We start from the raw sequence: 56,332 nt of genomic DNA on the forward strand, positions 1-56,332 counted from the left end.
CCGCCGGCGGCACGGCGGGCGCGGCCGTCGCCGCCGGGGTCAGGATGGGTGACGGCGCGCCGGGCCCGCTGGCGTTCACCGCGAAGACCTGGAAGTCGTAGACCGTATTCGGCGAGAGCCCTACGACCGTCAGGACGGTGGCCGTGACCGTGCTGGACGCGATGCTCCAGGCGGCACCGGCCTGGCCGTTCACACGATATTGCACCGAATAACGCGCCGGCGGACCGCCGCCGACCGGCGGCGGCCAGACGAGCCGCACCTCGCTGTCGGTCGGCGCCGAGCCCGGTGCCAGGCCGAGGGCCGTGATCGCGCCCGGCACTGCCGGCACGGCGGGCGGGGGCGCGGCGCGGGGCGGCGGATTGCCGGCCTGGTCCTCCTGATGGCTCTGCAGCTTCGAGCCCACGGTCGCGGCCCCGGTGATGCCGAGCAGCACGAGCGTGCCGTTGCTGATGTCGATGAGGTCGCCCGACAGCGCCATGACATAGATGCCGCTGGCGCCGACCACGAAGGTCCAGAGGATGATCTGCAGCTGGGACAGGCTCGCGACGCCGCTCTTCGTCGAGATGAGCTTCAGGACGATGTCGTTGCCGGGCACTTGGCGCCAGCTACCGAATTTGTAGAGCACGGCCCAGGCGAGCCCGATGCCGAGGCCGGCTACCAGGAACGAGAAGAGCCCGCTGGTGACGCCGATCGGCTGGATGACGTCCAGCGACTTCCAATCCGCCGCCGGGGCCGCCGCCGGGGCCGCCGTCGACGTGGCGACGACGCGCAAGTCGGCGAGCGGCACCATCCCGAAGCCGACATAGTCCTCCTCATGCCCGCCGGCCGCGATCCGGTTCCACCATTCGAGCGGCGCGTTCGGCAGTTGGGGCACGCGGGCGGCGTAGGTGATCGAGCCCTGGCCGGTGCTGACGATGCGCAGCGGCAGCGAGCTCGGCATCCAGGCATTGTCGTCCTTGGCGCCGTGCCAGCGGAAGCAGGTGACGATACTCATCGGCGGGATCGGCCCGCCGTTTCCATCCGTGATCGTGAAAGTGATCTCGCCGCCGCGCGGCTGCCAGACGGCACCGTGGCTCGAGAGGCTGGTGCCCTGGCCCTGCGCGCCATCGCCGACATTCGCCTGGTTCACGGCGAGCCTGAACTTCTGATTGCCCCCCGGCGGGGCGTCCGGAACCTTGGAATGGCAGAACGGCTCGTCGCCAAGCGCCGGCGGAGCGACCCAGCAGAGGAGAGCCGCGACGAGCGCCAGCAAGCCCCAGAGCTGTATATGTCTTGGCCGCCCTTGTCCTGCCCGAACCGCCATCATCCGCCTCCCCCGTGCAGAAGATTTACGACCGTCAGTCGAGCGGAACGGCAGCACCGCCGCTCATCGGCGTGTCGCGCCTCTTATCTTTCTACCGCAAGACAAGCGGAAATCCCGGAGTTTTGCAAGACAAGCGGCGGGTTTGGCGGCCGCACACCATCGACGGCCGCGTTCAACCCCCGGTTTTTCGGCAGGAAAACGTGACGACGCTACCGCCCGAGCGTCGCCATGAGCTCGGTCCATTCCCGCTTGCCGAGGCCGGACTCCTCCTGGGTCACGGTCTCGCCGGCGAGCAGGCGGCGCACGACGTCGAGCCCCTTGGCCGAGAGATGAGCGCCGCCCATGCGGTATTGCCGGAACGCCTCGGCCGTGGCCGGGCACCAGCGGTCGAGCACGCCCAGCATGGCGTCCGCATAGACGCGGATCTCGTACTGGGCATGCGGGTCGGCGCGCAGGCTGAGGAAATGCATGAAATTGTGCAGATCCGTCTTCCAGTACCATTGCGTATAGAAATTGAGCGACAGGTTCATGCGCGCGAGCTCGCGGGCGAGGCCGCTACGGGCGGGATCGACCACCTGACCCGCCTCGTCCTCGTTCAAGAGCTCGGTGTAATGGCCGTAGGCGCGTTCCGCATCGTCGCGCAGCAGATCCATGACCCGCTTCGCCTCATCGCCCTCGAGCACCGTGCCCCGGCCCTGCCGGTTGGCCGACGACTGGGCGGCGAGCTGGGCCGGCGCCGGGATATAGAACTCGTTGTCGAGGATCGAATAGCGCGCCGAGATCTCGTTCACGTTCGCCGTGCGATGACGGATCCATTGCCGGGCGACAAAGATCGGCAGCTTCACATGGAACTTGATCTCGCACATCTCGAACGGCGTCGAATGGCGATGGCGCATCAGGTACTGGATGAGGCCCTTGTCCTCGCTCACCTTCTTGGTGCCGCGGCCGTAGGAGACGCGCGCCGCCTGCACCACCGCGGCGTCGTCGCCCATATAGTCGATGACGCGCACGAAGCCGTGGTCGAGCACCGGCAGCGCCTCGTAAAGGATCTCCTCGAGCGCCGGCACGGTCGCGCGCCTGGTCGGCGTCGATACCTGGCGGAGGGCCGCGATCTCGGTCTGCTGGTCTTGGTTCAACGGCATGGGTCATGAGCCTCGGCACAGGGGGAAACCCCTCATTACCACTACATCTAGTGTGCGTCCAGTCGACGAGACCGCATATGTACGGTATCGTTGGGAAGCATTGCCGTCCGCCGCCGCACCCTTTAGAAACGGGAAAATTCCCGTCTAGGACCTGACCCCGATGAGCGACAGCTTCGAGAAAGAGGCGGCCTTGGCCGCCGCGAGCATCCTGCTCGAAACCAATTCCGTCCATTTCCGTCCGGACGAGCCGTTCACCTTCACCTCCGGCCGCAAAAGCCCGGTCTATATCGACTGCCGGCGGCTGATCTCGTTCCCGCGGGCGCGCGCGAAGCTGATGGACCTCGGCACCGAGATGATCCTGCGCCGGGTCGGCTACGAATCGCTCGACGCCATCGCCGGCGGCGAGACGGCCGGCATCCCGTTCGCCGCCTGGATTGCCGAGCGCCTGTCGCTCCCCATGCTCTACATCCGCAAGAAGCCCAAGGGCTTCGGCCGGATGGCCCAGATCGAGGGCGAGATGAAGGAGGGCGCGCGCGTGCTCCTGGTCGAGGACCTGGCGAGCGAGGGCACCTCCAAGATCAATTTCGTGAACGCGATCCGCGCCGCCGGCGGCCAGATCGGCCATACGTTCGTCGTGTTCCACTATGGCATTTTCCCGTCGAGCGTCGAAAGCCTGAACGCCGAAGGCGTCCAGCTGCATGGGCTCACGACCTGGCATGACGTGCTGGCGCTGGCCCACGAGCGCGGCAGCTTCACGCCGGCGCAATATCAGGCGATCAAGTCCTTCCTCGACGATCCGGAGGCCTGGAAGGCACCGGAATAGGCCCATGGCGTCCCCGATCCCCGACGTCGACGTCGCGGTGATCGGCGCCGGCGCCGCCGGCCTTGCCGCCGCCCGCCGGGTGCAGGAGCTTGGCCACTCGACCCTGGTGCTGGAGGCGCGCGGCCGGGCCGGCGGCCGCGCCTGGACGGTCGAACCGCATCCGGGCCTGCCGGTCGACCTCGGCTGCGGCTGGTTGCATTCGGCCGACCGCAACCCCTGGACCGAGATCGCACGAACCACCGGCTTCGCCGTCGAGGAGCGCCTGCCGGCCTGGGGTGGCCGGCTCGCGGCGGCCGGGATGGACGCCGCGGCCCAGCAGTCCTGGACCCTGAGCCGCGAGCGCTTCTACGACCAGCTCGCGGCGGTGGTCCCGCCCGACGGACCAGCATCCGCGCTGCTCGAGCCGGGCGATCGCTGGAACGCCATGCTGGACGCGATCGGCACCTGGGTCAGCGGCGCCGAGCTCGACCAGGTCTCCCGCCTCGATCTCAAGCGCTATGCCGACAGCGGCATCAATTGGCGCGTCGCCGAGGGCTATGGCCGCCTGATCGTCCGTCACGGCGACGGGCTCCCGGTCCGGCTCGCCTGCCCGGTCCGGCAGGTTGACTGGCGCGGGACGGCAATCGCCGTCGAGACGGACGCGGGCAAAGTGACGGCACAGGCCGTGATCGTCACCGTGCCGACCAACCTCCTCGCCCTGGGCGCGCTCCGCTTCACGCCGGACCTGCCGGCAGCGAAGCTCAATGCGGCCGCAGGCCTGCCGCTCGGCGCCGACGAGAAACTCTATTTCCGCATCACCGGCGACATCGCCGGCGTGGGGCCGGAGACCTATCGCCTGGGCTCGCCCGACCGCACGCGCACTGCCGGCTATCTCGTGAAGCCGCTCGGCCGGCCGCTGGTCGAGGCCTATGTCGGCGGCAACCTGGCGCGCGAGCTTGCGGCCGCCGGGCCTGACGCCTTCGCGGCCTTCGCGCTCGATGAATTGGCAGGGCTCTTCGGCAGCGACATCCGCAAGCGCCTGGTGCCGCTCGCCGCCTCGGCCTGGACGCGCGATCCCTGGTCGCTGGGCGCCTATTCCTATGCGAAGCCCGGGCATGCGGACGATCGCGCCATCCTGGCGGCGCCGGTCGACGACCGGCTGTTCTTCGCCGGCGAAGCGACCTCGGCCGACAGTTTCTCGACGGCGCACGGTGCCTACTTGAGTGGCCGGCGCAGTGCGGAGGAAGCGGCGGCCGCCCTCAGCCGCCGACCGTCGCGGACTGGCTGATCTCGCTCAGCCGCTCGTGCATGACGATACGGTCGAGCGCCTCCGGGCGCAGCGCCACGAACGGTTTGATGCGCGCTTCGAGCACGCGCAGCGTCTCGCGGAAGGCCTGGACGCGCTCGGCCTCGTTCCCCTCGACCTGTGCGGGGTCGGGCAGGTTCCAATGGGCGATCATCGGATTGCCGGGGAAATGCGGCAGCGCTTCGGGACCGATGCTGTCGCAGAGCACGAAGACGAAATCGAGCGCCGGCGCGTCGGGCCCGGTGAAGAGGTCCCAGCTCTTGGAGCGCAGTGAGCCGGTCGCAAGATCGAGCTTGCCCAAGAGCTCCATCGTGATCGGATCGACCTCGCCGCGCGGGCTCGAGCCGGCGCTGAACACCTGGAAGCGCTCGCGGCCCCAATGGGTCAGCAAAGCCTCGGCCATGATGCTGCGCGCGGAATTCGCAGAACAGACGAACAGAACCTGCCAGATACGCTCGGTCATCGGTCGTCCCCCCGGGCCTCAATGTTCAATCATGCCACGGGGCGGGACCATAGGGCGCGCGATAAAAATCAGTCAATCAAGTTTAGATCGAAGTCGAACTGACCCCAAATCGACATGAATTTGTCAACAAACAGTTGAATCTATACTTGCCGCGGACAGGCGGCCTTCCTCGACCGCGTGGCAGGCGACGAGCGTGCCGCCGCTCGCCAAGAGCGAGGGCCGCTCGGCCTTGCAGCGCTCGTTCGCAAACGGGCAGCGCGGGTGGAACGCGCAGCCGGAGGGCGGATCGATCGGGTTCGGCACCTCGCCGCGGACCGGCTGCCGCTCGCGCCCGGTCATGGCCAGGTCCGGCACGGTATCCAGCAGTAAGCGCGTATAGGGATGGCGCGGCTGGCTGAACAGCGCCGCCTTGGTGCCGATCTCGACCAGGCGGCCCAGGTACATGACGCCGATCTTGTCGGAGACGTGATAGATCACCGCCAGATTGTGCGAGATGAACAGGTATGTGAGGCCCAGCCGCCGCTGCAGGTCCTTCATCAGGTTGAGGATCTGCGCCTGGACCGAGACATCGAGCGCCGAGGTCGGCTCGTCCAGCACCAGGAATTCCGGCTCGGACGCGAGTGCCCGCGCGATCGAGATGCGCTGGCGCTGGCCGCCCGAGAAGGCGTGCGGGTACTTGTCGCCGTCGGCCGGCGTCAGGCTGACCTGGCGCAGAAGCTCGTCGACCCGGGCGCGGATCGCCGCTTCGCCCTGGACGAGCTTATGGGTGCGGATCGGCTCGGCGATGATGTCCTTGACCCGCCAGCGCGGATTGAGGCTGGCGTAGGGGTCCTGGAACACCATCTGCACCCGGCGGCGCATCGGCGCTTGGGCGGCACGGCTCTTCAGCGAGGCAATGTCGACGCCGTCGATCTCGATGCCGCCAGAGGAGGGTTCGTAGAGTCCCACGACCAGGCGTGCGACCGTCGACTTGCCGCAGCCGCTCTCGCCGACGAGCGCAAAGGTCTCACTGCGCCGGATCTCGAAACTGACGCCATCGACGGCCTTTAGAGTCTTGGGGCCCGTACCGCTCAGCACGCGGGCGAGCCAGGGGGCGGAGACGTCGAACAGGCGGCGGACGTCGTTGAGGCGCAGCACGGTCTCAGCCATGGGCGGCCTCCCCCTCAACGGTTTCCCGGACATGGAGCCAGCAGGCGGCCTCCGTCTCGCCGGCCGCGAGCAGTTCCGGCCGCTCGGCGCGGCAGCGGTCCATCACCTTGGGGCAGCGCGGATTGAAGGCGCAGCCCTTCGGGATGGCGCCCAGGCGCGGCATGGCGCCGTCGATCTGTGGCAGGCGGTCATGCGCCTCGCCGATGGACGGGATCGAGCCCATCAGCCCGACCGTGTAGGGATGTTGCGGATGCTTCACCACCTGACGCACCGGCCCGATCTCGGCGACGCGGCCGGCATACATGACCGCGACCCGGTCGGCAGTCTCGGCAATGACGCCCATGTCGTGGGTCACCAGCATCACAGCGGTGCCGTGGTCGCGGCACAGCCGTTTCAGGAGGGAAATGATCTGCGCCTGGGTCGAGACGTCGAGCGCCGTCGTCGGCTCGTCGGCGACGATGAGGCGCGGATTGGCGGCGAGCGCCAGCGCGATGACAACACGCTGGCGCATGCCGCCGGAGAACTGATGCGGATAGGCGTCGTAGCGTTCGGCCGCAGCCGGGATGCCGACCTCCTGCAGGAGCTCGATCGCCCGCGTCTTCGCCGCCTTTTCCGAGAGGGCCACGTGGGTGCGGATCGTCTCGACCAGCTGCCGGCCGATCGTATAGAGCGGGTTGAGGCTGGTCAGCGGGTCCTGGAAGATGGCGCCGATCTGCTTGCCGCGCACCCGGCGCATCGGCTCCGGCGCCAGATTGTCGATGCGTGTGCCGTCGAGCCAGATCTCGCCGCCGGCGAGCCTGAGCGGCGGCTCCAGGAGCCCGATGATCGCGGCCGCGGTGATCGACTTGCCGGCGCCGGATTCGCCGACCACGCCCAGCACCTCGCCCTCGCCGATCGTGAAGCTGACGTCGTCGACCGCGGTCAGCACGCCGCGCCGGGTCGGCAGCTCGACCCGGACGTGCTTCAGTTCGAGCAGCGGCTTCATCGGAGCTTCGGATTGAGCGCGTCGCGCACCCAATCGCCCAGAAGGTTGACCGACAGCACCAGGGCAGCGAGCGTCACGGCTGGAAACAACGTGATCCACCATTCGCCGGAGAAGAGATAGCCGTTGCCGACGCGGATGAGCGTGCCGAGCGAAGGTTCGGTCGGCGGCACGCCGACGCCGAGGAACGAGAGCGTCGCCTCGGTGATAATGGCGGCGGCGAAATAGATCGTCGCCACGACCAGGACCGGCGTCAGCACGTTCGGCAGCACATGGGACAGCATGATGCGGATCGGGTGCACGCCGATGACGCGCGCCGCCTGAACATATTCCTTGTTGCGCTCGACCATGGTCGAGCCGCGCACGAGGCGCGCAAACTGGACCCAGCCGGACAGCCCGATCGAGCCCACGAGCACGAACATGGCGATGCGGTCCTGCTCGTCGTGCGGCAGTGTGCTGCGCACGATGCCGTCGATCAGGAGCGCCACCAGGATCGACGGAAACGACAGCTGCACGTCGGCGATGCGCATGATGACGGCGTCGACGACACCGCCGCGCCAGCCGGCGACGAGGCCCGCCGAGACGCCGAGCAGCACGGCCAGCAGCGTCGAGAACAGGCCGACGCCCAGCGAGATGCGCGCGCCGAACAGGATGGCCGACAGCACGTCGCGCCCCTGCTCGTCAGTGCCCAACGGGAAGTCCGGATTGCCGCCGTCGGCCCAGGCGGGCGGGTCGAACGCGTCGAGCAGGCTCACGGTCGAAAGGTCGAACGGGTTGTGCGGCGCCACCCACGGCGCGAACACTGCGCCCAGGATGAGGGCCAGCGTCACGATCGCCGAGACGACCGCGACGGGCGAGTTGCGGAAATTATAGGTGAGGTCGGCGTCCCACAGGCGCCGGGCGAAGCGCATCCGTGCCTCAGCGGGCATGGCCGCCTCCGCCACGCTGCAGCCGGAGCCGGGGGTCGACCACATAGTAGAGCAGATCGACCACCAGGCTGATGACGACGAAGAAGAATGCGACCAGCACCAGATAGGCCGACATGACCGGGATATCGGAGTAGCTCACGGCCTGGATGAACATCAGCCCCATGCCCGGCCATTGGAACACGGTCTCGGTGATGACCGCGAAGGCGATAATGGAGCCGACCTGCACGCCGGTGATGGTGATGACCGGCACCAGCGTGTTCTTGAGCGCATGGCCGAAATGGATGGCCCGCGGCGTCAGGCCCCGGGCGCGCGCGAACTTGATGTAGTCGGTGCGCAGCACCTCCAGCATCTCGGCGCGCACCAGCCGGATGATGAGCGTCATCGGATAGAGCGCCAGCGTGATCGCCGGCATCAGGATCGAGCGCCAGCCGTCGAGGCTGAAGAGCCCGCTCGACCACCAGCCGAACTGCACGGTCGGCCCGCGCCCGTAGGACGGCAGCCAGCGCAGCCAGACCGAGAAGACGAGGATCAAGAGAATGCCGATCAGAAAGGTCGGCAGCGACACGCCGACGAGCGAGCCCGCCAAGAGGAAGCGCGACGTGAGGGCACGCGGCTTGAGGCCGGTGAAGACGCCCAAGGCCACGCCGGCCACGAGCGCGATCAAGCCGGCAGCGAAGGAAAGCTCGAGCGTCGCCGGCATCTTCTCCAGGATGATCTGGTTGACCGGACGCGCCAGCTGGTAGCTGAGCCCGAACTCACCCTGGACCGTCCGGCCGACGAAGCGGCCGAACTGCACGAGGATCGAGTCGTTGAGCCCCAGGCTCTGCCGGAGCGCGTCGCGCTCGGCCTGGGTCGCGTCCTGGCTCACCATCGCGTTGATCGGATCGCCGACGTAGCGGAACAGCGAGAAGGCGATGAGCGCCACCGCGAGCATGACCGCGAGCGATTGCAGCAGCCGGCGCAGCAGGAAGACGATCATGCGCCGGCTACTTCACGGTGACGAAACGCAGCGGGAAGAAGTTGTCGGCGAGCTGCACCGTGTCGACATTGCTGCGCGCGGCCCAGACCACGACCTGCTGATGCAGCGGGATATAGAGATACTGGCTCCTGATGATGCCGAACGCGTCGGAGATGAGCGCCTGGCGCTTCTTCGGGTCGGTCTCGACCTGGATCTGCTTGATGTCGGCGTCGATCTGCGGGTTCGAGATGCCGCCGTCGTTGTTGTCGCCAATGCCGGCGCCCGGCGTCCGTGTGCCGACGAGCGAGAGCAGCATGTTGTGGGCATCGTACGTGTTGGGCGTCCAGCCCAGCATGTAGAAGCTCGATGCGTAATTGGGCGCGCCGATCTTGCCGAAGAACTTGAGGCGCGTCTGGGCGAGCAGATCGACCTTGATGCCGACCTTGGCCAGCATGGCGGCAACCGCCTGGCAGATCGCCTCGTCATTGACGTAGCGGTCGTTCGGGCAGTCCATGCCGGTCTCGAACCCGTCGGGATAGCCCGCTTCGGCCAGGAGCTTCTTCGAGCGGGCCGGGTCATAAGCCGGCCGTTCGTTCAAGGCCGGGTCGAAGCCGTTGATGCCCGGCGCCACCATTTCGGCCGTGGCCTGGGCTTGGCCGCGCATGACCTTGGCCACGATCGCGTTCTCGTCGATCGTGCGATAGAACGCCTCGCGCACGCGCACGTCCTTGAACGGGTTCTTGCCCTTGACGTTGCTCTCCGGCAGCTGGTCATGCATCTGATCCATGCCGAGGAAGATCGTCCGAAGCTCCGGCGACTTCAGGATCTTGGTGCCGGGTGTGGTCGCGATCCGGTCGACATCCTGCGGCGGCACGGTATAGACGAAGTCGATCTCGCCCGAGAGCAATGCCGCGACCCGCGTCGCGGGGTTGGCGATGCGCGTGAAGACCGCCTCGGTCACATTGCCGACCGGCTTGTCCCACCAGTTCGGGTTCGCGACCAGCACCGTGCGCACGTCCGGCACGCGCTCCTTCAGCATGAAGGGGCCGGTGCCCATGGCGTTGCGCGTCGCGTAGTTTTCTTCCGTCACCTTGCCGAGGTCGGCCGGGATGGTTGCGTTGTTCTTCTCGCACCATGCCTTCGACATGATGCCCCAGTTCGTCAGTTCATTGGGCAGGATCGGGTCCGGCCCCTTGGTGTGGAATTCGATCGTGTAGTCGTCGATCTTCACCAGGTCCGCCACGGTCACGACGTAGCTGTTGAGCTGCGAGGTCGGCTCCTTGACCCGCTTGAACGAGAACAGCACGTCATCGGCGGTGAACGGCGTGCCGTCCGAGAACTTGACGCCCTGGCGCAGCTTGAAGCGCCACACGTCGGGCGCCGTCTGCGTCCATTCGGTCGCAAGCGACGGCTCGATCTTGAGATCCTTGTCGCGGCGGACCAGCGGCTCGTAGATGTTCTGCATGAACGACAGCAGAAAGGTTTCCTGGCGCGCGTAGGGGTCCATCGAATTGACGTCGCCGTCGTTCGCCCAGCGCAACGTCGCCGCCGACGCCGGCCGGGCGGTCAGGCCCGAGACGCCGGCCGCCGACGCGATCACCCCGATCGCACAGAACATCGCGGAAACGAAACGACGCCCCCGGCCATGCTTCAGTTGACCATGCTTCAGTCGCATCTTGCCTCTTCCCAACCCGGTGCCGCCGCCCCGAAGGACGGCGGCGATGAACGGAACGTCGACGGCCGCGAGCGCGGCTACTTCACCGTGACGAAGCGCAGCGGGAAGTAATTGTCGGCCATCTGGACGACGTTGACGTTGCTGCGCGCGGCCCAGACCACGACTTGCTGATGCAGCGGGATGTAGAGGAACTGGTTCTTGATGATGCCGAGCGCGTCGGAGATGAGCGCCTGGCGCTTCTTCGGATCGGTCTCGACCTGGATCTGCTTGATGTCGCCGTCGATCTGGGCGTTCGAGATGCCGCCGTCGTTGTTGTCGCCGAGGCCGGCGGCGGGCGTGCGGGTCGCGACCAGCGACGCCAGCATGTTGTGCGTGTCGTAGGTCGAGGGCGTCCAGCCCAGCATGTAGAAATCGGACGCGTAGTTGGGCGAGCCGATCTTGCCGAAGAACTTGAGGCGCGTCTGGGCCAGCAGGTTCACCTTGATGCCGACCTTGGCCAGCATGGTGACGACGGCCTGGCAGATCGCCTCGTCATTGACGTAACGGTCGTTCGGGCAGTCCATGCCGGTTTCGAACCCGTCGGGATAGCCCGCGTCGGCCAGGAGCTTCTTCGACTTCTCCGGATCGTATGGCACCCGCTCGTTCAGCGCCGTGTCGAAGCCGTTGATGCCCGGCCCGACCATCAGCGCCGTTTCCTGGGCCTGGCCGCGCATGACCTTGGCCACGATCGTCTTCTCGTCGATCGCACGGTAGAACGCCTCGCGCACCCGCGCGTCCTTGAACGGGTTCTTGCCCTTGACGCTGCTTTCGAGGAGCTCGTCGCGCGACTGGTCGAAGCCCAGGAAGATCGTCCGGAGCTCCGGCGTCTTCAGGATCTTGGTGCCGGGCGTGGTCGCGATGCGGTCGACGTCCTGCGGCGGCACGGTATAGACGAAGTCGATCTCGCCCGAGAGCAGTGCTGCCACCCGCGTCGCCGGGTTGGCGATGCGCGTGAAGACCGCCTCGGTCACGTTGCCGACTGGCTTGTCCCACCAGTTCGGGTTCGCCACCAGCACCGTGCGCACGTCCGGCACGCGCTCCTTCAGCATGAAGGGGCCGGTGCCCATCGCGTTGCGCGTCGCGTAATTCTCTTCCGTCACCTTGCCGAGGTCGGCCGGGATGGTCGCGTTGTTCTTCTCGCACCATGCCTTCGACATGATGCCCCAGTTCGTCAGTTCCTGCGGCAGGATCGGGTCCGGCCCCTTGGTGTGGAACTCGACCGTGTAATCGTCGACCTTCACCAGGTCCGCCACGGTCACGAAATAGCTGTTCATGTTCGAGCTGGGCTGCCGCGCCCGGTGGTACGACATGATGACGTCGTCGGCAGTGAACGGCGTGCCGTCCGAGAACTTGACGCCCTGGCGCAGCTTGAAGCGCCAGACATCGGGCGCCGTCTGCGTCCATTCGGTCGCAAGCGACGGCTCGATCTTGAGATCCTTGTCGCGGCGGACCAGCGGCTCGTAAATGTTCTGCAGAAATGTGAGCAGGAAGGTCTCGTTCCGCGAATAGGGGTCCATCGAATTGACGTCGCCGTCGTTCGCCCAGCGCAACGTCGCCGCCGACGCCGGAGCAGCCAACGGCAACGCCAGCCCGGCGAGGATCAACCCCGCCGCCAGGCGACTGAATATCCTTCGCATCTTCTCTTCCCCTCGATCGTCGAAGCCCCCGCGAGACCGGCCGTCGCCGATTCACACGTCCTGTCGGGCTCCGCGCTTCGTGGCGGCGCGGCAACCCGTATGGCAGCAAGATTGCGCTATGGCGACGCGCGCAAGTCAATTGTTTTGAGGGGAGTATCCTACGATCTTTTATGTCGCAGCCGCCTACTGGCCGCGCAACACCCAACCTAGGGGCGTTGCGCTTTCGAGAACTCTCGCCGGGCGCCATCCGGCCCGGACGGAATGGAAAGGTGAGTTGCGGCCAAAGGCCTTGCAGGACAGCGCGCTATCCTTAAATCTCGGCATGCGCGCCCCGCATGGCCTGTTGCGACGGGTGCGACAAGCCGTCCCGACCCTTCGCATCGCCGGGCGGCGCATGATCAGTGTCCGTGTTTGGCCGTGATCCAGATCAAGCGGCCGAGTACGATTTTGTCGTTTGATGATCCCGTGACGCCGATAAGATCGCGGATCATCTCCTGGGACGTTGCCGATGGATTACGAGCTGTTCTTCGCCGACCGGATTGCTGCGCTCAAGGCAGAGGGGCGCTATCGGGAGTTTGCCGAGCTGGAGCGCAAGGCCGGGGCCTTCCCGCGCGCCTGGCATCACGGCACCGGCAAAGAGGTCACGGTCTGGTGCTCGAACGATTATCTCGGCATGGGCCAGCATCCGAAGGTGCTGGCGGCGATGCACGAGGTGCTCGACCGGGTCGGCGCCGGGGCGGGCGGCACGCGCAATATCTCCGGCAACAGCCACGAGCACATCCTCTTGGAGCGCGAGCTTGCCGACCTGCATGGCAAGGAGGCAGCACTCATCTTCGCGACCGGCTATGTCGCGAACGAGGCGTCGCTCGCGACCATCGCGAAGCTCCTGCCCGACTGCGTCGTCTTCTCCGATGCCCTGAACCATGCCTCGATGATCGAGGGCATCCGCTATTCCGGTGCGGAGAAGCGCATCTTCCGCCACAACGACCCGGCCGACCTCGACCGGCTGATGTCGGAATATGACCACGACCGCGCGAAGCTGGTCGCCTTCGAGAGCGTCTATTCCATGGATGCCGACGTCGGCCGCATCGCCGAGCTGTGCGACGTCGCGGACAAGCACGGCGCGATGACCTATCTCGACGAGGTCCATGCCGTCGGCATGTATGGCCCGCGCGGCGCCGGCATCGCCGAGCGCGACGGCGTCATGCACCGCCTGACCGTGATCCAGGGCACGCTCGGCAAGGCGTTCGGCTGCCACGGCGGCTATATCGCGGGCTCGGCCGCCATGGTCGATTTCGTGCGCTCGTACGCCGCCGGCTTCATCTTCACCACCTCGATGACGCCGGTCACCGCCGCCGGTGCGCGCACCTCGATCCGCCACCTGAAGGAAAGCCAGGCCGAGCGCGAGGGCCAGCAGCGGGTCGTCGCCGAGGTAAAGCGCCGCCTCGCCGCCGCCGGCCTGCCGGTCATGCCGAGCGAGACCCATATCGTGCCGGTCATGGTCGGCGACGCGCGGCTCGTCAAGCGCGCGTCCGACGAGCTGCTCGCTCGCCACGCCGTCTATATCCAGCCGATCAACTACCCGACCGTGCCGCGCGGTACCGAGCGCCTGCGCATCACGCCGACCCCGCTCCACACCGAGGCCGACATCGATCATCTCGTCCATGCCATGACCGACGTCTGGCAGCGTCTCATGATCCAACGCGCCGCCTGACCGACCGCCGATGTATCGCGACAATTCGCTCGTCCCGATCGAGACCGTGCGGATCGCCGCATTGGGTGCGCTCGCGACCAAGCCCCGGACCTACGGCGAGATCGCGGCCGATGTGCGCCTGTTCACGAGCCGCATCGTCGGCCCGTCGCTCGATCTCATGGGCATCTCGATCGAGCTCCTGCGCGCCGAAGGCGTGGTCGAGACCCTGGTGGAGGACGCGGAGCAGAAGGACCCGCGCCTGACGTTGACGCCGGCCGGCCATGAGATGCTGCTGCGGCTGCTGCAGGCGCCGATCCGCTCGCCCAATACCGAGCTCAGCCGCCTCGTCGTCGCCCTCAAGATGCGCTTCCTGCATCTGCTCGAGCCGGCCGCCCGGCAGGAGCAGGTGGCGATCCTGCGCACGCTCACCGTCGCCGAGCGCCAGCGCTATGTCGAGCTCGAGGAACAGAGCGACGGCGCCAACCTGTTCAAGGACTGGCTGGCGCTGCAGATCCAGCTGCTCGACACCCGCCTCGCCTGGCTCGACGGCTTCAGCACGCGCTGCGTCTGAGACAGACAATTCCCGCGTAGGCGGGAATCCAGGGCACCCACTCCACTCTTCCTGAATGGCGCCGTTCGCCCGCTCTGGATCCCCGCCTGCGCGGGGATGACGGATTTTGGCTAGAACAGATGCTGCCCGCCGGTCACGAAGATCTCCGTGCCGGTGATGTAGGCGGACTCCGCGGCGCACAGGTAGAAGATCGTCGACGCCACGTCGTCGGGCTGGCCGAGGCGATTCAACGGGATGCGCGGGATCAGCACGTCGGTGTTGGGCGAGAGCATCGCCGTTTCGATCTCGCCGGGGGCGACGGCGTTGACGCGCACGCCCAGCTGGGCGAATTCGACCGCCATCTCGCGGGTCAAGGCCGAGAGCGCCGCCTTCGAGGTCGAGTAGGCGGAGCCCGCGAAAGGATGCACCGCATGGCCCGCAATCGAGGTCACGTTGACGATCGCCCCCTTGGCGCGTGCCAGATGCGGCGCCAGCGCCCGGCCCAAGGCCAAGGGCGTGAAGAAATTGAGCTGGAACACGCGATGCCAGTCGGCGAGATCGCCGTTGAGGCAGCCCAGGCGTTCCTGGAACGGCGTCTTGGGCGAGACGCCGGCATTGTTGACGAGCGCGTTCAAGGACCCGCCGCCGAGCTCGTCGCGCACCTCGGCAAGGAACTGGTCGAGCGCCTCCGGCTCGGCCAGGTCGGCGGTGATATGGCGGGTCCAGTTCGGGTCCCGCCGGCATTCCGGCGGCACGACGTCGCGACTGACCGTGATGACGCGCCAGCCGGCGTCGCTGAAGCGCTTGACCGTTGCGTGCCCGATGCCGCGGCTGGCGCCGGTCAGGAGGAGGACGGGTTTTTCGCTCTGCATGGTGCCGGGGAATGTAGGCAGAGCGCCGGCCCGATGCCAGTCCCTATTCCACCCGCCCTATTCCACCCGCTCTATTCCGCTGGCAGGGTGGCCAAGTCGTCGCGCGCGAGATCGGCCAGCGACTTGCCCGCTGCATCGGGGTCGGACACTTGAGCCGGGATCACGTCCGGCGCCATGTCGACGACCTGCTGGTAATAGCGCCGCGCCTCGGCGAACCGGCCGAGCCGCTGGGCGACCACACCCAGGTTCAAGAGCACGTAGGGATCGTTCGGGAAGGCCTGCTTCGCCTGCACCAGATATTGCTCGGCCTTGAGCCAGTCGCCGGTGCCGATCGCCTCGAAGCCGCGCTGATAGGCCTGTTGCGCCGTCGCCGCCGTCTGGTTGAGCCCGGGATCGTCGCTGCCGCACGCGGCGAGCGCCAGCGCCAGCCCGACGAGGAGAGGTGCTGCCGCCCGCATCACGGATAGAGCCTTTGGGTCGTCCAGCCGTCGCGCTCGGCCGTAAAGATCAGCCGGTCGTGCAGGCGGAATTCCCGGTCCTGCCAGAACTCGATCCGGGTCGGTGTCACGCGGAAGCCCGACCAGAACGGCGGCCGCGGCACCGTCTCGCCCGGAAATTTCGCGTCATACTCGCGGATGCGCGCCTCGAAGGTCGAGCGGGCGTCGAGCGGCCGCGACTGGTCGGACGCCCAGGCGCCGATCCGGCTGTCGCGCGGGCGGCCCGCGAAATAGGCGTCGGCCTCGGCATCCGTCACCATCGAGACCGGCCCCTCGATGCGGACCTGCCGCTTCAGCGACTTCCAATGGAAGCAGAGTGCCGCCCGCGGGTTGGCCTTGAGCTCCAGCCCTTTGCGCGAATCGAGGTTGGTGTAGAAGACGAAGCCGCGCCGATCGAGCCCCTTCAAGAGCACGACCCTGACCGAGGGAAAGCCGTCGGGCGTCGTGGTCGCAAGCGTCATCGCGTTCGGGTCGGCCGGCTCGCTCGCCTTCGCCTCCGCATACCACACATCGAACAGATCGTAGGGATCCGAAGCCTCGTCCATCACGCTCTCCAGCAGCGGCGCCATGCCTGCATGATCCGACGGCGGCGGGACGTCGTGCAACCCCCGGAACTGCGCGCCTGGGGCGAGCCCGGAGCGTACCCCGGCACGCCCGCTCGAGGGACCTCGCCGTCACGTTTGCTTGAGGGCAGCTTTACGGAACGGTAACCGGCTGGCAGGATATTCCGGACCATGGATCCATACGCTATCCTCCAGGTCGGGCGCGACGCCAGCCCGGAAGAGATCAAGCGGTCGTACCGCAAACTCGCCAAGGAACTGCACCCGGACTTGCATCCGAACAATCCGGCGAGCGCCCGGCGCTTCAACGACATCACGGCCGCCTATGACGTGCTCTCGGACGACGCCAAGCGTCGCCAATACGACAGCCAGGTCGCCGCGGCCGAAGCCGCCGCGCGCGCAGGACACCGGCGCGGCAATCCGTTCGACCGCAGCAATCAATTCGAGGACGACGGGCTCGACAATTTCTTTGGCCGCGGCAACCGTGGTTGGGGCTTCCGCCGCGAGGCCGCCGGCAAGGGACCGAAATTGCGCGGCGCCGACATTTATCAGTCGCTGACCGTCTCGTTCGTCGAGGCGGCCGTCGGCACGCGGAAGCGCATCGTCATCAAGGACCAGCGCACGCTCGACGTCGCGATCCCGCCCTTGACCCAGGACGGCCAGTCGCTGAGGCTCAAGGGCCAGGGCGGCGCCGGTGCCAACGGCGGCCCGGCCGGCGACGTGTTCGTCGAAATCAATGTCGAGCCCCATGCGCTCTTCACCCGGCGCGACCACGACATCCTGATGACGCTGCCGGTGACCCTGCCCGAGGCGGTGCTGGGCGCCACGGTCACAGTACCGACCGTGCATGGCCTGGTCTCGCTCAAGATCCCCAAGGGCTCCAACACCGACACGGTGCTGCGCCTGCGCGGCAAGGGTCTGATCGCGCCCGGCTCGGTCCTCCAGGGCGATCAGCTCGTCACGCTCAAGATCGTGCTGCCCACTGCCAAGGACGGCGAGCTCGCCGACTTCGTCGAGCAATGGTCGAAGCGCAACAGCTATAGTGTCCGGCCGAAATACTGACCCCGCCGGAATACTGACCCCGAGAGCGGATCAACCCTCGCGCAGCATGTCGGCGACCGTTGCCTCGAGCGCGGTCTGTTCCGCCGTGGTGACCGGCTGCCAGTGCCGGCCCAGGCGCTGGCTGCGCCTTCCGCGCCGGTAGTCGGGTTCAGTCTCGACCGCGCGCTTCAAGTCGCCGAGCCGCGTCGATGCAAGATCGCGCGCCAGCACCCAGCCGCCGTCGACACTCGCCGCGACGAAGCCCCCGGCCAACAGCCGGTCGAGGCAGTTGGCGAGCACGCCGACCGGAGCCGCGAGCCGACCGGCCATGGTGCGGAACTGCATGGAGCCGCCGGTCCGCCCCTGCTCGACCAGGAGCGCCAGCACGGCGAGCCCGAGGTCGAGGTCGACCCGCGCCTGCGCCAGCGCCTCTTCCGGGGCGGCCAGGCCCCAGAGCGGCACCGCGGCCGCCACCTCGGCGCCGAACAGCACGACGCCCCACGAGAGATACATCCACAGGAGAAAGATCGGGATCACCGCCATCGCGCCGTAGATCGCCTGATAAGAGTTGAAATGGGCGAGATAGAGCGTGAAGCCGGCTTTGCAGATCTCGAACAGCACGGTGGCGATGAGCGCGCCGATCGTCCCGTCGCGCCAGCGCACCGGGCAATGGGGGATGAGGCAGAACAAGAGGGTGAAGCCCAGCCATTCGAGCATGAACGGGGCATAGGCGGCGAGCACCCTTAAGCTTTCCTCGATCACGTGGTGCGACGCGCCGACCACGGCCAGGTCGCGGGTAATGCCGTTGAGGTTGGCCGTGACGGAAAGGCCGACGCCGAACAGGAGGGGCCCGAGCGTCAGCATGGTCCAGTAGATCAGGATCCGCGCCATCCAGCGCCGGGGCGCGTGCACCCGCCAGATCGCGTCCAGCCGGTCCTCGATCGTGGCGAGCAGCATGATCGCCGTCACCGCCAGCACGAGCAGGCCGATCGCCGTGGTCTTGCCGGCGCTCTGCGCGAAGCTGCTGATATATTCCTCGACCGTGGCGCCGACGGTCGGCACGAAATTGTCGAACATCAGCCGCAGCGCCCGCTCGCGCAGCTTGTCGAAGATCGGGAAGGCCGAGAGCACGGCCAGGCTGATCGCGAGCAGCGGCACGATCGAGACCAGCGTCGTGTAGCTCAGGGCGCCCGCGGCGGCGAAGCAGCCGTCCTCGATGAAGCGCTTCACCACATGGCGCAAGAAACGGACGGCACGATCCCACAGCTGCTCGGCCGGCTGCTGCGCATCCGGGACCGGCTGGGATTGGGGTGGGGGCTGGGGTCGGGCCGGTGCCGTCGCCACGCGCTCCCGTTCGGCCGCCTTCTGCTCGATCATGCCTTGCGCCATGGCCGTCGCCCGGAGGAAACAGGATCCCCCGAGGGACGGATCCCAACTGTACGAGGGCGATGCGCCCTTTCCAAGCTTGGGCGCACGCATCCGGGGTCCAGGGGCATTCCCGCCGCCCGGTCCTTTCGTGTAGCATCGCGCCCAGTTTTGACCGTTATGCATTCAGGAGCAGCCATCTTATGGCGAACGTTGGGACCCTAATGGCCGGCAAGCGAGGCCTGATCATGGGCGTGGCGAACCATATGTCGCTCGCCTGGCACATCGCCCAGGCCGTCCATGCCCAAGGGGGAGAGCTCGCCTTCACCTATCAGGGCGAAGCGCTGGAAAAGCGCGTGCGCCCGCTCGCGTCCAGCATCGGTTCGGATTTCCTCGTCGAATGCGACGTGACCGACGAGGCCTCGATGGACCGGACGTTCCAGGCGCTGGCCGACCGCTGGGGCGCGATCGATTTCGTCGTCCATGCGGTGGGCTTTTCGGACAAGGAGGAGCTGAAGGGGCGCTATTGCGACACGACGCGCAGCAATTTCCTGCGGACGCTCGACATCTCCTGCTTCTCCTTCACCGACGTCTGCAAGCGGGCGAGCACGCTCATGCCCAATGGCGGCAGCCTGGTGACACTCACCTACCTCGGCGCCGAGCGCGTCATGCCGAACTACAACGTCATGGGCGTCGCCAAGGCAGCGCTCGAGACCAGCGTGCGCTATCTCGCGGTCGACCTCGGCGGCCAGGGTATCCGCGTCAACGGCATCTCCTACGGCCCGGTCAAGACCTTGGCCGCGTCCGGCATCAGCGACTTCCGCTACATCCTGAAGTGGAACCAGTATAACTCGCCCCTGAAGCGCAATGTCTCGAACGAGGACGTCGGCGGTAGCGGGCTCTATTTCGTGAGCGATCTCTCGAGCGGCGTCTCGGGCGAGATCCACCACGTCGACTGCGGCTATCACGTGGTCGGCATGAAGGCGGTCGACGCGCCGGACATTTCCGTCGTCTGACACCCTCACGCTCCCGCTGACGCGGGTCCCTCCCTCTTCCGTTCAGCGGGAGAGGGTCGGGGTGAGGGCGTCGCCCGCGCATCGGTCGTCGAACAGAGGTAAGAGATATGGCCGGCAACAGCTTCGGCGCCCAATTCCGCTTCACCACCTGGGGCGAGAGCCACGGGCCCGCGATCGGCTGCGTCGTCGACGGTGTGCCGCCGCGCGTGCCGCTCGCCGAGGCCGACCTGCAGCAATGGCTCGACCGGCGCAAGCCCGGCCAGTCGCGCTTCACGACCCAGCGGCAGGAGCCCGACCGGGTGCGCATCCTGTCGGGCGTGTTCGAGGGCCTGACCACCGGCACGCCGATCTCGCTCGAGATCCTGAACGAGGACCAGCGGTCCAAGGACTATGGCGAGATCAAGGACAAGTTCCGCCCGGGCCACGCCGACTATACCTACTTCGCGAAATACGGCATCCGCGACTATCGCGGCGGCGGCCGGTCGTCGGCGCGCGAGACCGCGTCCCGCGTTGCCGCCGGCGGCGTCGCGCGCGCCGTACTGACGGCGCTCATCGGCCCCGGCATCCAGATCCGCGGCGCGCTCGTCCAGATGGGCCCGCACAAGATCGACCGCGCGCGCTGGGACTGGGCCCAAATCGAGCAGAACCCGTTCTGGTGCCCCGATCCGGTCGCGGCGGCCGAATGGGAGAGCTATCTCGACGGCGTGCGCAAGGCGGGCTCCTCGATCGGCGCCGTCATCGAGGTCGTGGCCTCCGGCGTGCCGGCCGGGCTCGGCAACCCGATCTATCAGAAGCTCGATGCCGACCTCGCCTCTGCCATGATGTCGATCAATGCGGTAAAGGCGGTCGAGATCGGCGACGGCTTCGCGGCGGCCGCGCTTTCGGGCGAGGAGAATGCCGACGAGATGCGCATGGGCAATGACGGCGTGCGCTTTCTCTCGAACCATGCGGGCGGCATCCTGGGCGGCATCTCGAGCGGCCAGGACGTGGTGGTACGCTTTGCGGTCAAGCCGACAAGCTCGATCCTGCAGCCGCGCCGCACGGTCGACAGCGCCGGCAACGAGACCGAGATCGTGACCAAGGGGCGGCACGACCCGTGCGTCGGCATTCGCGCCGTGCCGGTCGGCGAGGCGATGATGGCCCTGGTGTTGGCCGACCACGTGCTGCAGCATCGCGCACAGTGCGGCTAGACCACGGTCCTGGATGCGCCTCATCCGCCGGACGCGCCTCGCCAGCTTTCTGCTGGGCGCCCTGATCGGAGCGAGCCTTGCGGCGGCCGCCGCGATCCGGCCGACATCCGCCGCCGACATCGCCGGGCCGCACCTGGCGCTCGTCATCAAGACGTTCCGCAATCCCTATTTCAAGACCATGGTCGAGGGTGCCAAGGATGGGGCGGCCGATTTCGGTGCCTCGCTCGAGGTCGCGGCACCCGATTTCGAGACGTCGGTCGACCAGCAGATCGACATCATCGATCGGCTGGTAAGCCAAAAGGTCGACGGCATCGTGGTCGCCCCTGCGGACTCGGTCCGCGTGATCCCGGCGCTGAAGCGGGCCGAGGCGGCAAGCATTCCGATCGTCAACATCGATAACCCGATCGATCGCCAGGCCGCGATTGCGGCCGGCCTGACCCCGCCGCCGCTCGTGACGGTCGACAACAGCGACGGCGCCTATCGCGCGGTCAAGTCCGTGCTGGCGTCGTTTCCGCTGGCGCAGGCCCCGATCAAGGCCGCGATCATCGAGGGCATCCCAGGCGCGGAGAACGGCGAGGCGCGCAAGGCCGGGGCGTTGAAGGCATTCGCCGAGCAGCCCCGTGTCCAGATCGTGGCATCCGAGAGCGGCAATTGGGAGCGCGACGAAGGAGAACGGGTCGCAGCGGCGATCATCGCCCGGACGCCGGACCTCGATCTCTTGTTCTGCGCCAACGACAACATGGCGCTGGGCGCGCTCGCCGCGCTCGCCGCGCTCGGCGCCGCCGGCGCCCATGCCAAGATCATCGGCTACGACGCCTTGCCGGAAGCGCTCGAGGCCGTGCGCAACGGCGCGCTGGCCGCGACCGTCGACCAGCGCGCCGCCCGCCAGGGCCACATCGCCGTCGAATATCTGATGAAGCGCCTGAACGGCGAGAGCGTGCCGCCGGAAAGCTTCGTCGACGTGCGCATCGTCTCGGAATAGCGCCCGCCGGGCTTCGCTCAAAACCGCGGGAGCGGGCTCGCCCGGCCGGCGGTTTGTGCTAGGCTCGGGCGCAAATTCAACGGCAACCGAGACGCATGATGCCGCAACCCGACCATATCTCGGCCCTTGGTACGACGGACCCGGCCGAGCTCGACGACGACCTCCAGGCGATCTACACGAAATGCGTGGAGAAGCTGGGCTTCGTGCCGAACGTCTACCACGCCTACAGCCTGCGCCCGGCCAAGCTCCGCAACTTCATCAACATGTACAACGAGCTGATGCTGGCGCCCTCGGGCCTCTCCAAGCTCGAGCGCGAGATGGTCGCCGTCACCGTGTCGTCCGCCAACCGCTGCTATTATTGCCTGGTCGCCCATGGCCAGGCGGTACGCCGGCTTTCGGGCGATCCGGAGCTGGGCGAGATGATCGCGCTCAACTATCGGGTGGCCAAACTCGACGCTCGTCAGCGCGCCATGCTCGATTTCGCTTGGAAGCTGACGACGACACCCCATCTCGTCGACGACGGCGACCGCGATGCGCTGCGCCGGGCGGGCTTGAGCGAGGAGGACATCTTCGACCTCGCCGAGACGACCGCGTTCTTCAACCTGTCGAACCGGATGGCGTCCGCGACCGACATGATGCCCAACCGCGAGTATCACAAACTCGATCGCTGAGCGCCGCGGCCTCACATCCTTTCGTCAGCTTAAGCGATCAGGAACCTTCGTCCCATGCGCTTCATCCTGTGGTTCTTCGCCGTGATCGGCGTGATCGCCGTTGCCGTGTTCGGGCTCGGCGCCTATGCGGCGTACCATTTCGCCTCGAAGACGCCCGAGATCGCCGACACGACGGTCCTGCGCTTCGACTTCCAGCGCCCGATGACCGAGCGGGCCTCGGTCGGGCTCGCGAGCCAGCTGCTCGGCAACCATGCGCAGAGCTTCACCGACACGATCGACGCCATCCGCCGTGCCGCCGACGACCCGCGCGTGCGCGGGCTGGTGGCGCGCACCGGCGAGGTGCCCTTGGGCCTGGGCCAGGTCCAGGAGCTGCGCGACGCGATCGGCCAGTTCCGCAGCCACGGCAAGTTCGCCTATGCCTATGCCGAGACCTTCGGTGACCTGGGCGGCGGCACGCGCGCTTATTATCTCTCGACCGCGTTCGACGAGATCTGGCTGCAGCCGGTGGGCGCGGTCGGCCTGATCGGCGTCGCGGCCGAGCTGCCGTTCTTCAAGGGCACGCTCGACAAGCTGGGCGTCACCGCCGCGTTCGACCGGCGTGCGGAATACAAGTCGGCGATGACCCAGATGACCGCGACGAAGCTGCCCGACACGGATCGCGAGGCGTTCGTCGGCCTCATCCACTCCGTGTACGACCAGACGGCGAACGGCATCGCGGACGCCCGCAAGCTCAAGCCCGACGAGGTGCGCACGCTGATCGACAACGGCCCGTACCTGACCGACGAGGCACTGGCGAAGCGCCTCGTCGACCATGTCGGCTATGCCGACGAGGCGTTCGAGGCCGCGCGCAAGAAGGCGGGATCGGGTGCGAAGCTCATGAACGGGCCCGAGTACCTGACCGCCGCCAAGGTCGGTGCGCCGACGGGCCAGGTGATCGCCCTGGTGCGCGCGGTCGGCGAGATCCGCAGCGGCCATAACCCGGACGGCCCGGCCAGCGACGAGGACGGTGTCGCCGCAGACGACCTCGTCAAGGCGCTCGACCAGGCGCGGCGCGACAGCGCGGTCAAGGCGGTCGTGCTGCGCATCGATAGCCCGGGCGGCTCGGCGATCGCGTCGGAGACGATCTGGCGCGCGGTCAAGCGGACCCATGACGCGGGCAAGCCGGTCGTGGTCAGCATGGGCAATGTTGCCGCCTCCGGCGGCTATTACATCGCGACGCCGGCCGACAAGATCGTGGCCGAGCCGGGCACGCTCACCGGTTCGATCGGCGTGTTCAGCGGCAAGCTCATCACCGGCGGCCTGTGGGACAAGATCGGCGTCAGCTGGGACGAGGTGAGCCAGGGCCGCAATGCCGGCATCGACAGCTCGCTGCACGACTTCACGCCGGACCAGCACGACAAGTTCGAGCGTTCGCTCGATCAGGTCTATCACGCCTTCATCGGCCATGTGGCCGACGGCCGCAAGCTCGACCCGGTCAAGGCCGAGGCCATCGCCAAGGGCCGCGTCTGGACGGGCGCCCAGGCCAAGGACAACGGGCTCGTCGACGCGCTGGGCGGCCTCGACACGGCGGTCACGCTCGCGAAGCAGGCGGCGCATATCGCCCCCGACGCAACGATCACGCTCCGGCCCTATCCGCAGCCGAAGTCCACGGTCGAGCGCATCATGGCCGACCTGTCGGACGGGAACGAGGACGGCAGCAGCGCCCGCGCCGCGGCGGCGATCGACCGGCTTGCCGCCCTGGCGCCGCTCCTCGCCCGGCTCGATGCCGTGACGCGCGCGCTCGAAGATACCGACGGCGCGCGCGCGACGATGCCGCCGGTCGAACTCGGCCACTAAGGGAGGCGAGGCTGCCGATGGTGCCGTTCGACCCGATCCTCGCCCGCGCCGTCGAGCGGCATGGCGAGGCCGCCGTCAATAATGCGCTGCCGACGGTCAAGAGTGCGGAAGAACTCGCCGCCGTGCCGGACGACCGCTATCTCTCGCTCCTTTGCCTGCGCGTGTTCCGCGCCGGCTTGAAGCATTCGCTCGTCGACCAGAAATGGCCGGGTTTCGAGGCCGTGTTCCACGGCTTCGACCCCGCGGCCGTCGCGGCCATGACCGAGGAGGAGCTGGAGCCGCTCATGGGCGACACGCGGCTCATCCGCCATTGGGGCAAGCTCAAGTCCGTGCCGGCCAATGCGGCCGCCCTCCGCGCGATCTCGGCAGAGGCCGGCGGCTTCGGGCGCTGGCTCGCCTCGTTCCCGGCCGAGCGGACGCTCGAACTCTGGGACGCGCTTTCCAAGCGCTTCACCCAGCTCGGCGGCGATTCGGCCCCGCGCTTCCTGCGCATGGCCGGGCGCGACACGTTCGTCTTCAGCCCGTCGGTCGAGGTAGCGCTCGTCGAATGGGGCATCACCGACGGCGGCAAGGGCAAGGCCGCGCGCGCCGGGGCCGCGGCACAATTCGTCGAATGGCGCCGCACGACCGGCCGGCCGCTCGCCCATCTGTCGATGATCCTCGCCTACTCGGTGCCGGAGTAGCGACGGCACGTCAGCGACTTAACATTCCCGCCTCGCGCGGGAATAACGAATTGAGTGTCACCCGCCGAATGCATCGATGACGAAGGCATATTCCTCGGCGACCTCGATCAGGCGGTCGAAGCGGCCGGACTTGCCGCCGTGGCCGGCGCCCATGTTGGTCTTCGATACCAGCACATTGTCGTCGGTCTTGAGCGCCCTGAGCTTCGCCGCCCATTTCGCCGGTTCCCAGTAGGTGACGCGCGGGTCATTCAAGCCCGCGGTGATCATCAGCGGCGGATAGGCCTGCGCCTCGACATTGTCGTAGGGCGAATAGGAGCGGATATGCTCGAACGCCGCCCGGTCGGTGATGGGGTTGCCCCATTCCGGCCATTCCGGCGGCGTCAGCGGCAGGCTCGCGTCCTGCATGGTGTTGAGCGCGTCGACGAACGGCACATGGGCCACGACCGCGCGCCAGAGCTCCGGCGCCTCGTTGACGATGACGCCCATGAGCTGGCCGCCGGCCGAGCCGCCAGAGGCCGAAATGCCGCCGGGTGCGGCATAACCTTCGGCCTCAAGAAAGCGCGCCGCATCGATGAAGTCGTTGAACGTGTTGTGCCGCCGGTCGAGCTTGCCCGCCTCGTACCAGCCGTATCCCAGCTCGTCGCCGCCGCGGATGTGGGCGATCGCATAGGCGAAGCCGCGGTCCAAGAGCGAGATGCGTGCCGAGCTGAAGCTCGGGCTCATGCCGAGGCCGTAGGCGCCATAGCCATAGAGATGCAGCGGCTTGCCCCGGCCCTTCGTCCAGCCCTTGCGATAGACGAGTGAGATCGGCACCAGCGCGCCGTCGCGCGCCGGCGCCATCAGCCGCTCGGTCGCATAGTCGCCCGGATCGTAGCCCGACGGGATCTCCTGGACCTTGAGCACGGTCAGGCGCCGCTCGGTGACGTCGAAGTCATAGGTCGTGGCCGGCGTCGCCATCGAGGAATATTCGAGCCGGATCGTGGCAGGATCGACCGCCGGCGTGGCGCCGATGCCCGCCTGATAAGCGGCCTCCGGGAATTCAACCGCGAATTCCGTGCCGTCGGCCTGGCGCAGGATGACCTGGTCGAGGCCGTTATGGCGCTCTTCCAGCGCCAGGAACCGCTGGAACGCGACGAGACCGCGGATATAGCGCTGGTCGCTGCCGGCGATCAGCTCGACCCAATAGGCCGGCTCGGGCGCAGTGAGCGACGCGCGCACGACGCGGAAATTCTTGTGCGTGTCGTTGACGCGGATATAGAGCGCGCCGCCGCCATGGTCGACATGGTACTCGCGCCCCGGCTCGCGCGCGGCGATGAGGTGCTGGATCGCGAACGGGTCGGCCGCCGGCACGAAGCGCACCTCGCTCGTCACATGGTCGCCGGTCAGGAGGAAGATCACCTCGCGGCTCTGGGACTTGGCGACGCCGACGCGGAAGCCCTCGTCCGTCTCCTCGTAGAGCACCTGGTCTTCCGACACCGGGCGGCCCAGCACGTGGGCGCGGATCTGGTAGGGTCGCCAAGCTTGGTTCACGACCGTATAGAGCAGCACGCGCCCGTCGGCCGACCAGACCGGCTGGCCCATCGTCTCCGGGATCTCGACCGGCAGCAGGGCACCGGTTTCCAGGTTCTTGACGTGCAGCGTGAAGCGCTCGGCGCCGCTGTCGTCGGCGCTATAGGCCAGCAGCTTGCCGTCGGGGCTGACCGAGAAGGCGGCGAGCTTGAAGAATTCCTTGCCCTCGGCCAGCGCCGGCTCGTCGAGCAACAGCTCCTCGGGCCCGCCCCCAACCGGCCGGCGATACCATTTGCGATACTGCGCACCGGTCTCGAAGCGCCACTGGTAGAGATGGCCGTTCTCCTCGACCGGCACCGAGGCATCGTCCTCCTTGATGCGCCCCTTCATCTCGGCGAACAGCGTCTCGACCAGCGGCTCGAGCGGCTGCATCACCGCGCGGAAATAGGCGTTCTCGGCCTCGAGATGGGCCAGGATCTCCGGATCGTCGACCGTCGGGTATTTCGGGTCGCGCAGCCAATGGTACGGGTCCTCGATCATGACGCCGTGCCGCTCGTAGCTGTGGGGCTTCAAGGCAGCGACGGGTGGAACGGGGCGATCGGACATGGCTGGGGGCACTCTGAAGCTTAAGCGACGGGAGGCGGCACTCTAGCGGCGAACGGCCGGAAACGGAAAGGCCGCGACAGCGGCGGCAGGGTCATGGCCGCGACGCCGGTCAGCACCAGCACGAGCCCGCCCGCGGTGCGCCAGCCCGGCAGCTCGCCCAGGAACAGGATGCCGAGTGCCACCGAGACCGCGGCGCGGAGATAGGCGACGCTGGCGGTGCCGACCGAGCCCAGCGACGCCAGCAGCCGGAAATAGACGACGAAGGCGCCGGCGGTCGAGAACAGGCCGAGGGCGGCGAGCGCCAGGACGGAGTTCAGCGACGGCGCGGGCAACGTCCAAGGCCGCTCGATCAGGGCCGCCGCCGGCGCCATGACGAAGGCCGAGACGAGCGTCGAGCCTGCGGCCGGCACGATCGGCGGCAAGCCCGCAAAGGTCCGGCCGAAGATCGCCGCCACGGCGTAGCAGACCGTGGCGGCGACGATCGCGAGCTCAGCCACGACGTCGCCGCCGAGCCCGGCGCTGAGCGCCCCCGGCCCCACGATCGCGACGATGCCGGCGAGCCCCAAGAGCGTGCCCACGAGCTGGCGCAGGCCTGCCCGCTCGTGCCGGGTCCAGGCCCAGGTGATCAGGAACACGAAAATGGGCGTCGTCGAGTTGAGCACGCCAGCGAGGCCGCTCGGGACGCGCTCTTCGCCCCAGGCGATCAGGCTGAACGGCAAGATGCCGTTCATTGCCGCCTGGATCGCGAAATTGCGCCAGGCGAGCGGCCGGCGCGGCAAGAAGGTGCCCTGCCGCGCCATGACGAGCTGCAGCACCACGGTCGCGATCGTGACGCGCGTCGCGACCAGCGTCAGCGGCGGAATCGTCGCGACGGCGACGCGGATGAAGCCATAAGAGGCGCCCCACAGCAGCGCGAGGAGCAGCAGCAAGGCAAGATCGGACCGGCGAGCAGCGGGCATGGCGGCGACTCCGTCGTGGAAAACGTGCTGACCCTGCCACCGGCGGCAGGCCCACGCGCGTCCGAACGCTTCGGCCGCGGACGAAGCATCGCGTCTTGCCCATGGTCGCGGCGCCGACCATTCTCTTGTTCATGATTGCCGCATCGAATCTCGCTGAAGTCGCCGCGCTCGTCGGCGATCCCGCCCGCGCCAACATGCTGGCCGCGCTGATGGACGGCCGCGCGCTGACCGCCACCGAGCTCGCCTTCATGGCGCGCGTCACGCCGCAGACGGCGAGCGCCCATCTGGCGAAGCTTTCGGACTCTCACCTGCTCGCGGTGACGAAGCAGGGGCGGCACCGCTATTTCCGGCTCGCCTCGCCGCTCGTCGGCCGCATGCTCGAGGGCATCATGGCGGTGGCCGCAATCGAGGCGCCGCAGCGCCATCGCCCGCCGTCCGTCAAAGACGCCGCCCTTCGGCAGGCGCGCACCTGCTACGACCATCTGGCGGGGCGGCTCGGCGTTGCCCTCGCCGATGCGTTGACGGCGCGCGGCCATGTCGTGCTCGGCGATGACGGCGGCACGGTGACCGACAGCGGCACGGCGTTCTTCCAGGCAATCGGCATCGACCTCGCCACGAGCCACAAGCGGCAGCGCTGCTTCTGCCGGCCCTGCCTCGACTGGAGCGAACGCCGGCCGCATCTGGCCGGCAGCCTGGGGGCAGCGCTCGCCGACGCGGCCTTCGCACAAGGCTGGATCGAGCGGCTGCGCGACACGCGCGCCGTTGGCATCACCGCCGCCGGGCGCGAGCAGATGGTGCGCCTGTTCGGCCCGGAGCTGAGTACCGTATTTTTTTCGACCGAAAATTAGACAGGCTCAACCGGAAGGAGCAAGATCGGATCCCATGAACGCCGATTTGCTCCGGAGGTCGAGATGGTCGATCAGGCGCTCTATCCCGCCATTCGCGCGGCGATCAAACAGAACGAACTGGGCAATGCCTCGCCCTATTGCCTTTCTTATGCGCGGCTCGGCCAGAGCGGCGCCAGCTTCGGCATCTTCCAGGGCGACACCAACGTCAATCCGAGGGCGCGCGCGACGCTCAGCGACGTGCTGAACGCCGCCGGCATCGACGATACGAAAGCCGCGGCGATCCTGGCCGCCGTCAGCCGGCCGCTGCCCGCTGGCAACCCGTTGTCGCCGGACGATACCACCCTGGTCAACGACGCTCTCGCATCCGACCTTGGGCAGCCGCTGGTCGATGCCATGGATAATGGATTGATGCAGACTGTCTTGACCGGCATCGACAGCTGCGTCGCCGCGAGCGGCCAGCGGCCGATCGACCCGGCGGCGCAGCTCTACATGGCGCTCTGGATCAACATGACCGGCGCGCCGACAACCTTGTGCAAATGGCTCGGCGGCGACGAGATCGCCGGCCTGGCGCCGCCAGCGGGCGACGCGGTCGGCACGGAAGATATCTCGGCCTATCTGCAGGCGAGCGCCTATTTCCGCCAGAACCCGCGCAACTTCGCCCACCTGCAGGCCTCGGTCGAAGCGGGGGCGGCAGAGCTGCCGGCGAGCTGAGCGAGCGCGCGGCGACACCCTCACCCTCCCGCCGCTACGCGCCAGGTCCCTCCCTCTCCCGCAAGCGAGAGGGTTGGGGTGAGGGTCGCGCCGCCGTCCTCAACTCCGCGGCACGCGGCCTTCGATCGGGTAGGCCGGGTCGCTGTAGCCGGGCGTCGACGGATGACCGGTTGGCACCAGGCGGTCGACGAGCGCCTCGTCCTCGGCGGTGAAGCGGTAGGCCAAGGCGCCCATGTAATCGTCCCACTGCTCGATCGTGCGCGGCCCGGCGATCGCGGATGTCACGAGCCGGTTGTTCAGGACCCAGCTGACCGCGAACTGGCCGGCGGTGCCGCCGCGTGCCTCGGCATGGGCTTTGATCTCCTGCGCCAGCGCCAGCGATTCACGACGCCACTCCGTTTGCAGGATGCGCTTGTCCTGGCGGGCGACACGGCTGTCGTTCGGCGGCGGCGCATCGGGCGAGTATTTGCCGGTCAAGACACCGCGGGCGAGCGGGCTGTAGGGCACCACGCCCAGGCCATAGAAGCCGCAGGCCGGCAGATGCTCGACCTCCGGCACCCGGTTCATGGCGTTGTAGTAGGGCTGGCTCACCACCGGCCGGTCGATGCCCATCCGGTCGGCCAGATGACAGATCTCGGCAACGCGCCAGGAGCGATAGTTCGACACGCCGAAATAGCGGATCTTGCCCTGGCGCACGAGGTCGCCGATGGCACGCACCGTCTCGTCGAGCGGCGTCGAGAGATCCTCCTTATGCAGGTAATAGACGTCGATATAGTCGGTGCCGAGCCGCCGGAGGCTCGATTCTGCCGCCTGCATCACCCATTTGCGCGACAGGCCCCGCTCGTTCGGCCCGTCGCCCATGACGTTGCAGAGCTTGGTCGCCAAGACCCAGCGATCGCGCTGCTTGGCAATGGTGCGGCCGACGATCGCCTCCGACTCCCCGTCGTTGTAGGCATCGGCCGTGTCGATGAAATTGATGCCGGCATCGGCCGCCTTGGCGATGATGTGGGCCGCGTCCGCCTCCGCGGTCGGGCCGCCGAACATCATGGTGCCGAGGCACAGCGGCGAGACCTTGAGCCCGCTGCGCCCGAGGTTGCGGTAGTCCATGGCGAGGCTTCCTCTCTACTCGTCGTTCCCGCGAAGGCGGGAACCCAGCCAAGAGCCGCGTCGGCGGCGACACGACTCTTTTCCGCGCTCCCGCGCGTAAGGGCTGGATTCCCGCCTCCGCGGGAATGACGGTTCAATCAGGTCAGTGATTGTCCCGCGGCACGCCGAAGGTTTCGGCAATGCGCTGGTACTTGACCGCGTTCTCCAGCACGCCGCCGGTCTCGAGCTGGCCCACGTGGCTGCGATAGATCTCCTGCCAAGGCGTCTGGTTGACGAACTCGGGCAGCTTGAGGGCCTTCTTCCGCTCGGCCAGTTCCGCGTCGCTGATCAGGATGTTGGCCGCGCGCTTCTTCAGGTCGATGCGCACCCGGTCGCCGGTCTGCAAGAGTGCCAGGCCCCCGCCGACCCCGGCCTCCGGCGAGGCGTTCAGGATCGACGGGCTGCCAGACGTGCCGCTCTGCCGGCCGTCGCCGATGCACGGCAGCTCGTTGACACCCTGCTTCACCAGCGCGTCGGGCGGCAGCATGTTCACCACCTCGGCCGAGCCCGGATAGCCCACCGGCCCGCAATAGCGGACGACCAGGATGCAATGGGCGTCGATGTTGAGCGACGGGTCGTTGATGCGGTGGTGATAGTCCTCGGGCCCGTCGAACACGATGGCGCGGCCCTCGAACGCCTCCTCGTCGCCCGGCGTCTCGAGATAGCGCGTGCGGAACTCGTCGGAGATGACCGAGGTCTTCATGATGGCGCTCGAGAACAGGTTACCCTTGAGTTGCACGAAGCCGGCCTTCTCCTTCAAAGGATTGTCCCAAGCGCGGATGACGTCCGGATCGGTCGAGCGCGCGTCGCCCGTGATCTCGCCCATGGTCCGGCCGGTCACCGTGACGGCACCCTCGCGCAGCTTGCCATGGCGCTTCAGTTCCCCCAGCACGGCCGGCAGGCCGCCGGCACGATAGTAGGTCTCGCCCAGGTACTTGCCGGCCGGCTGCATGTTGACCAAGAGCGGGATCTCGTAGCCGATGCGGTCCCAATCGTCGTTGGTGAGCTCGACGCCCATGTGGCGCGCGATGGCGTTGACGTGCGGCGGGCAGTTGGTGGAGGCGCCGATCGCCGATGCCGCGACGATCGCGTTCTCGAACGCGGCGCGCGTCATGATGTCGGACGGCTTCAGGTTCTCGCGCACCAGCTCGACCGCGCGTTTTCCTGTCGCGTAGGCCATCTGCGCGCGCTCGCGATAGGGGCCGGGGATGGCGGCGCAGCCGGGCAGCGACATGCCGAGTGCTTCGGCCATGGCGTTCATCGAGCTCGCCGTGCCCATGGTGTTGCAATGACCGACGCTCGGCGCCGACGCCGCGACCATGTCGATGAACTTGGCATAGTCGAGGAGACCGGCGGCATGGCGCCGGCGCGCCTCCCACACGACCGTGCCGGAGCCGGCGAGCTCGCCCTCGAAATGACCGTCGAGCATCGGGCCGCCCGACAGCACGATGGCCGGAATGTCGACCGTGGCGGCGCCCATCAGCATGGCGGGCGTGGTCTTGTCGCAGCCGGTGGTCAGCACGACGCCGTCGAGCGGATAGCCGTAGAGCACCTCGACCAGGCCCAGATAGGCCAGGTTCCGGTCGAGCGCCGCGGTCGGCCGCTTGCCGGTCTCCTGGATCGGATGGACCGGGAATTCGATCGGCAGGCCGCCGGCGTCGCGGATGCCGGCCTTGACCCGCTCGGCCAGGTCGATGTGATGGCGATTGCACGGCGAGAGGTCGCTGCCGGTCTGGGCGATGCCGATGACCGGCTTGCCGGACTGCAGCTCCTCGCGCGTCAGGCCGAAATTGAGGTAGCGCTCGAGATAGAGCGCCGTCATGCCGGGATTGCCCGGATTGTCCCACCAAAGCTGGCTGCGCAGCTTGCGGCCTTGATTGTCCGCCATTCGTTCGAACTCCTTCGTCACTCAACGCCCGGCAGCCATGACGGCCGCCGGTCTTGTCCATGGCGCTTTACGCACCAATTCTGGGGGAAGCCGCCTGCGGCGCAGCCCAATCGCTTGACCGCGACCGCCCGATGGCCGCAGAACCACGATTTCCTTGTCACCGCAAAGCGGCGTAGCCCCCCAATCCCATGGCAATTCCGTACTCGTCCGAGGATCTCGGCCGCGCCTTCGATGCCCGCACGCTGGCCCGCGGCCGCACCCTGCTGCTGGCCGGCCAGGTGGCGCTCCATATCGACGGCGACACGATCGAGGGCGTCGTGCGCGAGGGCGACCGGCAGTATCGCGGCAGCCTGCACCCGGCGATAGCGAACGGCCGTGTCACCTTCGCCAGCCAATGCAGCTGCGGCCAGCGCAACTGCGCCCATCTGGTGGCGGCGGCGCTGGGCGTGCTCGACAAGTACCCGGAATGGCGCCGGCAGCAGCAGCAGAGCTTCCTCGCCAACCTCTTGGCCGCCCCGCCCAAGGAGCGCACGCGGCTCGTGTTCCTCTTGGAACCGGGCGAAGGCGAGACCTGCTTCTTCGTCTCGCCGGTGCTGGAGCATGACCGGACCGGCCGCATCGAGCCGGTCAGCCCACGGCGCATCGGCGAGGAGATCGAGCGTTCGCCTGGCGAGCGGGCCCTCGCCCGCCTGATCGGTGGCGACGAGACGCGCGTCGCGGTCGCCGCCTCCGAGCCGCAGGCGGCGGCACGGCTCATCGACCAGCTGGTCGGATCCGGCCTTGCCCGTTGGCAGCCGTCCAACAAGCGCCTGATCAAGGGGCCGCAGCGCGTGTTCGACGCGGCGAAGCCGCCGGAGTTGCCGCCGAAATCCGCTGTGCTGCGCGCCGGCACCAGCCTCTGGTACGTCGACGCCCATAGCGGGCACCTGGGCCTGGCCGTGCCGCGCGCCCCGGCCTCGACCGCCACCCGCAGGCCGCTGGCGCCGCCCATCCGGCGCGGCACCGCCGGGCTGCGTGACGCCAATCTGCGCGAGATGAGCCGGCGTGCCGAACCCGCGCGCTCGGCACCGCGCGCGACGCCGGCGGATCTCGTCATTCTCGACCGGCCGATGGTGCCGGTCATCAAGCTCGCGCGCATCGAGGGGCCGGACGAGATGGGCCGGATCCAGCAGGTCGACGCGCTCACCCTCGCCTTTGCCTACGATAGGGGCCTCGCCGAGCCCGACGACGAGCGGCAGTTCGTTCGCGTCGAGGACGGCACTGGCGAGCCCATGTTCCTGCGCCGCGACCGGCCGGCCGAGGCCCGGGCCGAGGGGCAGCTGCGCGAGGAAGGCTTCGTGCAGGTCCGCGTCCAGACCAAGGGCCAGGCCAAGGGCCGGCGCATCTATCTCTACCGCGGCAAGGACGCGGGCGAGCGCTGGCAACGCTTCCTGGCCGAACGCGTGCCGGCGCTCGAGGCCCAGGGCTGGCGCGCCGAGATCGAGGACGGCTTCGGCCCGCAGCTGATCGACGTCATCGGCGAGATCGACATGCGGCTCGCCGACGAGGAGGGCGGCTGGTTCTCGCTCGAGCTCGGCATCGAGGTCGAGGGCGAGCGGTTGCCGCTGCTGCCGATCCTGACCCGCATCCTGGATCGCGGCGGGCTCGAGACCATGCCCACGGTCGACGGCAAGGTGCGCGTCCAGCTCGACGACGGCCGCATGCTGGCGCTGCCGGTCGAGCGGATCGCACGCATGCTGGCCACCATGAGCGACCTGATCGAGGCCGCACGCCGTACCGGCGCCGGCACGCTCATGCTGCCGGCGAGCGAGGCGCCGGCCGTGGTCGACCTCGAGGAAGTGCTGGTCGCGCGCTGGCAGAATGCCGCGCACATCCGCCGTTACGTCGAGCGCTTCCGCGACGATCTCACCATCGAGCCGATACCGGTGCCGGCCCGATTCAAGGGCACGCTCCGGCCCTACCAGTCCCAGGGGCTCGACTGGTTGCAGCATCTCGCAGGCCAAGCCATCGCCGGCATCCTGGCCGACGACATGGGGCTCGGCAAAACGGCCCAGACCATCGCCCATATCGTGGCCGAGCACGACGCCGGCCGGCTCGACCGGCCGGTGCTGATCGTGCTGCCGACCAGCCTCGTCGCCAACTGGTCGGCCGAGCTCGCCAAGTTCGCGCCCCACCTCCGGCGCGCCGTGCTGCACGGGCTCGACCGGCACGAGCGGCGGCGCTCGCTCGGCCAGACCGAGGTGGTGATCACGACCTACACCGTCCTGGCCCGCGACATCGAGCTCATGAGCGAGATGGAATGGCATCTCGTCGTGCTGGACGAGGCTCAGGCGATCAAGAGCCCGGAATCCAAGACCTTCCGCGCCGTCTGCCAACTCAAGACCCGGCACAAGCTGTGCCTGTCGGGCACGCCGATCGAGAACAATCTCGAGGAACTGTGGGCGCAGTTCGCCTTCCTGATGCCGGGCTTGCTCGGCGACCGGCGCGGCTTCGCCAAGCGCTTCCGCACGCCGATCGAGAAGAAGGGCGACGAGGTCCGGCGCGACCAGCTGATCCGCCGCATCCGCCCGTTCATCTTGCGCCGCACCAAGGCCGAGGTCGCGAGCGACCTGCCGCCGAAGCACACCATCATCCGCCGCGTCTCGTTGGCGCCGGAGCAGCGCGAGCTCTACGAGACGATCCGTGTGACCCTCTACGAAAAGCTCCGCCACGAGCTGGCCGAGCGCAACGCCGGCCAGGGCCGGATCGTGCTGCTGGACGCACTTTTGAAGCTGAGGCAGGTGTGCTGCGACCCGCGCCTCGTCAAGTTGCCAGCCGCGCGCGAGGTCGCGATGTCGAGCAAGCTCGACGAGCTCAAGGAGATGCTGGTCGAGATGATCGCCGAGGGCCGGCGCGTCCTCCTGTTCTCGCAATTCACCTCGATGCTCGACCTCATCAAGGAGGCGGTGACGGCAGCCGGCATCGATTTCGTCGAGCTGCGCGGCGACACGGCCGACCGCGCGACGCCGGTCAGGCGCTTCGAGGCGCTCGAAGTACCGCTGTTCCTGATCAGCCTCAAGGCGGGCGGCCGCGGCCTCAACCTGACCTCCGCCGACACGGTCATTCACTATGACCCGTGGTGGAACCCGGCCGCCGAGGAACAGGCGTCCGACCGCGCGCACCGCATCGGCCAGACCAAGTCGGTGTTCGTCTACAAGCTGATCGCCGCCGGCACGGTCGAGGAGCGCATCGTCGAGCTGCAGGAGCGCAAGGCGGCCTTGGCCAACATCGCGCTCGGCGCCGAGAGCGAGTTCGCCGGCATCGAGCTCGACGACATCGACTACCTGTTCGGCGACGCGGCGGACCAGGAGGCGGCTTAGGGCCACTGCTTCTCCCGTCATCCCCGCGCAGGCGGGGATCCAGCAATGAGCCGCGTCGGCGGCGACAAGACTCTTGTCCGCGCTGCCGCGCGTAAGGGCTGGATCCCCGCCTGCGCGGGGATGACGGAAGAGCGGGTGCCACCGCACCATCTCAGCCTTCCACCCCGAAGCGGAAGATGGTGGTCGAGCGGAAAGTCTCGCCGGGCCGGAGCACGGTCGACGGGAAGTGCGGCTGGTTCGGCGAATCCGGGAAATGCTGAGTCTCGAGGCAGAAGCCGTCGCCCTGGCGATAGAGCCGGCCGGACTTGCCCGCGCGCGTGCCCGTGAGGAAATTGGCCGTGTAGAACTGCACGCCCGGCTGGTCGGTCAGCACGTCCAGCACACGGCCCGAGGCGGGATCGGTCACGCGGGCGGCGAGCGTCGCAACACCCGGCTGCCGGTCGTTCAGCACGAAATTATGGTCGTAGCCGCGGCCGAACAGGATCTGCGGGTCGCGCGCGTCGCGGATCTCGGCGCCGATGCGCTTCGGCGTGCGGAAGTCGAACGGCGTGTCGGCGACCGGACGGATCTCGCCGGTCGGGATCAGATGCTCGTCGACCGGCGTGAAGCCGTCGGCCTCGATCTGGGCGACATGCCCCAGCACGTCGCCGGCGCCTTCGCCGCCGAGGTTGAAATAGGCGTGGTTCGTGAGGTTGAGCACGGTCGGCCGATCGGTCGTCGCCCGATAGTCGATCGTGAGCGCATTCTCGGCGCCGACCCGATAGGTGACGGTGGCCGCGAGCCGGCCAGGATAGCCCTCCTCGCCGTCGGCGCTCACATAGGCAAGGCGCAGTACCGCCTCGGCGCCATCGCTCGCCTCGAGCACGGTCCAGACGGCCTTGTCGAAGCCCTTGAGGCCGCCGTGGAGCGCGTTCGGCCCATTGTTCACGGCGAGCCGATAGGCCGTGCCGTCGAGCGTGAAGCGGCCGCCGGCGATCCGGTTGCCGTAGCGGCCGACGATCGTGCCGAAATATTGCGGCTTCTCGACATAATCCTCGAGGCCGGCATAGCCCATGACCAGGTCGGCGAAATGCCCGTGCCGGTCGGGCGCCTCGATCGCCTGGATCGTGGCACCGTAGGTCAGGAGGCGGACAGCGAAGCCCCGAGCATTCGTCAGGCGAAAGGCCTCGATGCCGGTTCCGTCGGCCAGCTGCCCGAACGGCGTCCGGATGATGCGCGCCGCCTTCTCCTCCGCCATCGGTCCTCCTCCCTTGGAACGGACGTATCCCGTCCGCCGCTTCGGTCCCATCAGGAACGCGCCGGGCGGCGAGCAGGTCAAGTCCTTTTGTATGAGGATTAGCGCCCGCCGTACCGAAGTACGCTCCCGGGCGCCGCACTCAGCCCCGGCGGCGCACCCCGGCCAGCACGGTCTCGACCGGGTCTGGCGCATTCGGGTCGCCGGTCCGCGCCCAGTCGAGCGCCCGGCGGACGTCGCCCATGGTGTTGTCGAGCAGCTCGACCATAGCACGATGGGCGCCCTCGCCGTCCTGGGCTACGACCGCGTCCAGGATCGCCTTGTGCTTGCCGAGCGCGTGGCGCGGGCCGCCCGGCGTCGCGTTCGACAGGCGGAAGCCCATCGCGAGCGCCGTCTCGATCAGGGCGCCGAGCGGCGCCATCAGCTCGTTGTGCGTCGCCTGCAGCAGCGACTGATGGAAGCGCATGTCGGGCTCTTCCCAGCGCTCGGCGTCGTTGCCGGCGGCCGCCATGCCGGCATAGGCGCTCTCGAGCCGCGTCAGGTCCTCGTCGGTCCGGCGGAGTGCCGCAAGCCTTGCCCCCTGCGGCTCGATCATGAGGCGCAGCTCGAACAGGTCCTTGACGAAACGCTCGACCGGAGCCGCCGCCAGCTGCCAAGCCAGGATGTCCGGGTCGAGCATGTTCCATTCGGCGCGCGGCCGGATGCGGGTGCCGGCCTTGCGGCGCGACTGCACCAGCCCCTTGGCCGCCATCAGCTTGATCGCCTCGCGCAGCGCCGTGCGGCTGACGCCCAACTGGACGCTCAATTCCTCTTCGGTCGGCAGGAAGCTGCCGGGGGCGAGCTCGCCGCGCACGATCTTGAGACCGATCTCGTGGGCGACCTGGCCGTGCACGCTGCTGCGGGAGAAGGTCCGGTCGGGTCGGGTCTGCGGCTTGGCTCTCGGCATCACTTCTTCACGGCGGTTGCTCGATCAGCGATTTGTCACACTAGGGCATATTCCGTTCGGCGGAAATGATTTACCCGGCGAAACGCCGCGACGGCCGCCCGCGGATGCCGAGGCCGGTGACGGCGAAGAGCCCGCCGGCGCCGGGATATTGGGCGAGCGTCGCCGCATCGAGACCGATGGCGGCGCTCGTGACATAGAGGATGTCGAGATTGGGGCCGCCGAAGCAGGCGCTCGTCACTTGCGGCGCCGGGATCGCGAGCACGCGCTCGATCGAGCCGTCCGGCCGATAGCGGGTCAGGCGCCCGCCGCCCCAGTGCGCGCTCCAGATATGGTCCTCGGCGTCGACAACCAGCCCATCGGGATGGCCGGCGTCGGCCGGCACGCGCGCGAACACCCGCCGCGGGCCCGGTCGGCCGGCGGCCGCATCGAAGTCGTAGGCGAAGATCAGGCCGCCCACGGTATCGACGAAATAGAGCGTCCGCCCGTCGAGGCTCCAGTCAATGCCGTTGGTGATGGCGATATGGCTTTCGAACGCCTCGACCTGCCCATCGGGATCGAGCCGGTAGAGATGGCCGGTCGGCGCTTTCTCGTCGTCGTCCATGGTGCCGGCCCAGAAGCGGCCGGCCGCGTCGACGCCGCCGTCGTTGAACCGGTTGTCGGGCAGATGCGCCTCCGGATCGACGAGCGACGTGACGGCACCCGTCTCCGGATCGATCAGCGCGAAACCGTCCTTGAAGGCGCCGACGAGGCCGCCCTGCTCGCGCAACGCCACCGTGCCGAGCCGGCTCGGCATCGCCCAGGACCGGTCGGCCCCGCTCGCCGGTTCGTAGCAATGGAGCTTCAGCCCCTTGATGTCGACCCACCAGACGACCCGGGCCCGATCATCCCAGACCGGGCCTTCACCGACGACCGCACGGGCCGGAACGACGCAGTCGATGCGCATGATCAGGTCCAGCCGCCATCAACGACGAAATTCTGCCCGGTCACGAGCCGGCTGTCGTCGGCCGAAAGCCACAGCGCCATGCGCGCGATATCCGGCGGGAAGAGCTTCTCCGGAATGCACTGGCCCTTCAGCATCTCGGCCTCGGACTCGGGCGTCAGCCACAGCTTGATCTGCCGTTCGGTCATGATCCAGCCGGGGAAGAGCGCATTGACGCGGATCTTGTGCGGGCCCAGGTCGCGCGCGAGCGCCCGCGTCAGGCCCACGACCGCGGATTTCGCGGTGAGATAGACCGGCATGCCGCCCTGGCCCAAGAGGAAGCTGACCGAACTCATGTTGACGATGGCGCCGCCGCCGGCCGCGATCATGTCGTCCTTGACGGCCTGGGCCGCGAAGAACTGATGCTTGAGGTTCGTCGCCATCCGCTCGTCCCAGAATTCGGACGTGACCTGGTCGATCGTGTGGCGGTCGTCGCGCGCGGCGTTGTTGATGAGCACGGTGATCGGGCCGAAGGCCGCGCGGATCTCGGCGATCGCCCGGCCCAGGGCCGCGGTGTCGCGGAGATCGGCCGCCTCGAACCGCACCTGGGGCCCGAGCGTCGCCTGCAGCGCGTCGCCCGCCTCGGTATCGAGATCGATGAAGCCGACCCGGGCGCCCTGCGCCACGAAATGCTCGACGATCGAAGCCCCGATGCCGGACGCACCGCCGGTCACCAGGGCCGTGCGGCCGCGCAGGCTTGGATATGTTGCGAATTCTGTCATGCGGGTCCTTCCTAGATCGTCTTTTGCCCAGATACCTTTGCCCAGATACCCTGTACCTAGATCGCCATCTCGATCCGGGCGTTGCGGCTCCACGGCAGCCGGTAAAGTCCTTGCAGCACAAGCGAGGCGGCGCCGCGCGCCCAGACCTCGTCGGTCCAGTCGTGGAACACGATCTCGCATCGGCCGGCGAGCACCTTGAGCGAGTTCGTGGCAACGGCCGCGCGCACCGACGGCTCCAAGAGATCGGCGGCGCGCATGCCGGCGCCCGAGATGATGACCTTGCCCGGATCGATGACGTTGACGAGGTTGGCGATGCCAAGCCCCAGGATCTCGCCCGCCGCGTCGAACACCGCCCGCAGCCCCTCGTTGCCCTCGCGCGCGAGCCGCGTCACCTCGCACACCGCCGCCTCGATCGACGGCTCGTCGTCGGTCGGCGGCAGGTCCACGATCTTGCGCGCCTCACGCAGGATGGCGTAGTCGGCGCAGAACGCCTCGACGCACCCATGCTGGCCGCAGCGGCAGAGCGGTCCGTGCCGATCGATCTTGGAATGGCCGAATTCGGTGCCCATGCCGTGGTGGCCGCGGTAGAGGTCACCGTTGATGAACAGGCCCATGCCGATGCCGGCCTCGACCGTTACGACCACGAAATTATCGACACCCTGCCCGTGCCCGAACCAGCGTTCGGCCAAGGTCACCAGATTCGCGTCGTTCTCGATCACGGCCGAGACGCCCAGGCGGTCGCTCAGCATGCGTGCGAGCGGCACAGGGGCCGGCTCGGCCGCGAGGATCGGGCTCCAGTGCGAAATGCCGGCGACCGAGTCGATGAAGCCCGGCAATCCCACGCCGACGCCTGCGATCTGCGCCATGGTGATGCCGGCCTTGGTGACCGCGGCGCGGATGCCGTCCTCGAGCAGGTCGGCGATGAGTTCCGCACCAAGACGCCAGGTCCTGACCGGCAGCACCAGACAGGCGAGCGGATCGGCGCGCAGGTTCGTGACCGTGATCGACACCTGATGCATCGACAGCTTGGCGCCGACGACATAGGCGGCGTTCGGGTTCATGCGCAGCAGCACGCGGGGCCGGCCGCGCCCGGCCATCGACTTCGTGGCCCCCGACGTCTCGCCCTCGTCGTAGTAGATCACGCCCTCGTCCAAGAGCGTCGTGATGATGGCCGAGACGGTCGTCCGGCTGAGCTGCGTCCGCTCGCCGACCTCGGCGCGGGAAATCGGTTCGAATCGACGGATCGTATCGAGCACATGAAAGCGGTTGATCGCCCGAATGAGCTCCGTGTCCCCCGTCTGCATCGCGTCCATGCCGTTATCCCGCCTCGGGTATGCCATTGCGGACAATTCTCTCGGGTACGAGCGATAGCACTCGCCCCGGCGCATCCCGTACTTGGTACTCTCGCCCGATTTTTTCCGCGATATCTACAAAAATGGCAAATCAAAATGTTGGGAACCTCTTCAGACGATCGCCGTTTGCTCCCGCCGCAGGCATCATTCTGGCAAAATTGCGGCAGATGCGCGACTTGCACGCATGAGCGTTGCATCAGATGCTTGACAGTCTCGAATTCATAGCGGATTTATGATCAAGAGTTTTACAAAAATCGGTCCGACACGCGGATCGACGTTGGGGAGGATCATGGTCTCAGGACCAGCAGCGGCGCGCGACCTTCCGCCTGGGCAAACCCGCCCGGCCGGTACTGGAATCGGGCGCCTTCTTCCCCCGACAAGGTTTGGAATTCTCGCACCCCGTTGAACGGCGCACGACCCGCGCGCACGGAGACGGCAACGAACAAGGGCAGGGAGACGCACGAAAATGAGGGGACTGCAGCAACGGATGCTCGGCACGACGTTCTTGGGCCTCGCCCTGGCCAGCGGCGTGCTGGCGGCGGCATCGGCCCAAGCGGCCGACAAGAAAGTCGTCGTGGGCGTGAGCTGGTCGAACTTCCAGGAAGAGCGCTGGAAGACCGACGAGGCCGCGATCAAGGCCGAGCTCGCCAAGGAAGGCGCCAGCTATGTCAGTGCCGACGCGCAGAGCTCGCCCACCAAGCAGCTCTCCGACGTCGAGAGCCTGATCGCGCGCGGCGCCACCGCGCTCATCATCCTGGCCCAGGACTCGGGCGCCATCCAGCCGGCGATCGACAAGGCCAAGGCCGAGGGCATCCCGGTCGTGGGCTACGACCGGCTGATCGAGAGCCCGGGCGTATTCTACCTGACCTTCGACAACCGCGAGGTCGGCCGCATCCAGGCGCGCGAAGTGTTCAAGGTGGCGCCCAAGGGCAACTACGTCTTCATCAAGGGCTCGTCGAGCGACCCCAATGCCGACTTCCTGCATGCCGGCAGTCTCGACGTGCTGGACCCGGCGATCAAGTCGGGCGCCGTCAAGATCGTGGGCGAGGAATACACGCCCGGCTGGCTGCCGGAGAACGCCCAGAAAGAAATGGAACAGATCCTGACCAAGGCCAATAATAAGGTCGACGCCGTGGTCGCCGCCAATGACGGCACGGCGGGCGGCGCCGTCGCGGCGCTGCAGGCGCAGGGCCTGGCCGGCATCCCGGTCTCGGGCCAGGACGGCGACAAGGCGGCCTTGAACCGCATCGCCCGCGGGCTGCAGACGGTCAGCGTCTGGAAGGATGCGCGGCTGCTCGGCAGGACCGCAGCCGAGGCGGCAGTCGCCATGGCCAAGGGCACCACGCCCGACAAGCTGCCGGGTGCCAAGAAATGGGCCGAGGGCCCGAAGAAGGTGCCGATGGACGCGGTGTTCCTGACCCCGGTCGGCATCACTAAGGCCAATCTCGACGTGGTGATCAAGGCGGGCTGGGTGACCAAGGAGGTCGTCTGCCAGGGCGTCGATCCGGCGAAGGCACCGCCCGCCTGCAAGTAGTCGCTATCTGGCCGGCGGCTGCCGCTTGTACGCGGCCGCTGCCCAGGCGCCGCCGGCCACACTCTTTTGTTCAGGACCTGGTTCCATGATGTCGTTGGCTCAATCGCCCGCCACCCACAAAGGCACTGCTCGCGACCTGAAGAGCGCGCTCGAGGTCGATCTGCGCCTGCTCGCGATGATCGGCGCAGTCGCCGTCATCTGGGTCGGCTTCGACCTCCTGACCGATGGCATCTTCCTGACCGCGCGCAACCTGTGGAATCTGACGGTGCAGACGAGCGTCGTCGGCATCATGACGACCGGCATGGTGCTGGTCATCGTGACCCGGCACATCGACCTGTCGGTGGGATCGGTCCTGGGCTTCGTCGGCATGATCATGGCGGTGCTGCAGGTGCAGTATTTCCCGATCGGCGCCGGCTGGAACTGGGTCGGCTCGCTGGTCCTGGGCCTGGCGCTCGGCGCCGTGATCGGCGCCTTCCAGGGCTGGTGGGTGGCACACCGCGGCGTGCCGTCGTTCATCGTGACCTTGGGCGGCCTCTTGATCTTCCGCGGCCTCGCCTGGACCGTGACCGAGGGCCAGACCGTGGCGCCGCTTGACGAGACGTTCCAGCTGATGGGCGGCGGCCTTTTGGGCTCGATCGGCGCGTTCTGGAGCTGGATGGTCGGCGCCGCCGGTGTCGCCCTCGTGCTCTTCCGCACCTTCGCCGCCCGCCGGCGCCGGCAGCGCTACGGTTTCCCGGTCCGGCCGGTCTGGGCCGAAATCCTGGTCGCAGCCATCGTCATCGCCGGCATCGTGGGCTTCGTCGCGGTCATGAATGCCTACGACCGGCCGCGCACCGACATCGCCCAGGGCATTCCGATCCCGGTGCTCATCCTGATCGGCGCGGTCATCGTCATGTCGTCGATCACCAAGGTCACGAAGTTCGGCCGCTACGTCTTCGCGATCGGCGGGAATCCGGAGGCGGCCCAGCTCGCCGGCATCAACACCAAGCTCGTCATCATGAGCGTGTTCGCGCTGATGGGGCTCTTGGCCGGCATCGCGGGCGCCGTGCAGACCGCACGGCTCAACGCCGGCGCCAATTCGACGGGCGAGCTGCTCGAGCTCTCGGTCATCGCGGCGGCCGTCATCGGCGGCACCTCGCTCGCCGGCGGCACGGGCACGATCTCCGGCGCCATCGTCGGCGCGGTTTTCATGCAGAGCCTGCAGAGCGGCATGATCCTCTTAGGATTGCCGACCCCGATGCAGAACGTGGTGATCGGCCTTGTCCTGATCCTCGCCGTCTGGATCGACACCAGCTATCAGCGGCGGCGCCTATGACCGGCGGCCTCGGAACCAACTCGGGAGAGACCTCGATGACTTCCACCCCGATGGGCGTCCATCCGCTGGTCGAGATGCGCAACATCTCGATCCATTTCGGCGGCATCAAGGCGGTCGACGACGTGAGCGTCGACCTCTATCCGGGCGAGGTCGTAGCGCTCCTCGGCCACAATGGCGCCGGCAAGTCGACGCTCATCAAGATCCTGTCCGGCGCCTATCGGGCGAATTCGGGCCAGATCCTGATCGACGGCAAAGAGGCGCATATCACGGCCCCGCGCGACGCCAAGGCCCATGGCATCGAGACGATCTACCAGACGCTGGCCTTGGCCGAGAACATCGACGCGCCCGGCAACCTGTTCCTGGGCCGCGAGCTCATGACGCCGTGGGGCACGCTCGACGACGCCGCCATGGAGCATGCGGCGCGCCAGGCGATCCTGGAGCTGAACCCGAACTTCACCCGCATCAAGGAGCCGGTGAAGAACCTGTCGGGCGGCCAGCGCCAGTCGGTCGCGATCGCGCGGGCACTCCATTTCAACGCCCGCATCCTGATCATGGACGAGCCGACCGCAGCCTTGGGGCCGCACGAGACGCGCCAGGTCGCCGACCTGATCACGCGCCTCAAGGCCAAGGGCATCGGCATCTTCCTGATCAGCCACGACATCCACGACGTGTTCGACCTCGCCGACCGCATCAGCGTGATGAAGAACGGCAAGCTGGTCGGAACCGTCAGGACCGAAGACGTCACCCAGGACGACGTGCTCGCCATGATCATCCTGGGCAAGCGGCCGAAGATCGCCGCGTAGGACGTGAACACCGAGGGGGGGAACGCGATCACCAAGACCACGAGATCATTGACGGCCGCCTGAGACCGGCCCCGATCCCGCACCAACGATACCCGACGCGCCGAACTTGTCTCGGCTGCGAAGCGGGAAGTTTTGCGCGAACGAACAACACCACGATGAGACAGACGCTCTAGAGGGAGGGAAAGAACAATGGCAGGGAAAACTATCAGAGCCGCATTGGGCGGGCTCGCCGTCGCCACGGCGGTGGGCCTGGCGCCGCCGGCCTCGGCGCAGACGGTGACCAATCCGACGGCCTTGACCGACTTCGGCAATCAGTTGCTCGAAGACGGCATATTCTTCCGCGGCCACTATGTCGGCGAGGGCGCGGCCAATCCATCGGGCGGCTTGTCGCAGAGCTCGCGCTATACCGGCCAGGTCGACATCGGCGCCGATTTCGACATGGGCAAGATCGCCAACCTCGGCAATTCGGCGATCCATCTGACGTTCAGCGATCGGCACGGTCAGAACCTGGCGGCGAAGGACATCGGCAACAGCATCTCGGTGCAGGAAGTCTACGGCGGCGGCCAGACCTACAAGCTGACCGAGCTCAGCTGGGACCAGGCACTGTGGGACGACCATGTCGAATTCCTGGTCGGCCGCACCGATGCGCCGAGCGATTTCGCCGCCTCGTCCTTCTACTGTAACTTCCAGACCAATTCGACCTGCGGCAACTCGAGCCTGTTCGGTCAGGACAATGCGCTCAACTACTATCCGGTCGGCGTCTGGGGCGGCCGCATCACCATCAAGCCGACACCGCGGCTCTATGGCCAGATCGGCGCCTACGAGCAGGATCCGAACCAGGGCTCGAGCCAGACCCACGGCTTCGACTTCGGCGTTGACCGGGCGACCGGCTACGTCCTGCCGGTCGAGCTCGGCTATCAGACGAACTTCTCGTCGGATCCCTATCCCCGGCACTACAAGATCGGCATGTTCTATGACTCGGGCCCGTACAGCGACCCGTTCTTCGACGTCAACCATAATTCGGCGGCCTTGACCGGCCTGGCGCACGAGCAGCATTCCGGCCGGACCTCGATCTACGGTCTGTTCGACCAGATGGTCTGGCGGCCGGACCCGTCGTCCCAGCGCGGGCTCTATATCTTCGGCGGCGTCACCGCCGGCACGGACTCGAGCCAGCTCGCCGACTACTTCCTGCAGTTCGGCACGCTCTATAAAGGCCCGTTCGAAGGCCGTGACGCCGACGCCATCGGCTTCGTCATCACCGACCTGCACTGGGGCAACCACACCATGGACTTCCTGCGCGACTCGCGCATCGCCGCGGGCGGCAGTGCGACGACGCAGAATCCGAATGAAGTCATGATGGAATTGAACTACGGCGCCCAGGTGACGCCGTGGCTGCGCGTCACGCCCAACCTTCAATACATCATCAACCCGGACAACCTGCCGGAGCCGGCGCTGAAGAAGAACATCGACGACACGTTCGTCGTCGGCCTGAAGTTCGTCATCGGCCTCCCGGAACTGATCGGCTTGCCGACCAAGAACTACAACCACTAACCCCGAAACACCGGCCGGGGACGATCCCCCGGTCGGTGTCAGCCGGCCGGTGCACCCCACCCGGCCGGGATCCCCCCGGAAGAACTCCCCGAAGGGCTTCCCCAACTCCCCCGGATCCGTATCCCCACGGATCCGGGGACTTTTTTGCCTGCTACTCGGCGATCACGACGCCCTTGGCCGTGTCGGCATGATATTCGCCCGAGAACGGATACTTGCCGGCGCCGAGCGGCCTGAGGCGCACCGTACCGGTGCCGCCGCCGGCCACGACCTTCTCGACCTTGAGCGCCGAGGAATCGAACTCCTCCGCCGTCGTGTCCTGGTTATGGATCGTGATGACGGTCGGCTTGCCAGCCGGCACATGGATCTCGGCCGGGGTGAACTTGTGGTCCTTGATCGTGAGCTCGACCGCGGTCGGCTCTTCCGCACGGGCAGGCAGGGCGGACAGGGACAGGCTCAGCACGGCAGCGGCCATGACGGCCCCGGAAAGACGAATCATCAACGAAAACTCCCTCGTATCTCTCGTTTGTCAGGCCTCGAACAAGGATTGGCCGATATAGCCGCCCGGCCGGGCGCCGGGCGGGCAGGCAAACAGGCCACTGCCGACATGGGTCGCGAACTGGTTCAGCATGTCGAATTTCGACGAGTTGCCGAAAATCTTGATGAAGCCGGTGCGCGGGTCGCGCTGGTAGCACACGAACAGCAGGCCGGCGTCATAGAGCATGCCCTGCTTCCACGGCGGCCAGCGCTCGGCCGTGAAGGCGACGCCGTCGTTGTAGGAATAGCCGCGCCGGTAGATCTCGGCCCCGTCGTTGCTCGACGAATGCGACAGGCGGACATGGGAATTCTCCGGCATCACCGGATTGCCCTCGGCATCGGTCGCGTCGAGATCGACCTCGTCGAACTCCTTCTTCTTGCCGAGCGGTGCGCCCGAATACTTGTGCCGGCCGATGGTCTTTTCCTGGAAATCGACGTTCATGCGATCCCAGTGCTCGAGCGAGATGCGGACACGGCGCACGACCATGTAGCTGCCGCCCTGCATCCAGGCCGGACCTTCCGGCCCGACCCAGACGACCTTGTCGATCTGGTCCGGCTGGCGTGTGCCGTCCTTGAAGCCCATCAGGTTGCGCGGCGTCTTCTCGCCCGGCGGCTGAGAGGAGAAGCCGGTCTGGACCCAGCGCATCTCGGCGATGTCGTAGGCCATGGCCGAAAGCTGGCGTACCGCGTGGAACGCCACTTGCGGATCGTCGGCGCAGGCCTGGACGCTGAGGTCGCCGCCTGTCCGGGCCGGCACCAGCTGGTCGCCGTTGAAGCGCGGCAGGTCGACGAGCGCTTCCGGCCGATGGGCCGCCAGGCCGTAGCGGTCCTGGCCGTCCTTGGTGAAGAGCCCGGCGCCGAAGCCGAAGGTAAGCGTGAGCCGCGCCGGCCCGAGACCGAGGCCGTCCGCCGAATCGCCGGCCGGCACGCTCTGGTCCGCCGGAATCGGCTCGGCCGGCTCGCCGCGGGTGAGCCGCGCCGCCGCCTCGGTCCAGCGCTGCAGGAGCTTGACCACGTCCTCGCGCTTCGTCGTCGTGAGATCGAAGGCGGCGAAATAGGTATGCGACTGGGCCGGCGTCAGGATGCCCGACTGGCGCGCACCCCAGAACGGCTCGGCGGCCGGCGTGCCGGCGCGCTTCTTATCGGGCGCCGGGGTCGTGGCGGCCTCCGCGGTAAGCCCGATGCCGCCGGCAGCGACCAGGCTGCCGGCGGTGGCGAGAAAGCCGCGCCGCGACGGGTGCGGCGGCTTGCGCCCAGAGATACTCATCGTGCCTCCACGACCGTGTTCATGTCGTCCTCGACGTAATAGAAGCCCTTGCCGTCGGGCGTCAGCGCGATGCCGAACAGGTCGCCGCTGCCCGGCGGCGTCTGCGCCTGGTCGGTGTCGATCCATTGCGCGGCGATCTGCTTGCCGGCGACTGGGTCGATCTCGACCACCTTGCCGTTCTTGGCATTGCAGACGAGCAGGTGGCCGTTCGGCGTCATGATCATGGCGAGCGGCCGGGCCATCTGGCCGTCGCGCGTCACTTCCTTGCCGGTGCCGGCGCTGGTCGTGCGGGTCGTGGCATCGGGAATCGCGACGATGCGGTTCTCGAGCGCGTCCGAGACGTAGAGCACGTCGCCAGCACCCACCGCGAGGCCGGTCGGCCCGATCAGGAACACGTCCTTGTCGGAACGCTGACCGAAGCCGTCGGCGACGACCGTGCGCTTCGCGATCACCGGCGGCTTGCCGTCGGCGATCGTGAGGTCGAGCCTCAGCACGGTCGCCTTCTTGATCGTGACGGAATAGCCCGTCGTGTCATGCACCTCGGGCCCCGGCACCTCGAAGCCGGCCATGCTGACGAAGATGCTGGCGGTCGCCCCATTGTCGACCGTTGCGATATTGCCCCAGGGCGAATTGATGTCCGGACCGGACCAGGTCGCGGCGAGCTCGCCGTTCGGGCTGAAGACAAGCAGGCAACCGTCGCCCTTGGTCCGGGTCGTGCCGTCGTTGCTGGGCGTGCTGCCGACGATGACCCAGCCGGTCTTGAGCATGGTCATCGCGGTCGAGAGCCCGACGCCGCCCGGGCAGGCCGGCAGATGGCGCGGCACCTGGGCGAACAGCGTCGTCTGCTTGGTCGTCGGGTTGTAGTCGACGATCGTCGTGCCGAGCCCCTGCAGGTTCGTGAGATCGTTGAAATTGTCGATCAGCACGTCGTCCTTCTGGATCTTGCCGGCCGAGACCGGCGCCACGACGATCGCATAGGGGTTCTGGTCGCCGTTCTCCGGCACGGTCGTGGTCAGCGTCGTGTGCTTGCGCACGCCTTCGAGGAAGGCCCGGTTGTCCTGAGCCCCGGCCGAACCGCCGGCCGCGGCCGCCCCGAGCAGGATCGCGACGGCCGCAAGGGTCCGGGTGGGCGTGCATTTCGGGAAATGCGCCATGGCTTGTCCTTTTCGTCTGCACCGACGCGCCATGGCGCGCCGGCATGAGATAATGCGAATGAGTTGCGTTGTCACGAGAGAAACCGCGGCCGCGGGGACATCCCTGTCAGAACAGGATGTTGGTGCGCAGGCCCAGGACGAGTTCGTTCTTGATCCGCTGGCCGCCTGTGACGGGATTGGCCGTCGTCGGATTGGCGACGCCGCCGCCCGGGTTCATCACGTATTGCACGTCGGGCTGCAGCTGGAACCAGGGCGCGACCTCGTACTGGTAGGTCGCCTCGACGAAGGTCTCGTTGCTGCGGGCCGGCGTGTACGCGCCGCTGAACGCCTGCGTATCGCGGTCGAGGCCGGCGGCCCGGCCGCTCACCTTGGCATAGCCCATGCCGATGCCGAACGTGTCGTCGTCGCGGCCGAGGATCGGCTCCTTGAAGGTGAAGCCCAGGTTCGCGCTGAAGGTGACCAGATTGCGGTTGACCTCCGGCGTGCCCATGACGCGGCCGAAGATGCTGATGCTGCGGTCGGGCTCCTCGTTGTCGACCCACAGCATCTGGTCGACGACGCCGTAGATGCCGTAGTCGCCGCGATGCGACTGCGCCATGCCGGTCGACGCCGGGTCGGCGAGCGAGCGGCCGAGGTTGTCGAAGCGCTGGTCGGCGAACCGTTCCGTGTCGTACCAGATGCCGAGGCGATAGGTCCGCGACAGCGGTTCCGGCTGGTCGGCATAGAGCATGGTGCCAAGCGAGGGATAGGCATATTGCAGCTCGGCGATGGCGAGCCCGCCGCCGTTGGTCGGGAAGCTGGTGCCCGACGGGTTCGTGCGCTGCGAATCACCCCCGCTGATCGCAGTCGGGCTGCCGTTGAACAGGCCGGCGAGCACGGTGATGCCGTCCGTGGGCTTCGCCCGGAGCCGCACGCCCAGCGCCGAGAGCGGATAGGCCGGACCGCCGCCCGGCAGGTCGGCCGACGGCACCATCGGCCAGCCGAACATGGTGTTGACGAACAGCAGCGCGTTCTGGCTGACCATGAATTCCTGGTCGAGCGACTGCTGGCCGATCTTCACGTCGGCCCGATCGTCCTCCAGGAACTTCTGCTGGTACCAGAGCTCCCAGAGCCGGGTCGCGCGGTCGGCCTCGATGCCGCTCGCCGTCTGCAGGCTCTGGAGATTGTCGGCGCTCAGGTTCCGGCCATGGATCTGCAGGGCGCTCGCGTTGAAGGTGCCGCCGGACCAGCCGAAAGCGCGCTTGGTATCGAGCTGGACCGACATCTGGGTGAGGCCGTCATAGTCGAACCCGTGGCGTGAGCCACCGGTGACGTTGCCCAGCACCTCGCTCGTCTCCTGCAGCGCGAAGGTGATGCCGTTGCGCGCCAGGAAGGGGCGCAGCCCCCACATGTCGCCCAGGAGATAGCCGCTGCGTTCCAGATTGTTCGTGAAGCCGAACAGGCCGGGCGAGGCACTGCTGTTCTGCAGGTCTTCCTCGGTTGGCGCCTGCAGCTGCGGCGGTGCGGCGAGCGCCGTGGTCGAAAACGCGCCGAGCGAGAGGAAGCCAAGCGCGAGTGCCGCACCGGCCGCCTTTGTGCGCGGGACGTTTGCGCGTGGAACCGGCAGAGGGCCACGGGAGGCGAAAGGAAGGCGCGACATGAAGGGCTCCGGATGACGATCTTGCGGGACCCGTCCGACGCGCCCAGGGCCGGGCGCTGGATAGCGGGTCCGCCATCCTCATAACGAGAATCATTCGCATCCGCAATGAGAATGATTCTCGGTTGCCACCTTCAGGTGCGACGGAAGCGCCCGACCAGCTCGACGTGCGGCGACCAGACGAACTGGTCGACCGGCAGGACCCGCTCCAGGTGATAGCCGCCGTCGACCAGGATGCGTGCATCGCGCGCGAAGGTCGCGGGATTGCACGACACGCCGATGACCCGCGGCACCGTGGATTTTGCCAGCTGCTCGACTTGCGCCTTGGCGCCCGCGCGCGGCGGGTCGAACAGCACGGCGTCGAAGCGCCTCAGCTCCGCCGCCAGCAGCGGTCGCGCGTCCAGATCGCGCCGCTCGGTCGAGACGAAACCGAGCCCGGCGCGCCGGGCTGCAGCCGTAAGCGCGCCGAGCGCCGCCGCATCGCCCTCGACCGCATGCAGCAGGGCGCGGGCGCCGAGCGCCAGGCCGAACGTGCCGCAGCCGGCAAACAGGTCGGCGACCCGCTCGGCTCCGGCAAGCGCCGCCACGACCTCGGCCGTGAGCGCCGCCTCGCCATCCGCCGTCGCCTGCAGGAAACCGCCGGCCGGCGGTTCGACCGGTACGTCGCCGAAGCGATGCCCGAGCGGCCGCCGCTGCGCCGCCGGCACGGGCGCCATGTCGCCCACGCGCCACCACAGCCGCGCCAGATCTTGCGCGTCCGCGAAGGCCGTGAGCCGTTCCAGCTGTTCGAGATCCGGTGCGGCCGCCAGGGCTAAGCCCAGATCGATGCCGCCCGGCCCCTGCCCAAGCAGCACCGTGGCGCTGCCGCCCGGCAGCAGCAAGGTCGCGAGCAGCGTGCGGAGCGACGGCAGCAGCCGCGCCAAGTCTGGCAACAGCACCGGACATTCGCCAAGATCGACGATCTGGTGGCTCGCCCGGGCGTGGAAGCCCAGAAGCACGCCGCCGCTCGTCCGCTTCGCTTCCAACGTCGCCCGGCGCCGGCTTTCCGGCGGGCTTGGCGCGACAGCCTCGACCGGCACATCTGCCAACCCCTGGCGGCGGAGCGCGTCGACCACCAGGTCGCGCTTGAAGTCGAGATAGGGCTGCCAGGCCAGGTGCTGCAGCGCGCAGCCGCCGCAGGTGCCGAAATGCCGGCAGGCCGGCTCGATGCGCGACGGGCTGGGCGCGATCACGTCCAAGAGGTCGGCTGCACCGCCCATGACCCGCACCCGGACCTGCTCACCCGGCAGGCTGCCCGGCACCAGCACCGGCCGCCCGTCGAGCCGGGCGACGCCGACACCTTCGCTGCCGAGCTTGTCGATCACGAGTTCGATCTCGCGCGCCGGGCCTTTCGCCGGTTGCCGCTGGCCTTGGCGCGAGCCCGGACGCGGCCGGCCTCTCATGGCCGGGCGCTCCGGCGAGCATGGATCAGGAACTCGGTATTGCCGTCCGGGCCCTTGATCGGGCTTTCGGTGAGCCCCAGCACCTGCCAGCCCGGCCGCGCACCGAGCCAGTCGGCGATGCGCTGGCACACGGCCGCGTGCAGCGCCGGATCCTTGACCACGCCGCCCTTGCCGACCAGCGCCGGGCCGACCTCGAACTGCGGCTTGATGAGCGCCACCAGGTCAGCCTCCTCTGCCGCCCGTTCGAGCGGCGCCGGCAGCAGAGTCTCAAGCCCGATGAAGCTCGCGTCCGAGACCAGGAGCGAGATCGGCTCGGGCACCTCCGCCGCCGTCAGGTAGCGGGCGTTGACCCGTTCCAGCACGATGACGCGCGGGTCGACGCGCAGCTTCGCCGCCAGCTGGTCGTGGCCGACGTCGACCGCATAGACCCGTCTCGCACCACGCTGCAGCAGCACGTCGGTGAAGCCGCCGGTCGAAGCGCCGATGTCGAGCGCCACCCGGCCCTCGGCCGAAATGCCGAAATGGTCGAGCGCGTGGGCGAGCTTGACGCCGCCGCGCGAGACCCAGGGATGGTCGAGGCCGGTCACCCGGATCACCGCCGCATCGTCGACCGGCCGCGACGGCTTGTCGGCGACGACGCCGTCGACCGTCACCAGCCCGGCCTCGATCAAGGCGCGCGCCCGGCTGCGGCTGTCGGCCAAGCGGCCGTCGACCAGCGCCTGATCCAGGCGGCGCCCGCCCGTCATCGTCCATCCGCCATCGTCAACCCTGCTCCGGCAGCGCGCCGGCGAGGTGATGGCGCGTCTGGACCGCCAGATAGCGCCCCATGAGCGCGCGGAAGCGCAGGCTGAGCAGGGTCGACATGGTCGCGAGACCGGCGACGAAGCCCCACCACAGCCCGGCCGGCCCCCAGCCGAAGCCGAAGGCGAGGCTGGCGCCGATCGTCATGCCGAGCCCCCAATAGCCGACCGCTCCCATAAGCATCGGCACCCGCGTGTCCTTGATGCCGCGGAGCGCACCCGCCGCCACGACCTGGGCACCGTCGAACACCTGATAGACGCAGGCGATCGCCAGCAAGGTCATGCCAAGGTGGAGGACCGCCGCATAGTCCGGGTCGGCGCTGTCGAGATAGAGGGCGAAGACCAGGTGCCGGCCGAATGCCAGCACGACCGCCATGCAGGCCATGAAGCCGACGCCCATGCCGAGCGCCAGAAGGCCGGCAAGCCAGGCGCGCTGCACCGCGCCCGCGCCCATGTGGAAGCCGACCCGCACGGTCGCGGACTGGCTGATCGCCAGCGGAACCATGAAGGTGAGCGCGCTCACGTTGAGGCAGATCTGATGGGCCGCCGCCGCGACGGCACCGAACTTGGCGGCCAGAAGCGAGGAAGCGGAGAACAGCCCGACCTCGACCAGATAGATGCCGGCGATCGGCCAGCCGAGCTTGAACACCGCTGCCAGGCCCTCCCAGCGAGCGGCCCAGCCCATGGACCAGAAGTCGCGTGGCAGAAGCCGGGCCCAGGCGATGTAGCCGACGAGCGCCAACGCCATGAAGGACCAGCTGATCGAGGTTGCATAGCCGGAACCGGCGATGCCGAAGGCCGGCAGGCCCAGATGGCCGAAGATCAGCACCCAGTTCATCAGCAGATTGAGGGCGACGCCGGCGAAGGCGACGAGCATGGTGACGCGCGGCCGCTCCATGGCGGAGAGGAAATTGCGCATGACGCCCACCAGCGCCGAGGCCGGGATGCTCCAGATGAAGGCCCGCTCATAGACCAGGACGGACTGCGTGATCGCCTCCGGCTCGCCGATCAGCCTCAAGAGCCCGTCAATCCTGAGGAGTGCCAGCATGATCGGCGGTGCCGCGACCGCACCAGCAATGACCCCGCCCCAGACCGCGCGGCCGATCGGCGCGTGGTCGCCGGCGCCCCGCGCCTGGGCGATCAGCGGCGGCATGCCGGCCTGCACGCCCAGCATCAGCATGATGAATATGAAGGCGACGTTGGCGCCGAGGCCCCCCGCGGCCAGCGCGTCGCTCGACAAGTGCCCGAGCATCACCGAATCGGTGATGTTCATGAGCATCGTTGCGATCTGGGCCGCGGCGAGCGGCAACGCCAGGCCCAGGATTTCCGCCAGTTCCCGACGTCGGCCCGGTCGCCCGGCCGTCGTCGGGATTCGGGTCATGGCATTATCCGTGCCCTGGGCTCACCACTTGCTCACGACTTGCGCTCGACCACGAAAGACGCGACCTGGCGCAGGAGCTCGGCCGCGGGGCCGAACGTTTCCACGTGGTGCAGCGCCTGGTCGACCAGTGCCCGCGCCTGCTTGCGCGCACCTTCGAGCCCGAGGATCGAGACGAAGGTCGCCTTGCCGGCCTCGGCGTCGCGCGCCACCGACTTGCCGGTCTGCTCCTCGGTGCCCTCGGCATCGAGCAGGTCGTCGGCGATCTGGAACGCGAGCCCGATGTCGTGGGCGTAGTTGTGCAGGAGCCGCCGAACCTCCGGCGCCGCCTTGCCGAGGATGGCGCCCGCCTCGCACGAAAACGCGATGAGCGCGCCGGTCTTCAGCCGCTGCAGGCGCGTGATCGCGCCGATGTCGAGCGTCGGATCATGCTCGGCCTGCAGGTCGATCATCTGGCCGCCGACCATGCCGGCCGCCCCCGCCGACTTCGCCATGTAGGAGATGAGCTCGCAGCGCACCGCCGGATCGCCGTGCGTATCGGCGTCGGCCAGCACCTCGAACGCCATGGTCAGAAGCCCGTCGCCGGCCAGGATCGCCGTCGCGTCGTCATAGACCTTGTGGCAGGTCGGCCGGCCGCGGCGCAGGTCGCTGTTGTCCATCGCCGGCAGATCGTCGTGGATCAGCGAATAGGTGTGGACGAGCTCGATCGCCGCCGCCACCTGGAGCGCGCTGGTGAGCGACACGCCGAACAGCGAGGCGCTCGCCAGCACGAGGAACGGCCGGAGCCGCTTGCCGGGCGCCTGCGCCGAATAACGCATGGCCTCATAGACGCGCGCTTCCGGCCCGTCGGGCACGGTCAGCAGCTTGTCGATGAGCTGGTCGACCGCCCCGGCCGACTCGGCCAGCGCCGTCGGCAGATGGGTCGGGTTGGACCAGAGCGAGCTAATCAAGATTTTGTGCCTCCGTCTTGAGCGACCCGTCGGCCGCGAACGCGATCTTTTCGACCTTCGCCTTGGCCTCGTTGAGCTTCGCTTCGCAATGGCGCTTCAGCGCCGCACCGCGCTCGTACGAGCCGATTGCGTCGTCGAGCCGGCCGCGGCCGGCCTCGAGCTGGCGCACGATGCCTTCGAGTTCCTCGAGCGCTTCCTCGAAACTCAAGGTCGCGATCTCGGGCAAGGGGGTATCGGCCATTGGTCTTCCATTCTGCTGTGCCGCACCGGCCGTCGACCAGTCCTGCGAATCATGTCCGGCGACGGGGCTCGGCGCGCGCGGCGGAGTGTATGCGGCCGAGCGGGTCCGGAGCAATGGCCGACCACGA

At 68.0% G+C, this 56,332-nt stretch carries 49 protein-coding genes; 18 read left to right on the top strand and 31 right to left on the bottom strand.

The features are described from left to right. Window positions 1-1,252, bottom strand: a 1,252-nt coding sequence (locus tag IEY58_RS34485) for a fibronectin type III domain-containing protein (protein WP_229743985.1), incomplete at its 3' end; no start/stop codon positions are given. A gap of 260 nt (window positions 1,253-1,512) precedes the next feature. Continuing rightward, window positions 1,513-2,445 carry an FAD-dependent thymidylate synthase gene (thyX, locus tag IEY58_RS27485; RefSeq protein ID WP_189051369.1) on the bottom strand — a complete coding sequence of 311 codons (933 nt, stop codon included), beginning with the start codon at window positions 2,443-2,445 and terminating at the stop codon, window positions 1,513-1,515. Window positions 2,446-2,605: 160 nt separating this feature from the next. On the opposite strand from thyX, the gene IEY58_RS27490 reads away from it, so the two are divergent. Together IEY58_RS27490 and IEY58_RS27495 are read left to right on the top strand one after the other, a co-directional pair. Next, window positions 2,606-3,268 (top strand): orotate phosphoribosyltransferase, encoded by a 663-nt coding sequence (locus IEY58_RS27490; protein WP_189051370.1) that lies wholly within the window; start codon window positions 2,606-2,608, stop codon window positions 3,266-3,268. 4 nt (window positions 3,269-3,272) lie between these two features. Next, window positions 3,273-4,535: a flavin monoamine oxidase family protein gene (locus IEY58_RS27495; protein ID WP_189051371.1), complete on the top strand. Its 1,263-nt coding sequence runs from the start codon at window positions 3,273-3,275 to the stop codon at window positions 4,533-4,535. On the opposite strand, the gene IEY58_RS27500 is transcribed toward IEY58_RS27495, so the two are convergent. From IEY58_RS27500 to IEY58_RS27530, 7 genes are all read right to left on the bottom strand, one after another. Next, the gene (locus tag IEY58_RS27500) at window positions 4,507-5,016 is read right to left on the bottom strand and encodes an arsenate reductase ArsC (protein ID WP_189051372.1); all 510 of its coding nucleotides are present in this window, start codon (window positions 5,014-5,016) and stop codon (window positions 4,507-4,509) included. The genes IEY58_RS27495 and IEY58_RS27500 overlap by 29 nt on opposite strands. A gap of 123 nt (window positions 5,017-5,139) precedes the next feature. Next, window positions 5,140-6,165 carry an ABC transporter ATP-binding protein gene (locus tag IEY58_RS27505; RefSeq protein ID WP_189051373.1) on the bottom strand — a complete coding sequence of 342 codons (1,026 nt, stop codon included), beginning with the start codon at window positions 6,163-6,165 and terminating at the stop codon, window positions 5,140-5,142. Beyond that, entirely contained in the window at window positions 6,158-7,150 is a 993-nt protein-coding gene (locus IEY58_RS27510; protein ID WP_189051374.1) for an ABC transporter ATP-binding protein, read from the bottom strand. Before IEY58_RS27510 ends, IEY58_RS27505 begins: the two co-directional genes overlap by 8 nt. Further along, entirely contained in the window at window positions 7,147-8,076 is a 930-nt protein-coding gene (locus IEY58_RS27515) for an ABC transporter permease (protein ID WP_229743986.1), read from the bottom strand. The genes IEY58_RS27510 and IEY58_RS27515 overlap by 4 nt, the downstream gene beginning before the upstream one ends. Further along, window positions 8,066-9,055, bottom strand: a complete 990-nt coding sequence (locus IEY58_RS27520; RefSeq protein ID WP_189051375.1) for an ABC transporter permease — start codon at window positions 9,053-9,055, stop codon at window positions 8,066-8,068. The genes IEY58_RS27515 and IEY58_RS27520 overlap by 11 nt, the downstream gene beginning before the upstream one ends. Window positions 9,056-9,062: 7 nt before the next feature. Next, complete coding sequence (locus tag IEY58_RS27525) at window positions 9,063-10,709, bottom strand: ABC transporter substrate-binding protein (RefSeq protein WP_229743987.1); 1,647 nt, start codon at window positions 10,707-10,709, stop codon at window positions 9,063-9,065. Window positions 10,710-10,786: 77 nt separating this feature from the next. After that, window positions 10,787-12,385 carry an ABC transporter substrate-binding protein gene (locus tag IEY58_RS27530; RefSeq protein ID WP_189051376.1) on the bottom strand — a complete coding sequence of 533 codons (1,599 nt, stop codon included), beginning with the start codon at window positions 12,383-12,385 and terminating at the stop codon, window positions 10,787-10,789. Between the two features lie 508 nt (window positions 12,386-12,893). On the opposite strand from IEY58_RS27530, the gene hemA reads away from it, so the two are divergent. Both hemA and IEY58_RS27540 read left to right on the top strand, forming a co-directional pair. Then, on the top strand, window positions 12,894-14,099 hold the full coding sequence (gene hemA / locus IEY58_RS27535) for a 5-aminolevulinate synthase (RefSeq protein WP_189051377.1): 1,206 nt from the start codon (window positions 12,894-12,896) through the stop codon (window positions 14,097-14,099). Between the two features lie 10 nt (window positions 14,100-14,109). Further along, window positions 14,110-14,649 carry a hypothetical protein gene (locus IEY58_RS27540; RefSeq protein WP_189051378.1) on the top strand — a complete coding sequence of 180 codons (540 nt, stop codon included), beginning with the start codon at window positions 14,110-14,112 and terminating at the stop codon, window positions 14,647-14,649. Between the two features lie 110 nt (window positions 14,650-14,759). Here the strand turns inward: IEY58_RS27540 and IEY58_RS27545 are convergent, their stop codons facing one another. From IEY58_RS27545 to pdxH, 3 genes are all read right to left on the bottom strand, one after another. Further along, window positions 14,760-15,500 (bottom strand): SDR family NAD(P)-dependent oxidoreductase, encoded by a 741-nt coding sequence (locus IEY58_RS27545; protein ID WP_189051379.1) that lies wholly within the window; start codon window positions 15,498-15,500, stop codon window positions 14,760-14,762. 71 nt (window positions 15,501-15,571) lie between these two features. Then, the gene (locus IEY58_RS27550; protein WP_189051380.1) at window positions 15,572-15,958 is read right to left on the bottom strand and encodes a tetratricopeptide repeat protein; all 387 of its coding nucleotides are present in this window, start codon (window positions 15,956-15,958) and stop codon (window positions 15,572-15,574) included. After that, complete coding sequence (gene pdxH / locus IEY58_RS27555; protein WP_189051381.1) at window positions 15,958-16,566, bottom strand: pyridoxamine 5'-phosphate oxidase; 609 nt, start codon at window positions 16,564-16,566, stop codon at window positions 15,958-15,960. Before pdxH ends, IEY58_RS27550 begins: the two co-directional genes overlap by 1 nt. 165 nt (window positions 16,567-16,731) lie before the next feature. Between pdxH and IEY58_RS27560 the strand changes: the two genes are divergently transcribed. Further along, the gene (locus IEY58_RS27560; protein ID WP_189051382.1) at window positions 16,732-17,619 is read left to right on the top strand and encodes a DnaJ C-terminal domain-containing protein; all 888 of its coding nucleotides are present in this window, start codon (window positions 16,732-16,734) and stop codon (window positions 17,617-17,619) included. 30 nt (window positions 17,620-17,649) lie between these two features. Here the strand turns inward: IEY58_RS27560 and IEY58_RS27565 are convergent, their stop codons facing one another. Then, window positions 17,650-18,975: a YihY family inner membrane protein gene (locus tag IEY58_RS27565; protein WP_189051383.1), complete on the bottom strand. Its 1,326-nt coding sequence runs from the start codon at window positions 18,973-18,975 to the stop codon at window positions 17,650-17,652. 191 nt (window positions 18,976-19,166) lie between these two features. On the opposite strand from IEY58_RS27565, the gene fabI reads away from it, so the two are divergent. The 6 genes from fabI (at window position 19,167) to IEY58_RS27595 (ending at window position 25,341) form a co-directional block, all read left to right on the top strand. Beyond that, window positions 19,167-19,979 (top strand): enoyl-ACP reductase FabI, encoded by an 813-nt coding sequence (gene fabI, locus IEY58_RS27570; protein WP_189051384.1) that lies wholly within the window; start codon window positions 19,167-19,169, stop codon window positions 19,977-19,979. A 107-nt stretch (window positions 19,980-20,086) separates the two neighbouring features. Further along, window positions 20,087-21,169, top strand: coding sequence for a chorismate synthase (gene aroC / locus IEY58_RS27575; protein WP_189051385.1), 1,083 nt, complete (start codon window positions 20,087-20,089; stop codon window positions 21,167-21,169). A gap of 13 nt (window positions 21,170-21,182) precedes the next feature. Next, a complete protein-coding gene (locus IEY58_RS27580) occupies window positions 21,183-22,151 on the top strand; it encodes a substrate-binding domain-containing protein (protein WP_189051386.1) in 969 nt (322 codons plus the stop codon). Window positions 22,152-22,246: 95 nt separating this feature from the next. Next, on the top strand, window positions 22,247-22,822 hold the full coding sequence (locus IEY58_RS27585; protein ID WP_407648464.1) for a peroxidase-related enzyme: 576 nt from the start codon (window positions 22,247-22,249) through the stop codon (window positions 22,820-22,822). A 54-nt stretch (window positions 22,823-22,876) separates the two neighbouring features. Then, a complete protein-coding gene (gene sppA / locus IEY58_RS27590) occupies window positions 22,877-24,658 on the top strand; it encodes a signal peptide peptidase SppA (RefSeq protein WP_189051387.1) in 1,782 nt (593 codons plus the stop codon). Window positions 24,659-24,675: 17 nt separating this feature from the next. Further along, window positions 24,676-25,341: a DNA-3-methyladenine glycosylase I gene (locus IEY58_RS27595; protein WP_189051388.1), complete on the top strand. Its 666-nt coding sequence runs from the start codon at window positions 24,676-24,678 to the stop codon at window positions 25,339-25,341. A 57-nt stretch (window positions 25,342-25,398) separates the two neighbouring features. On the opposite strand, the gene IEY58_RS27600 is transcribed toward IEY58_RS27595, so the two are convergent. Beyond that, complete coding sequence (locus IEY58_RS27600; RefSeq protein ID WP_189051389.1) at window positions 25,399-27,456, bottom strand: S9 family peptidase; 2,058 nt, start codon at window positions 27,454-27,456, stop codon at window positions 25,399-25,401. A gap of 20 nt (window positions 27,457-27,476) precedes the next feature. Beyond that, a complete protein-coding gene (locus tag IEY58_RS27605) occupies window positions 27,477-28,415 on the bottom strand; it encodes a DMT family transporter (RefSeq protein ID WP_189051390.1) in 939 nt (312 codons plus the stop codon). Window positions 28,416-28,516: 101 nt separating this feature from the next. Here IEY58_RS27605 and IEY58_RS27610 point away from each other — a divergent pair, with 101 nt between their 5' ends. Next, on the top strand, window positions 28,517-29,263 hold the full coding sequence (locus IEY58_RS27610) for an ArsR/SmtB family transcription factor (protein WP_229744001.1): 747 nt from the start codon (window positions 28,517-28,519) through the stop codon (window positions 29,261-29,263). A 63-nt stretch (window positions 29,264-29,326) separates the two neighbouring features. After that, window positions 29,327-29,974 (top strand): hypothetical protein, encoded by a 648-nt coding sequence (locus tag IEY58_RS27615; RefSeq protein ID WP_189051391.1) that lies wholly within the window; start codon window positions 29,327-29,329, stop codon window positions 29,972-29,974. Window positions 29,975-30,073: 99 nt separating this feature from the next. Here IEY58_RS27615 and IEY58_RS27620 read toward each other — a convergent pair whose 3' ends face one another. Together IEY58_RS27620 and IEY58_RS27625 are read right to left on the bottom strand one after the other, a co-directional pair. Next, window positions 30,074-31,081 (bottom strand): aldo/keto reductase, encoded by a 1,008-nt coding sequence (locus IEY58_RS27620; protein ID WP_189051392.1) that lies wholly within the window; start codon window positions 31,079-31,081, stop codon window positions 30,074-30,076. A 142-nt stretch (window positions 31,082-31,223) separates the two neighbouring features. After that, a complete protein-coding gene (locus tag IEY58_RS27625) occupies window positions 31,224-33,008 on the bottom strand; it encodes an IlvD/Edd family dehydratase (protein WP_189051393.1) in 1,785 nt (594 codons plus the stop codon). 188 nt (window positions 33,009-33,196) lie between these two features. Here IEY58_RS27625 and IEY58_RS27630 point away from each other — a divergent pair, with 188 nt between their 5' ends. After that, window positions 33,197-36,367 carry a DEAD/DEAH box helicase gene (locus IEY58_RS27630; protein ID WP_189051394.1) on the top strand — a complete coding sequence of 1,057 codons (3,171 nt, stop codon included), beginning with the start codon at window positions 33,197-33,199 and terminating at the stop codon, window positions 36,365-36,367. 151 nt (window positions 36,368-36,518) lie between these two features. Here IEY58_RS27630 and IEY58_RS27635 read toward each other — a convergent pair whose 3' ends face one another. From IEY58_RS27635 to IEY58_RS27655, 5 genes are all read right to left on the bottom strand, one after another. Beyond that, window positions 36,519-37,604: an aldose epimerase family protein gene (locus tag IEY58_RS27635; protein WP_229743989.1), complete on the bottom strand. Its 1,086-nt coding sequence runs from the start codon at window positions 37,602-37,604 to the stop codon at window positions 36,519-36,521. A 139-nt stretch (window positions 37,605-37,743) separates the two neighbouring features. Beyond that, window positions 37,744-38,547, bottom strand: a complete 804-nt coding sequence (locus tag IEY58_RS27640; RefSeq protein WP_189051396.1) for a FadR/GntR family transcriptional regulator — start codon at window positions 38,545-38,547, stop codon at window positions 37,744-37,746. A gap of 70 nt (window positions 38,548-38,617) precedes the next feature. Further along, the gene (locus tag IEY58_RS27645; protein WP_189051397.1) at window positions 38,618-39,490 is read right to left on the bottom strand and encodes an SMP-30/gluconolactonase/LRE family protein; all 873 of its coding nucleotides are present in this window, start codon (window positions 39,488-39,490) and stop codon (window positions 38,618-38,620) included. Between the two features lie 2 nt (window positions 39,491-39,492). Beyond that, window positions 39,493-40,248: an SDR family NAD(P)-dependent oxidoreductase gene (locus IEY58_RS27650; protein WP_189051398.1), complete on the bottom strand. Its 756-nt coding sequence runs from the start codon at window positions 40,246-40,248 to the stop codon at window positions 39,493-39,495. 56 nt (window positions 40,249-40,304) lie between these two features. Continuing rightward, window positions 40,305-41,561 (bottom strand): ROK family transcriptional regulator, encoded by a 1,257-nt coding sequence (locus IEY58_RS27655; RefSeq protein WP_189051399.1) that lies wholly within the window; start codon window positions 41,559-41,561, stop codon window positions 40,305-40,307. Between the two features lie 505 nt (window positions 41,562-42,066). On the opposite strand from IEY58_RS27655, the gene xylF reads away from it, so the two are divergent. From xylF to IEY58_RS27675, 4 genes are all read left to right on the top strand, one after another. Continuing rightward, entirely contained in the window at window positions 42,067-43,134 is a 1,068-nt protein-coding gene (gene xylF, locus IEY58_RS27660) for a D-xylose ABC transporter substrate-binding protein (RefSeq protein WP_229743990.1), read from the top strand. 85 nt (window positions 43,135-43,219) lie between these two features. Then, entirely contained in the window at window positions 43,220-44,449 is a 1,230-nt protein-coding gene (locus IEY58_RS27665) for a sugar ABC transporter permease (protein ID WP_189051400.1), read from the top strand. Between the two features lie 35 nt (window positions 44,450-44,484). Beyond that, window positions 44,485-45,252 (top strand): ATP-binding cassette domain-containing protein, encoded by a 768-nt coding sequence (locus IEY58_RS27670; protein ID WP_229743991.1) that lies wholly within the window; start codon window positions 44,485-44,487, stop codon window positions 45,250-45,252. A 189-nt stretch (window positions 45,253-45,441) separates the two neighbouring features. Then, on the top strand, window positions 45,442-46,803 hold the full coding sequence (locus tag IEY58_RS27675; RefSeq protein WP_189051401.1) for a carbohydrate porin: 1,362 nt from the start codon (window positions 45,442-45,444) through the stop codon (window positions 46,801-46,803). A gap of 151 nt (window positions 46,804-46,954) precedes the next feature. Here the strand turns inward: IEY58_RS27675 and IEY58_RS27680 are convergent, their stop codons facing one another. The 9 genes from IEY58_RS27680 to IEY58_RS27720 form a co-directional block, all read right to left on the bottom strand. After that, window positions 46,955-47,299, bottom strand: coding sequence for a cupredoxin domain-containing protein (locus IEY58_RS27680; RefSeq protein WP_229743992.1), 345 nt, complete (start codon window positions 47,297-47,299; stop codon window positions 46,955-46,957). Between the two features lie 30 nt (window positions 47,300-47,329). Next, window positions 47,330-48,604: an iron uptake transporter deferrochelatase/peroxidase subunit gene (efeB, locus tag IEY58_RS27685; RefSeq protein WP_189051402.1), complete on the bottom strand. Its 1,275-nt coding sequence runs from the start codon at window positions 48,602-48,604 to the stop codon at window positions 47,330-47,332. After that, window positions 48,601-49,758, bottom strand: coding sequence for an NHL repeat-containing protein (locus IEY58_RS27690; protein ID WP_189051403.1), 1,158 nt, complete (start codon window positions 49,756-49,758; stop codon window positions 48,601-48,603). The genes efeB and IEY58_RS27690 overlap by 4 nt, the downstream gene beginning before the upstream one ends. A gap of 106 nt (window positions 49,759-49,864) precedes the next feature. Beyond that, window positions 49,865-51,397: a carbohydrate porin gene (locus IEY58_RS27695; protein ID WP_189051404.1), complete on the bottom strand. Its 1,533-nt coding sequence runs from the start codon at window positions 51,395-51,397 to the stop codon at window positions 49,865-49,867. A 131-nt stretch (window positions 51,398-51,528) separates the two neighbouring features. Then, on the bottom strand, window positions 51,529-52,836 hold the full coding sequence (locus IEY58_RS27700; protein WP_189051405.1) for a class I SAM-dependent RNA methyltransferase: 1,308 nt from the start codon (window positions 52,834-52,836) through the stop codon (window positions 51,529-51,531). After that, entirely contained in the window at window positions 52,833-53,582 is a 750-nt protein-coding gene (locus IEY58_RS27705) for a TlyA family RNA methyltransferase (RefSeq protein ID WP_189051406.1), read from the bottom strand. Before IEY58_RS27705 ends, IEY58_RS27700 begins: the two co-directional genes overlap by 4 nt. 16 nt (window positions 53,583-53,598) lie before the next feature. Next, window positions 53,599-55,017: an MATE family efflux transporter gene (locus IEY58_RS27710; protein ID WP_189051407.1), complete on the bottom strand. Its 1,419-nt coding sequence runs from the start codon at window positions 55,015-55,017 to the stop codon at window positions 53,599-53,601. Between the two features lie 32 nt (window positions 55,018-55,049). After that, window positions 55,050-55,964 (bottom strand): polyprenyl synthetase family protein, encoded by a 915-nt coding sequence (locus IEY58_RS27715; RefSeq protein ID WP_229743993.1) that lies wholly within the window; start codon window positions 55,962-55,964, stop codon window positions 55,050-55,052. Further along, window positions 55,957-56,205, bottom strand: a complete 249-nt coding sequence (locus IEY58_RS27720) for an exodeoxyribonuclease VII small subunit (protein WP_189051408.1) — start codon at window positions 56,203-56,205, stop codon at window positions 55,957-55,959. Before IEY58_RS27720 ends, IEY58_RS27715 begins: the two co-directional genes overlap by 8 nt. Between the last annotated feature and the right edge of the window lie 127 nt (window positions 56,206-56,332).

The sequence above is a fragment of the Aliidongia dinghuensis genome, assembly GCF_014643535.1.
Lineage (GTDB): Bacteria > Pseudomonadota > Alphaproteobacteria > ATCC43930 > CGMCC-115725 > Aliidongia > Aliidongia dinghuensis.

Excerpts from the sequence above, each read along its gene's own strand:
- IEY58_RS27565 (WP_189051383.1), bottom strand. The coding sequence starts at position 18,975 with ATGATCGAGCAGAAGGCGGCCGAACGGGAGCGCGTGGCGACGGCACCG.
- IEY58_RS27595 (WP_189051388.1), top strand. The coding sequence starts at position 24,676 with ATGGTGCCGTTCGACCCGATCCTCGCCCGCGCCGTCGAGCGGCATGGC.
- IEY58_RS27675 (WP_189051401.1), top strand. The coding sequence starts at position 45,442 with ATGGCAGGGAAAACTATCAGAGCCGCATTGGGCGGGCTCGCCGTCGCC.
- pdxH (WP_189051381.1), bottom strand. The coding sequence starts at position 16,566 with ATGGCGCCGCTGCTGGAGAGCGTGATGGACGAGGCTTCGGATCCCTAC.
- efeB (WP_189051402.1), bottom strand. The coding sequence starts at position 48,604 with ATGAGTATCTCTGGGCGCAAGCCGCCGCACCCGTCGCGGCGCGGCTTT.
- IEY58_RS27490 (WP_189051370.1), top strand. The coding sequence starts at position 2,606 with ATGAGCGACAGCTTCGAGAAAGAGGCGGCCTTGGCCGCCGCGAGCATC.
- IEY58_RS27585 (WP_407648464.1), top strand. The coding sequence starts at position 22,247 with ATGATGCCGCAACCCGACCATATCTCGGCCCTTGGTACGACGGACCCG.
- IEY58_RS27670 (WP_229743991.1), top strand. The coding sequence starts at position 44,485 with ATGACTTCCACCCCGATGGGCGTCCATCCGCTGGTCGAGATGCGCAAC.
- IEY58_RS27605 (WP_189051390.1), bottom strand. The coding sequence starts at position 28,415 with ATGCCCGCTGCTCGCCGGTCCGATCTTGCCTTGCTGCTGCTCCTCGCG.
- sppA (WP_189051387.1), top strand. The coding sequence starts at position 22,877 with ATGCGCTTCATCCTGTGGTTCTTCGCCGTGATCGGCGTGATCGCCGTT.
- IEY58_RS27615 (WP_189051391.1), top strand. The coding sequence starts at position 29,327 with ATGGTCGATCAGGCGCTCTATCCCGCCATTCGCGCGGCGATCAAACAG.
- hemA (WP_189051377.1), top strand. The coding sequence starts at position 12,894 with ATGGATTACGAGCTGTTCTTCGCCGACCGGATTGCTGCGCTCAAGGCA.
- IEY58_RS27720 (WP_189051408.1), bottom strand. The coding sequence starts at position 56,205 with ATGGCCGATACCCCCTTGCCCGAGATCGCGACCTTGAGTTTCGAGGAA.
- thyX (WP_189051369.1), bottom strand. The coding sequence starts at position 2,445 with ATGCCGTTGAACCAAGACCAGCAGACCGAGATCGCGGCCCTCCGCCAG.
- IEY58_RS27700 (WP_189051405.1), bottom strand. The coding sequence starts at position 52,836 with ATGAGAGGCCGGCCGCGTCCGGGCTCGCGCCAAGGCCAGCGGCAACCG.
- IEY58_RS27560 (WP_189051382.1), top strand. The coding sequence starts at position 16,732 with ATGGATCCATACGCTATCCTCCAGGTCGGGCGCGACGCCAGCCCGGAA.
- IEY58_RS27645 (WP_189051397.1), bottom strand. The coding sequence starts at position 39,490 with ATGCGCATCGACTGCGTCGTTCCGGCCCGTGCGGTCGTCGGTGAAGGC.
- IEY58_RS27680 (WP_229743992.1), bottom strand. The coding sequence starts at position 47,299 with ATGATTCGTCTTTCCGGGGCCGTCATGGCCGCTGCCGTGCTGAGCCTG.
- IEY58_RS27620 (WP_189051392.1), bottom strand. The coding sequence starts at position 31,081 with ATGGACTACCGCAACCTCGGGCGCAGCGGGCTCAAGGTCTCGCCGCTG.
- IEY58_RS27500 (WP_189051372.1), bottom strand. The coding sequence starts at position 5,016 with ATGACCGAGCGTATCTGGCAGGTTCTGTTCGTCTGTTCTGCGAATTCC.
- IEY58_RS27690 (WP_189051403.1), bottom strand. The coding sequence starts at position 49,758 with ATGGCGCATTTCCCGAAATGCACGCCCACCCGGACCCTTGCGGCCGTC.
- IEY58_RS27545 (WP_189051379.1), bottom strand. The coding sequence starts at position 15,500 with ATGCAGAGCGAAAAACCCGTCCTCCTCCTGACCGGCGCCAGCCGCGGC.
- IEY58_RS27610 (WP_229744001.1), top strand. The coding sequence starts at position 28,517 with ATGGTCGCGGCGCCGACCATTCTCTTGTTCATGATTGCCGCATCGAAT.
- fabI (WP_189051384.1), top strand. The coding sequence starts at position 19,167 with ATGGCGAACGTTGGGACCCTAATGGCCGGCAAGCGAGGCCTGATCATG.
- IEY58_RS27580 (WP_189051386.1), top strand. The coding sequence starts at position 21,183 with ATGCGCCTCATCCGCCGGACGCGCCTCGCCAGCTTTCTGCTGGGCGCC.
- IEY58_RS27630 (WP_189051394.1), top strand. The coding sequence starts at position 33,197 with ATGGCAATTCCGTACTCGTCCGAGGATCTCGGCCGCGCCTTCGATGCC.
- IEY58_RS27515 (WP_229743986.1), bottom strand. The coding sequence starts at position 8,076 with ATGCCCGCTGAGGCACGGATGCGCTTCGCCCGGCGCCTGTGGGACGCC.
- IEY58_RS27550 (WP_189051380.1), bottom strand. The coding sequence starts at position 15,958 with ATGCGGGCGGCAGCACCTCTCCTCGTCGGGCTGGCGCTGGCGCTCGCC.
- IEY58_RS27520 (WP_189051375.1), bottom strand. The coding sequence starts at position 9,055 with ATGATCGTCTTCCTGCTGCGCCGGCTGCTGCAATCGCTCGCGGTCATG.
- IEY58_RS27525 (WP_229743987.1), bottom strand. The coding sequence starts at position 10,709 with ATGCGACTGAAGCATGGTCAACTGAAGCATGGCCGGGGGCGTCGTTTC.
- IEY58_RS27600 (WP_189051389.1), bottom strand. The coding sequence starts at position 27,456 with ATGTCCGATCGCCCCGTTCCACCCGTCGCTGCCTTGAAGCCCCACAGC.
- IEY58_RS27635 (WP_229743989.1), bottom strand. The coding sequence starts at position 37,604 with ATGGCGGAGGAGAAGGCGGCGCGCATCATCCGGACGCCGTTCGGGCAG.
- IEY58_RS27530 (WP_189051376.1), bottom strand. The coding sequence starts at position 12,385 with ATGCGAAGGATATTCAGTCGCCTGGCGGCGGGGTTGATCCTCGCCGGG.
- IEY58_RS27505 (WP_189051373.1), bottom strand. The coding sequence starts at position 6,165 with ATGGCTGAGACCGTGCTGCGCCTCAACGACGTCCGCCGCCTGTTCGAC.
- IEY58_RS27695 (WP_189051404.1), bottom strand. The coding sequence starts at position 51,397 with ATGTCGCGCCTTCCTTTCGCCTCCCGTGGCCCTCTGCCGGTTCCACGC.
- IEY58_RS27510 (WP_189051374.1), bottom strand. The coding sequence starts at position 7,150 with ATGAAGCCGCTGCTCGAACTGAAGCACGTCCGGGTCGAGCTGCCGACC.
- IEY58_RS27540 (WP_189051378.1), top strand. The coding sequence starts at position 14,110 with ATGTATCGCGACAATTCGCTCGTCCCGATCGAGACCGTGCGGATCGCC.
- aroC (WP_189051385.1), top strand. The coding sequence starts at position 20,087 with ATGGCCGGCAACAGCTTCGGCGCCCAATTCCGCTTCACCACCTGGGGC.
- IEY58_RS27710 (WP_189051407.1), bottom strand. The coding sequence starts at position 55,017 with ATGACCCGAATCCCGACGACGGCCGGGCGACCGGGCCGACGTCGGGAA.
- IEY58_RS27665 (WP_189051400.1), top strand. The coding sequence starts at position 43,220 with ATGATGTCGTTGGCTCAATCGCCCGCCACCCACAAAGGCACTGCTCGC.
- IEY58_RS27705 (WP_189051406.1), bottom strand. The coding sequence starts at position 53,582 with ATGACGGGCGGGCGCCGCCTGGATCAGGCGCTGGTCGACGGCCGCTTG.
- IEY58_RS27640 (WP_189051396.1), bottom strand. The coding sequence starts at position 38,547 with ATGCCGAGAGCCAAGCCGCAGACCCGACCCGACCGGACCTTCTCCCGC.
- IEY58_RS27650 (WP_189051398.1), bottom strand. The coding sequence starts at position 40,248 with ATGACAGAATTCGCAACATATCCAAGCCTGCGCGGCCGCACGGCCCTG.
- IEY58_RS27495 (WP_189051371.1), top strand. The coding sequence starts at position 3,273 with ATGGCGTCCCCGATCCCCGACGTCGACGTCGCGGTGATCGGCGCCGGC.
- IEY58_RS27655 (WP_189051399.1), bottom strand. The coding sequence starts at position 41,561 with ATGGACGCGATGCAGACGGGGGACACGGAGCTCATTCGGGCGATCAAC.
- xylF (WP_229743990.1), top strand. The coding sequence starts at position 42,067 with ATGAGGGGACTGCAGCAACGGATGCTCGGCACGACGTTCTTGGGCCTC.
- IEY58_RS27625 (WP_189051393.1), bottom strand. The coding sequence starts at position 33,008 with ATGGCGGACAATCAAGGCCGCAAGCTGCGCAGCCAGCTTTGGTGGGAC.